The organism is Streptomyces sp. NPDC097981 (genome assembly GCF_040302565.1).
Lineage (GTDB): Bacteria > Actinomycetota > Actinomycetes > Streptomycetales > Streptomycetaceae > Streptomyces.
On sequence record NZ_JBEORW010000033.1, the window covers coordinates 1 to 56918 of the forward strand.

Annotated in this window: 52 protein-coding genes and 3 pseudogenes; 40 read left to right on the forward strand and 15 right to left on the reverse strand. The window is 73.2% G+C overall.

Going from position 1 to position 56918, the window contains the following annotated elements; genetic code table 11:
• Positions 1-83: 83 nt before the first annotated feature.
• A complete protein-coding gene (hemC, locus tag ABTY04_RS27665; RefSeq protein ID WP_352216111.1) occupies positions 84-1019 on the reverse strand; it encodes a hydroxymethylbilane synthase in 936 nt (311 codons plus the stop codon).
• A 464-nt stretch (positions 1020-1483) separates the two neighbouring features.
• Between hemC and dacB the strand changes: the two genes are divergently transcribed.
• Together dacB and ABTY04_RS27675 are read left to right on the forward strand one after the other, a co-directional pair.
• Entirely contained in the window at positions 1484-3109 is a 1626-nt protein-coding gene (dacB, locus tag ABTY04_RS27670; RefSeq protein WP_352216112.1) for a D-alanyl-D-alanine carboxypeptidase/D-alanyl-D-alanine endopeptidase, read from the forward strand.
• 224 nt (positions 3110-3333) lie between these two features.
• On the forward strand, positions 3334-3522 hold the full coding sequence (locus tag ABTY04_RS27675; protein WP_352216113.1) for a DUF6381 family protein: 189 nt from the start codon (positions 3334-3336) through the stop codon (positions 3520-3522).
• 41 nt (positions 3523-3563) lie between these two features.
• Here ABTY04_RS27675 and ABTY04_RS27680 read toward each other — a convergent pair whose 3' ends face one another.
• Entirely contained in the window at positions 3564-3770 is a 207-nt protein-coding gene (locus tag ABTY04_RS27680) for a hypothetical protein (protein ID WP_352216114.1), read from the reverse strand.
• A gap of 199 nt (positions 3771-3969) precedes the next feature.
• Between ABTY04_RS27680 and ABTY04_RS27685 the strand changes: the two genes are divergently transcribed.
• A complete protein-coding gene (locus ABTY04_RS27685) occupies positions 3970-4245 on the forward strand; it encodes an early set domain-containing protein (RefSeq protein ID WP_352216115.1) in 276 nt (91 codons plus the stop codon).
• 127 nt (positions 4246-4372) lie between these two features.
• On the opposite strand, the gene ABTY04_RS27690 is transcribed toward ABTY04_RS27685, so the two are convergent.
• Together ABTY04_RS27690 and ABTY04_RS27695 are read right to left on the reverse strand one after the other, a co-directional pair.
• Positions 4373-4741, reverse strand: a complete 369-nt coding sequence (locus ABTY04_RS27690; protein WP_352216116.1) for a hypothetical protein — start codon at positions 4739-4741, stop codon at positions 4373-4375.
• Positions 4742-4849: 108 nt separating this feature from the next.
• Positions 4850-5344, reverse strand: coding sequence for a flavin reductase family protein (locus ABTY04_RS27695; RefSeq protein ID WP_352216117.1), 495 nt, complete (start codon positions 5342-5344; stop codon positions 4850-4852).
• Positions 5345-5511: 167 nt separating this feature from the next.
• Between ABTY04_RS27695 and ABTY04_RS27700 the strand changes: the two genes are divergently transcribed.
• Positions 5512-6072 (forward strand): hypothetical protein, encoded by a 561-nt coding sequence (locus ABTY04_RS27700; RefSeq protein WP_352216118.1) that lies wholly within the window; start codon positions 5512-5514, stop codon positions 6070-6072.
• 260 nt (positions 6073-6332) lie between these two features.
• A complete protein-coding gene (locus ABTY04_RS27705; protein WP_352216119.1) occupies positions 6333-6803 on the forward strand; it encodes a hypothetical protein in 471 nt (156 codons plus the stop codon).
• Positions 6804-6841: 38 nt separating this feature from the next.
• Here the strand turns inward: ABTY04_RS27705 and ABTY04_RS27710 are convergent, their stop codons facing one another.
• Positions 6842-7321, reverse strand: a complete 480-nt coding sequence (locus ABTY04_RS27710; protein WP_352216120.1) for a DUF6328 family protein — start codon at positions 7319-7321, stop codon at positions 6842-6844.
• 604 nt (positions 7322-7925) lie between these two features.
• On the opposite strand from ABTY04_RS27710, the gene ABTY04_RS27715 reads away from it, so the two are divergent.
• Positions 7926-8408: a lamin tail domain-containing protein gene (locus tag ABTY04_RS27715; RefSeq protein WP_352216121.1), complete on the forward strand. Its 483-nt coding sequence runs from the start codon at positions 7926-7928 to the stop codon at positions 8406-8408.
• Positions 8409-8546: 138 nt separating this feature from the next.
• Here the strand turns inward: ABTY04_RS27715 and ABTY04_RS27720 are convergent, their stop codons facing one another.
• The 3 genes and pseudogenes from ABTY04_RS27720 to ABTY04_RS27730 all read right to left on the reverse strand — a co-directional run bounded on the left by ABTY04_RS27720 (position 8547) and on the right by ABTY04_RS27730 (position 11213).
• The gene (locus ABTY04_RS27720) at positions 8547-9101 is read right to left on the reverse strand and encodes an alpha/beta hydrolase (RefSeq protein ID WP_352216189.1); all 555 of its coding nucleotides are present in this window, start codon (positions 9099-9101) and stop codon (positions 8547-8549) included.
• Positions 9102-9624: 523 nt separating this feature from the next.
• Positions 9625-10314: pseudogene (locus ABTY04_RS27725) on the reverse strand (alpha/beta fold hydrolase); the annotation flags it as partial.
• A 278-nt stretch (positions 10315-10592) separates the two neighbouring features.
• On the reverse strand, positions 10593-11213 hold the full coding sequence (locus tag ABTY04_RS27730) for a hypothetical protein (protein WP_352216122.1): 621 nt from the start codon (positions 11211-11213) through the stop codon (positions 10593-10595).
• Positions 11214-11477: 264 nt separating this feature from the next.
• Here ABTY04_RS27730 and ABTY04_RS27735 point away from each other — a divergent pair, with 264 nt between their 5' ends.
• Genes ABTY04_RS27735 through ABTY04_RS27760 form a run of 6 tightly spaced genes read left to right on the forward strand, consistent with a single transcriptional unit; the run spans position 11478 to position 17995 of the window.
• Positions 11478-12830 (forward strand): efflux RND transporter periplasmic adaptor subunit, encoded by a 1353-nt coding sequence (locus ABTY04_RS27735; RefSeq protein ID WP_352216123.1) that lies wholly within the window; start codon positions 11478-11480, stop codon positions 12828-12830.
• Positions 12827-13687, forward strand: coding sequence for an ABC transporter ATP-binding protein (locus ABTY04_RS27740; RefSeq protein WP_352216124.1), 861 nt, complete (start codon positions 12827-12829; stop codon positions 13685-13687). Before ABTY04_RS27735 ends, ABTY04_RS27740 begins: the two co-directional genes overlap by 4 nt.
• Positions 13684-14895, forward strand: a complete 1212-nt coding sequence (locus ABTY04_RS27745) for an ABC transporter permease (RefSeq protein WP_352216125.1) — start codon at positions 13684-13686, stop codon at positions 14893-14895. Before ABTY04_RS27740 ends, ABTY04_RS27745 begins: the two co-directional genes overlap by 4 nt.
• A gap of 32 nt (positions 14896-14927) precedes the next feature.
• A complete protein-coding gene (locus tag ABTY04_RS27750; protein WP_352216126.1) occupies positions 14928-15713 on the forward strand; it encodes a DUF5666 domain-containing protein in 786 nt (261 codons plus the stop codon).
• Positions 15714-15738: 25 nt separating this feature from the next.
• On the forward strand, positions 15739-16464 hold the full coding sequence (locus ABTY04_RS27755; RefSeq protein WP_352216127.1) for a response regulator transcription factor: 726 nt from the start codon (positions 15739-15741) through the stop codon (positions 16462-16464).
• 1 nt (position 16465) lies between these two features.
• On the forward strand, positions 16466-17995 hold the full coding sequence (locus ABTY04_RS27760; RefSeq protein WP_352216128.1) for a sensor histidine kinase: 1530 nt from the start codon (positions 16466-16468) through the stop codon (positions 17993-17995).
• A 49-nt stretch (positions 17996-18044) separates the two neighbouring features.
• On the opposite strand, the gene ABTY04_RS27765 is transcribed toward ABTY04_RS27760, so the two are convergent.
• A complete protein-coding gene (locus ABTY04_RS27765) occupies positions 18045-19151 on the reverse strand; it encodes a sugar ABC transporter substrate-binding protein (RefSeq protein ID WP_352216129.1) in 1107 nt (368 codons plus the stop codon).
• Positions 19152-19532: 381 nt separating this feature from the next.
• On the opposite strand from ABTY04_RS27765, the gene ABTY04_RS27770 reads away from it, so the two are divergent.
• From ABTY04_RS27770 to ABTY04_RS27780, 3 genes are read left to right on the forward strand one after another with little or no spacing between them, the layout of a single operon-like run.
• Positions 19533-20339, forward strand: a complete 807-nt coding sequence (locus ABTY04_RS27770; protein WP_352216190.1) for a class II aldolase/adducin family protein — start codon at positions 19533-19535, stop codon at positions 20337-20339.
• Positions 20336-21142 (forward strand): TetR/AcrR family transcriptional regulator, encoded by an 807-nt coding sequence (locus tag ABTY04_RS27775; protein ID WP_352216130.1) that lies wholly within the window; start codon positions 20336-20338, stop codon positions 21140-21142. The genes ABTY04_RS27770 and ABTY04_RS27775 overlap by 4 nt, the downstream gene beginning before the upstream one ends.
• Positions 21139-22011 carry an alpha/beta fold hydrolase gene (locus ABTY04_RS27780; RefSeq protein WP_352216131.1) on the forward strand — a complete coding sequence of 291 codons (873 nt, stop codon included), beginning with the start codon at positions 21139-21141 and terminating at the stop codon, positions 22009-22011. The genes ABTY04_RS27775 and ABTY04_RS27780 overlap by 4 nt, the downstream gene beginning before the upstream one ends.
• A gap of 32 nt (positions 22012-22043) precedes the next feature.
• On the opposite strand, the gene ABTY04_RS27785 is transcribed toward ABTY04_RS27780, so the two are convergent.
• Complete coding sequence (locus ABTY04_RS27785) at positions 22044-23639, reverse strand: serine/threonine-protein kinase (RefSeq protein ID WP_352216132.1); 1596 nt, start codon at positions 23637-23639, stop codon at positions 22044-22046.
• Between the two features lie 132 nt (positions 23640-23771).
• Entirely contained in the window at positions 23772-26294 is a 2523-nt protein-coding gene (locus ABTY04_RS27790) for a galactose oxidase family protein (RefSeq protein WP_352216133.1), read from the reverse strand.
• A 299-nt stretch (positions 26295-26593) separates the two neighbouring features.
• On the opposite strand from ABTY04_RS27790, the gene ABTY04_RS27795 reads away from it, so the two are divergent.
• The 8 genes and pseudogenes from ABTY04_RS27795 (at position 26594) to ABTY04_RS27830 (ending at position 35095) form a co-directional block, all read left to right on the forward strand.
• Entirely contained in the window at positions 26594-27178 is a 585-nt protein-coding gene (locus ABTY04_RS27795) for a ribosome-inactivating family protein (protein ID WP_352216191.1), read from the forward strand.
• A gap of 176 nt (positions 27179-27354) precedes the next feature.
• Positions 27355-28203, forward strand: coding sequence for a hypothetical protein (locus ABTY04_RS27800; RefSeq protein WP_352216134.1), 849 nt, complete (start codon positions 27355-27357; stop codon positions 28201-28203).
• A 59-nt stretch (positions 28204-28262) separates the two neighbouring features.
• Positions 28263-28961 (forward strand): class F sortase, encoded by a 699-nt coding sequence (locus ABTY04_RS27805; RefSeq protein ID WP_502996735.1) that lies wholly within the window; start codon positions 28263-28265, stop codon positions 28959-28961.
• Positions 28962-29006: 45 nt separating this feature from the next.
• Positions 29007-29315, forward strand: a pseudogene (locus ABTY04_RS27810) (AfsR/SARP family transcriptional regulator); the annotation flags it as partial.
• Complete coding sequence (locus ABTY04_RS27815; RefSeq protein WP_502996736.1) at positions 29298-31547, forward strand: ATP-binding protein; 2250 nt, start codon at positions 29298-29300, stop codon at positions 31545-31547. The pseudogene ABTY04_RS27810 and the gene ABTY04_RS27815, both read left to right, overlap by 18 nt.
• A 99-nt stretch (positions 31548-31646) precedes the next feature.
• Positions 31647-32312, forward strand: a complete 666-nt coding sequence (locus tag ABTY04_RS27820) for a response regulator transcription factor (RefSeq protein WP_352216136.1) — start codon at positions 31647-31649, stop codon at positions 32310-32312.
• 94 nt (positions 32313-32406) lie between these two features.
• Positions 32407-33045 carry a Pvc16 family protein gene (locus ABTY04_RS27825; protein WP_352216137.1) on the forward strand — a complete coding sequence of 213 codons (639 nt, stop codon included), beginning with the start codon at positions 32407-32409 and terminating at the stop codon, positions 33043-33045.
• Entirely contained in the window at positions 33038-35095 is a 2058-nt protein-coding gene (locus tag ABTY04_RS27830; protein WP_352216138.1) for an ATP-binding protein, read from the forward strand. The genes ABTY04_RS27825 and ABTY04_RS27830 overlap by 8 nt, the downstream gene beginning before the upstream one ends.
• Before the next feature lie 65 nt (positions 35096-35160).
• Here the strand turns inward: ABTY04_RS27830 and ABTY04_RS27835 are convergent, their stop codons facing one another.
• Together ABTY04_RS27835 and ABTY04_RS27840 are read right to left on the reverse strand one after the other, a co-directional pair.
• Entirely contained in the window at positions 35161-36735 is a 1575-nt protein-coding gene (locus ABTY04_RS27835) for a peptidoglycan-binding protein (protein ID WP_352216139.1), read from the reverse strand.
• Between the two features lie 134 nt (positions 36736-36869).
• Complete coding sequence (locus ABTY04_RS27840; protein WP_352216140.1) at positions 36870-38690, reverse strand: AfsR/SARP family transcriptional regulator; 1821 nt, start codon at positions 38688-38690, stop codon at positions 36870-36872.
• A gap of 190 nt (positions 38691-38880) precedes the next feature.
• On the opposite strand from ABTY04_RS27840, the gene ABTY04_RS27845 reads away from it, so the two are divergent.
• From ABTY04_RS27845 to ABTY04_RS27860, 4 genes are all read left to right on the forward strand, one after another.
• Complete coding sequence (locus tag ABTY04_RS27845) at positions 38881-40509, forward strand: phage tail sheath subtilisin-like domain-containing protein (protein ID WP_352216193.1); 1629 nt, start codon at positions 38881-38883, stop codon at positions 40507-40509.
• 79 nt (positions 40510-40588) lie between these two features.
• Positions 40589-41032: a phage tail protein gene (locus ABTY04_RS27850; protein ID WP_352216141.1), complete on the forward strand. Its 444-nt coding sequence runs from the start codon at positions 40589-40591 to the stop codon at positions 41030-41032.
• Positions 41032-41499, forward strand: a complete 468-nt coding sequence (locus ABTY04_RS27855) for a hypothetical protein (protein ID WP_502996733.1) — start codon at positions 41032-41034, stop codon at positions 41497-41499. Before ABTY04_RS27850 ends, ABTY04_RS27855 begins: the two co-directional genes overlap by 1 nt.
• Positions 41496-41645: a hypothetical protein gene (locus ABTY04_RS27860; RefSeq protein WP_352216143.1), complete on the forward strand. Its 150-nt coding sequence runs from the start codon at positions 41496-41498 to the stop codon at positions 41643-41645. Before ABTY04_RS27855 ends, ABTY04_RS27860 begins: the two co-directional genes overlap by 4 nt.
• Before the next feature lie 1691 nt (positions 41646-43336).
• Here the strand turns inward: ABTY04_RS27860 and ABTY04_RS27865 are convergent.
• Positions 43337-43756 (reverse strand): hypothetical protein, encoded by a 420-nt coding sequence (locus ABTY04_RS27865; protein WP_352216144.1) that lies wholly within the window; start codon positions 43754-43756, stop codon positions 43337-43339.
• Between the two features lie 175 nt (positions 43757-43931).
• Here ABTY04_RS27865 and ABTY04_RS27870 point away from each other — a divergent pair, with 175 nt between their 5' ends.
• The 13 genes and pseudogenes from ABTY04_RS27870 to thpR all read left to right on the forward strand — a co-directional run bounded on the left by ABTY04_RS27870 (position 43932) and on the right by thpR (position 55533).
• Positions 43932-44159 (forward strand): hypothetical protein, encoded by a 228-nt coding sequence (locus ABTY04_RS27870; protein WP_352216145.1) that lies wholly within the window; start codon positions 43932-43934, stop codon positions 44157-44159.
• A gap of 55 nt (positions 44160-44214) precedes the next feature.
• On the forward strand, positions 44215-44652 hold the full coding sequence (locus ABTY04_RS27875) for a phage tail protein (RefSeq protein WP_352216146.1): 438 nt from the start codon (positions 44215-44217) through the stop codon (positions 44650-44652).
• Position 44653: 1 nt separating this feature from the next.
• Positions 44654-45379, forward strand: a complete 726-nt coding sequence (locus ABTY04_RS27880; protein ID WP_352216147.1) for a CIS tube protein — start codon at positions 44654-44656, stop codon at positions 45377-45379.
• Positions 45376-47211 carry a VgrG-related protein gene (locus ABTY04_RS27885; RefSeq protein WP_352216148.1) on the forward strand — a complete coding sequence of 612 codons (1836 nt, stop codon included), beginning with the start codon at positions 45376-45378 and terminating at the stop codon, positions 47209-47211. Before ABTY04_RS27880 ends, ABTY04_RS27885 begins: the two co-directional genes overlap by 4 nt.
• A 79-nt stretch (positions 47212-47290) precedes the next feature.
• Positions 47291-47740, forward strand: coding sequence for a GPW/gp25 family protein (locus ABTY04_RS27890; RefSeq protein WP_352216149.1), 450 nt, complete (start codon positions 47291-47293; stop codon positions 47738-47740).
• Positions 47740-49689, forward strand: a complete 1950-nt coding sequence (locus tag ABTY04_RS27895) for a putative baseplate assembly protein (RefSeq protein WP_352216150.1) — start codon at positions 47740-47742, stop codon at positions 49687-49689. Before ABTY04_RS27890 ends, ABTY04_RS27895 begins: the two co-directional genes overlap by 1 nt.
• A complete protein-coding gene (locus ABTY04_RS27900; RefSeq protein WP_352216151.1) occupies positions 49686-50285 on the forward strand; it encodes a phage tail protein in 600 nt (199 codons plus the stop codon). Before ABTY04_RS27895 ends, ABTY04_RS27900 begins: the two co-directional genes overlap by 4 nt.
• A 5-nt stretch (positions 50286-50290) precedes the next feature.
• Positions 50291-51451, forward strand: coding sequence for an NADase-type glycan-binding domain-containing protein (locus ABTY04_RS27905; protein ID WP_352216152.1), 1161 nt, complete (start codon positions 50291-50293; stop codon positions 51449-51451).
• A 145-nt stretch (positions 51452-51596) separates the two neighbouring features.
• The gene (locus ABTY04_RS27910) at positions 51597-52394 is read left to right on the forward strand and encodes a hypothetical protein (RefSeq protein WP_352216153.1); all 798 of its coding nucleotides are present in this window, start codon (positions 51597-51599) and stop codon (positions 52392-52394) included.
• Between the two features lie 325 nt (positions 52395-52719).
• Positions 52720-53028, forward strand: a pseudogene (locus ABTY04_RS27915) (amino acid permease); the annotation flags it as partial.
• 98 nt (positions 53029-53126) lie between these two features.
• A complete protein-coding gene (locus tag ABTY04_RS27920) occupies positions 53127-53378 on the forward strand; it encodes a hypothetical protein (protein ID WP_352216196.1) in 252 nt (83 codons plus the stop codon).
• A 233-nt stretch (positions 53379-53611) separates the two neighbouring features.
• A complete protein-coding gene (locus tag ABTY04_RS27925; protein ID WP_352216154.1) occupies positions 53612-54856 on the forward strand; it encodes a glycosyltransferase in 1245 nt (414 codons plus the stop codon).
• Positions 54857-54948: 92 nt separating this feature from the next.
• Positions 54949-55533 (forward strand): RNA 2',3'-cyclic phosphodiesterase, encoded by a 585-nt coding sequence (thpR, locus tag ABTY04_RS27930; protein WP_352216155.1) that lies wholly within the window; start codon positions 54949-54951, stop codon positions 55531-55533.
• 54 nt (positions 55534-55587) lie between these two features.
• Here thpR and ABTY04_RS27935 read toward each other — a convergent pair whose 3' ends face one another.
• Positions 55588-56799, reverse strand: a complete 1212-nt coding sequence (locus tag ABTY04_RS27935) for a pyridoxal phosphate-dependent aminotransferase (protein WP_352216156.1) — start codon at positions 56797-56799, stop codon at positions 55588-55590.
• Positions 56800-56918: the final 119 nt, after the last annotated feature.

The following is a 56918-nucleotide window of genomic DNA, read 5'->3' on the forward strand; positions in this document are numbered from 1 at the left end:
TGGCGACCACCAGGCCCGCGGGGGTGCGGATGGCGACGGCCAGGGCGTCCGGGATGGCGCCGGCCGCCGGGCCCGTGCAGGTGTCAGTGGGGGATGCCGTCGATGAGTTCGCGGGCGCCCTGCCGCAGGAGGGCGACGGCGACGGAGGTGCCCAGGGTGGCGGGGTCGAGGGGGCCGGCCCACTCGTGTGCGCGCAGGGTCCGCTTGCCGTCCGGAGTGAAGACCTTCGCGTACAGCGCGAGTTCGCCGTCGCCCTCGGTGGAGGCGTATCCGGCGATCGGGCTGTTGCAGTGGCCCTGCAGGACGTGGAGGAGCATCCGCTCCGCGGTGGCTTCACGATGGGTGGCGGGGTCGCCGAGCGCGCTCACGGCTTCGATCAGCGCGGTGTCGCCTTCCCGGCACTGGAGGGCGAGGATGCCCGCGCCGATCGGCGGGCACATCGTCTCGACGGACAGGATCTCGCTGATCACGTCGGACCGGCCGATCCGTTCGAGGCCTGACACGGCGAGCAGCAGGGCATCGGCGTCACCGGCGGCGAGCTTGTCGAGCCGGCTGTTGGCGTTGCCGCGGATCGGTACGCACTCCAGGTGCGGGTGCGAGGCAGCGAGCTGGGCGATGCGCCGGACCGAGGAGGTGCCGATCCGGGTCCCAGCCGGCAGCTCGTCCAGGGTGAGCCCGTCGGAGTGGACGAGCGCGTCGCGGATGTCGTCCCGTTCGAGGAAGGCGGCGAAGGTGGTACCGGCCGGGAGCGGCCGGTCCGCGGGGATGTCCTTCACGCAGTGCACGGCCAGGTCGGCGCTCCCGTCCAGCAGGGCCGCGTCCACTTCCTTGGTGAACGCCCCCTTCCCCTCGACGGCGGCCAGGTCGCCCATCCACTTGTCGCCGGTCGTCTTGACCGGGATCACCTCGGTGGCGGTGCCGGGGTGGAGCGCGGCCAGCTCACGGCGGACGCGCTCCACCTGGGCGAGGGCCATGGGCGAGTCACGCGAGACGATGCGGACGAGTTCAGGGGTGGGCATGCAGCCCACGATAGACCGTCGGAGAGCGGGAGTTCGCGCAGCGCGGGGCCGAGCTGAACGTGATCGTGGGCTTCGGCGCTGCGGCGGCCGGCCTGCGGCTCCGGTCGGCGTTTCCGGGCACGGGGAACGCCTGCCGCCCACCGTGTGGGACGCGGGCGGTCGGCGCCGGCGCGTCCCCCTGTCCATGTGGGCGGCGCGGCGCACGCGTGACTCGCCACTGCCGGGTCGTCTGCCCGGTCGGGCCCTGCGCTCGCGCCGGGCACCGGCCCGAACTGCGGCTTCGACACCGCTGACGACAGCCTTTGTTGCCGCCCCGGACACCGGTTCTTCCGCCCTTGAGCACCGGGCCGTTCACCCGGGGCGCCGGCCCGCCAGGGTGACGTGCGGGCCGTGTCACGGCGTGCCACCCTGGTCACAGGCATCAGGGCCTCGGGAGTAGACAGCCGCAACGAACGGAGCGCGCTGTGAGAGTTCCGATCCGCTTCGCGGTGCTGCGGCGCCGAATGGCCGCCGGCTGCGCCGCCCTGCTGCTGGTCGCGCTCGCCTCCGGTACGGGTGCCCGGGCGGCCCCCTCACCCTCCCCGTCTCCGTGGCCGTCCGGCGCGGGAGACCCGGGCCGGCTGGACCCGCGCATCACGGAGATCATGCGGAAGCCCGAGTACGCCCACGCCCAGTGGGGACTGCTGCAGACCGAAGGGGCCAACGGGCGGGTGCTGCACAGCCTGTTCCCCGGACAGTTCTTCATCCCCGGCTCCGCCGCGAAACTGTTCGCCGTCTCCGGCACGTGGCAGACCCTCGGCGCGGACCACCGCTTCGTGACCCCCGTCTACGCGGTCGGGGCGCGTAACGGGGCCACGCTGACCGGCGACCTGGATCTCGTCGCCCAAGGCGACCTCACGCTGGGCGGCCGCACCGCCGCCGACGGAACGGTCGCGTACACCGACCTCGACCACACCTACGCCAACGACTTCCCCGGGGCGACCCTCACCCCGGAGAACCCCCTCGCAGGGATCGACCAGCTCGCCCGGCAGGTCCGCGACTCCGGCATCACACGCGTCGACGGCGACGTGATCGTCGACAACCGGCTCTTCGCCCCCGACCCGGTCCTCGACCCCACCCCGACGCCCCTGATCATCAACGACAACCTCATCGACCTGCTCACCACGCCCGGGGTCCGGGCCGGCGACAACGCCCGGCTGGACTGGCGGCCGAAGGTCGCACCGTACGAGGTCACGTCCGCGGTGCAGACCGTAGCGGCCGGGCAGCCGACGAACATCACGGTGACGGCCACCGACGACGGCACCCGGATCCGGCTGTCCGGCACGATCGCGGCGGACGCCGCGCCGCTGCTGCGCACCTCGCCCATCACGGACCCGGCGGCGTTCGGCCGGACGGCGCTGATCGAGGCGCTCACCCGGGCCGGGGTGACGGTCAGCGCCGTCGCGACCGGTGCCAACCCGGTCGCCGGGCTGCCGCGCGATTACGACGGACATGCGCGGGTTGCCGAGTACACCTCACCGCCGTACGACCAGTACGCCAAGCTGATCCTCAAGGTCAGCCACAATCTGGGCACCAACCTGAGCATCTGCCTGATGGCCGTCACCACCGGCAGCCACCAGTGCGCCGACGGCTTCCCGGTGCTCGCCGGCTTCCTGGACCGGGCGGGCGTCGACCGCGGACAGATACAGCTCATGGACGGCCGGGGCGGCAACCCCGCCGACCGGGCCACGCCCCAGGCGCTGGTGCAGATGCTGGCGTACTGGCAGCACACCCCGGACGCACGGCGCTTCAGGGAGGCCCTGCCCGTTCTCGGCGTCAACGGCCTGCTGGCCGCGAACTGCCGGAACTGCCCGGCGCGCGGAAGGGTGTTCGCGAAGACCGGCGCGGCTGTCGGCGGCGATTCACTCAACGACCGGCTCGCCGTCGGCGCCATCACCATCGCCGGCTACCTCGACAAGGGCCGCGGCCGCTTCGACACCTTCTACGCCGGCGTCACCGGCGCGTCCACCCCGACCGCGGACCCCGCCGGCGTCCTCGCCATCGCCAACGACGTCGCCCTGATCGGCGCCTACCTCCAGGAGTCGCCCTGAGCCCGGACCGCTGCCCGACACGGCCCGATGCGACCGGCGGGTTCCGGCTGCTGCGCCGCGGCGACCCTGCGCATCGGAGCCGCTGAGGCGAACCGCTGCGACAGCACCGGTTTCGGGATCCCGGGCAGCCGGGCAGCCGCCCGCGCCGGTGGCGCATGCACGCGGGTGCTGTTTGGCTGGAAAACGGACACCGCACCACTCACTCCGCGACCCGAGGACTGATCATGAGCGAAGCCAACCAGCCGAGCGAGCGGGCCCGGCAGATGCGTGACAAGGCTCAGGAGCTGGAGCAGGCGGCACAGCACGCGACGGATCCCGCGGAGCGGCAGCGGCTGAAGGACAAGGCCCTGCACATCCGGGAGAAGACCGAGCAGGAGTTCGGGCGGGGCAGCGGAACCATGGACCCCATGTAGAGCGGGATACCGGCCGCATCACGGGGCTGCCGCACCGCGGCTCAGTGCGCGTCGTCGCGCGTCTCGTCCTCGCCGCGTTCGCGCTTCGACTCGTCCCGGCGGCGCCGCTTGAGCTCCTCGGGAGTCTTGCCCCGCGCCCCCTCCTCGCCCGTATCGGGGTGGACGGGGTCCTGGCTGGGGCGGCGCATGTGCTCCTGCTCTTCGCGGCCCTTGCCCGGCTCCTGGCGCTTGTCCCGCATACCGCCCATGACGCCGACTCCTCTGAATGCGTGGCTGAGGCTTCCTCCCCCTAAACTGACACGCCACGTCACACACCGCATCCCTTGGGTCACCGATCGTGGCGGCCGGGTCATGCCGGGGCGGGCCTCGACGTCGACATGCGGCAGGTGCGCGCGCCGCCGACGATGGGCCCGTACCCCGTCCGCTGCCACTGTCAGGAGCTCAACCATGCTGGAGCGCGAGCCGCGCGAGGAGCGCACCGAGGTCACCTTCGTCCTTCCCGCCGACACCCCGCCGGGGCCGGTCAGCGTGGTCGGCGACTTCAACGACCGGCAGCCCGGCATCCACACCCCGGCGCCCCGCGAGGACGGCGAGCGCGCCGTCACCGTCCGGCTCCCGAACGAGAGCACCCACTCGTGCCGGTACCTGGCAGCCGGGGACTACTGGTTCAGCGAGCCGAGCGCCGGCGACCAGGACGGCCCCGACAGCCGCCTCCACACCTGAACCCGCCGCCGAGCACGAGGCTCCGTACGGCCCCGGGACCGGTTCACCCGCCGGGGCCTTCCGAGTCACCCTCAGGGACTGCGTCGAGGGCGAACGCGCGGCCCGCCGGCTCGGCGAAGCGGCCGGGTCATGCGGAGCGGATGCGGAGTCCGATCTCCTTCTCCTGGTCGCCCGATACGGCCGCGACGTCGTCGACGGTGAAGTGTTCGGCCAGAACGGCGTGCACCCGGTCGACCGCGCGCGGGCTCCCCTGCAGGGTCACACCGGCCGAGCCCTCCAGCCGCGCGGGCGGCCGCCCTCGCTGCGCGTCCTGTGCGGCGTCCAGGGTGGTGCTCCACACGGTCACGGCGTGACCCCCTGACGCGGCACGGTCCGCCTCTGCCCCGGGGAAGGACTGTTCGAGCAGGCCGAGGACGGCAAGGGCGTCCTGTCGGGAGCAGTCGGCGGCCGTCACCACCACTTCGGCTGCCGGATGTCCGTGATCCTGACTGTCCATCGGAGGTCACCTCTCTCGTGCACGCTTCGGTTGGGGCGGCAGGGACGGATCCCCGCGGAACAGGCACCTCCACGCTCACACAGGCATGCACCCAGCGCATCACTTGTCTCACCGAGGGTGTCCGGGCTCGATGCCCTTGACGTCGCCGTACCTCAGCAGAGCGGGCGCGGTCCGGACCGGCGGGGAGGTCTCGGTGGGCGACAGGACGAACCCGGTGTGGTCGCCTCCTTCGAGCCGCGACTCGATCCGGCCGACGAACCAGGCACTCGCATCGGCCAGAAGGGGACTTCCGTCGGCGCTGGGACGCCAGTCGACCTGCGCGAACTTGTCCACCCTGTCCCCCGTCTCGCTGCCGAACAGCACGGCCAGCGGCCGCCGGCCGTGGTCCAGGACGTGTACCGCGAGGTGCGAGGCCCGGCGGGCGACGCGGAACGTGTGGTTGAGCTCGGACAGCCACACCACGAAGCGCGGCGGCCGGATGGAACACTGCGAGGCGAAGCCCACCAGGCACCCCGACCGCTCCCCCTCGGCCGCCGCCGTGACCACGTACACGGGGCCGTCCAGGACGTCGGTGAACAGGTTGAGGTCCGTTTTTTCCGCCACGCCCGCTCCTTCCGCCTGCTCCTGCCGCGCCGGGCCGACGCCCACCCGGGTCATCGGCACCGAGCCGCGGCGGCATGAGCTGCGCCGACCCGGGCAGGTGCAGGACGTACGCGTACCCGTGCGCACCGGCGGGCGGCCGCGGGAACCCGGTCCTGAGGAGGAACGCCATGGCCCGGATCTCGGTGGACGGCACGGACCTGGTGGTCCGCCTCTCCCTGCGGGAACGGGCTGCCGCGGGCAAGCGGGAGATCCGCGTACCGGTGGCGGCGGTGCGCCGCGTCGACGTCGAGCCCAGCTGGTGGCGGGCCCTGTGCGGTACTCCGGGGCGCGGGACCTGGCGCGCCGGACGGTGCATCGGTACGCGGCACACACCGGAGGGTGATCGTTTCGTCGCGCTTCGCGCGGGCGGCACGCCCGTCCTGTGCGTGGAACTCGGGGCGGCGGCCGCCTTCCGCGGCGTGGCCGTGACCTCGCAGAGGGCGCAGGAGACCGCCCGCACGCTGCGGGCGCTCCTACCGCCCGAGCCTCCCGAACCGCCCCGTACGGAGGGTCCGGACAACGGCGCCCCGGCACTGCGCCCCCGGCTTCAGCACGAGGGCGGCATCGCGGACGATCACGGCCGACCGCCGGGCGTGCCTTCCCGTACGGGGACGGGTGCCCAGGCACCGGCCGATCCGGAACGCGTCCGCAACGCCGGGCGGGTGCCCCGGAACGGGGCGCCTCGCTGATCGGTGGATGCCGACGTGGGGCGGGCCGGGGCCGGCAGGCGCGGGCCGGACACGTCCGCGAAGACAGTCGCGGAAGCTCGGGCACTGAGCCGGCTTCCGACCGCCGCGAGAGGGGTCCGGCCCGCGGCCTGCTGCGATCGGCTGCATCCTCGCCGCGAGCGGGGCGGCGTACGGCCGGCCGGGCTTCGGGGCGGGCACCATGTGGGCGCCGAGCACCCGTCGGCTGCCCGGCCGCCCGCACGAGCCCCGAGGAGGCCCACATGACCCGTGTACGGACAGGACCCCTGTTCACGGTCGCCGTACTGGCGGCCGTTGTCTCAGGAACGACGAGCTGCTCCGGCGACAGCACCCCCTCCGAGGTCGCGTCGAAGGCCGCTTCCGCGGTCAAGTCGGTGGGCGCGGAGCTGGATGCGGCGGCGGCCGAGGCCAAGAAGAAGCTCGACAGCGTGAAGGACGGCGCGGACGTGAAGGGCGACGTCCGGCTGGGCACCCCGTCCAAGGGGTCCGACGGGCACGTCAGCGTGCCGGTCACCGTCTCCAACACCGCCCAGGACAAGAAGTCGTTCGCCGTCCAGGTCAACTTCCGTGATCCTGCCGGGAACCTGCTCGACACGGTCGTCGTGACCATCTCCGATGTCGCCGCCGGCGCGACCGGCCAGGGCACGGCACGCAGTACGCGCGGGCTCTCCGGGGACGTTCAGGCGGACACCGGCAGGGCGCTGCGCTACTGAGCTGCGCCACGAGACGGGACGGACCTGCTCCTGAGCCCTCACGTCTTCGCCTTCCCGGACTTGCTGCGCAGCAGCAGCATCGGCAGGACCAGCCAGCAGATGGCGAACCAGCCCGTGACACAGGCGGTCAGCGGCCAGGCGATCCAGTGCGAGGTGGCCACCCGCAGCAGGAGGAGGACCGAGAAGGTCACGGTCAGCGCGAGGAGCACGATGCCGACGGAGACCAGATGGCCCGCGGCCCGGACCAGCTGCGGCTTGAGGTGGTGTCCGGCGAGCAGCTGGTGGTAGGCGACTGGGGCGATCAAGGTCCCGGTCGCCAGCGCACCCGTCGCGACGGTCACGACGTACAGGACCCGGTCGAAGGGGCCCAGTACCGCGAAGCGGGGCGTGAAGGCGACGCTGAGCAGGAAGCCGAAGAGGATCTGGGCTCCGGTCTGGGCGACACGGACTTCCTGGAGCGTCTCACTCCAGCGGCGGTCGGCCCGCTCGGCCGGGGTCTCGTCCCGATCGTCAGCCATGGAAGCGGACCTCCTGCGCATAGGGGTGTCGCTCGGTCGCGGGCACCCGCAACCAGCCGGGCCGTTCACCCGGCGTGCCACGGCCGGCCGGTCAGGGAGGTTCCGGGACGGCCGGCGGACGGTCCTGGCCCGGCCCGGACGGGATCATCGCACAGCCCGCCTGCGCCGGTTCGTTCCCCACTCCGCGGGGCCGGGAAGACGGGGACGGCCGGGCCGCCGGTGCCGAGCTTCCCGGCTTGCACGACGGCTCCTCCCCCCAAGCTGCGGAGGGGAACCCTCCGTTACCAGGCCCTCAACCCGTTCGGCGCAGCGATGCCGGGCGTCACGGGGGAAAGGCGGCCACGGGGAAGGGCCTCGGTTGCCAGGCGTGCCACGGCCCGCTGCGCGCGCTCCTGCACAGCGGCGTCAGCGCAGCCTTGACCGATGTCCGTTACAAGGGAGAGTCACGGTTATGTCCGTATTGGGAAACACGCACGGAGTCGGCGGCTTCTGATCGTGACGGGGGGCCAGAGTCTGAGTCCTCGGCAGGACGCCGAGAACTGTTCGGAGCCCGCCCGCTTCCACAGGCCGGGCAGGGCTGCTGTCTGTTGAAGGGGTCATCTCCATGTCTGCTTCTCTCGCCACCCGCCGGATCGTCGCCACGTTCCTTACCGCGGGCGCCCTGGTCGGCGCCGCCGCCCTTCCGGCGGCAGCCGCCGACGACCACCGGCGCGACCACCGGGCCTCCCAGTCCTCGATCGTCATCGGCAAGGTCCAGTACGACAGCCCCGGCCGCAGCGACCGCTCCAGCGCCCTGAACGGGGAATGGGTCGAGGTGAAGAACACCGGCCGGCGCAGCGTGAACCTGCGCGGCTTCACCCTCACCGACCGGCAGGGCAACCGCTACCGCTTCAACGACTTCCGGCTGGACGGCCGTTCCAGCGTCAAGGTCCACACCGGCCAGGGCCGCGACTCCCGCCACGACGTCTACCAGAGCCGCCGCGACCAGGTGTGGGACGACCGCGACGCCGCCACCCTCCGCGACAACCGCGGCAAGGTCATCGACACCCAGTCCTGGGACCGCCGCGCCCAGCACCGCCACGGCTGACCCGGACCGGCCGGCCTGACGGGACAGTGGACCACGGGCCGGCCGTCCCGCCGCGAGGCGGAGTGTCACGGCGTTCGGGCCGCGGCACGCCGCCCTCGCGTGTCCGCACCCCGGGTCACGCACGGGCCCGGCGGTCTCCTACCGGCCGGCCTTCGGCAGCCAGGCCGGCGGCCAGGTCCGGATCGCCCGGCCGTCCTCGACGAGGGACACCCCCGCCCCGGCGCCGCCGGGCCGCAGCGGAAAGAGGCCGGGCGGACGCAGCGACCGGAGCGCGGACGGCCCGGCCTCCTGCCGGCCCGTCCCGCCCGGACGGGTCGACGCGGTCGCCGACGACGACTCCCCCGGATCGGTGAACGGCGGGGTGTCCTGCCCGCACCGCGCTCCTTGCGGCGGCAGGGCCCCGGTCAGTACGTACCGCGTGACGTGCTGCTTCACACAGGCGCTCGGGTTGTCCAGCGCGGTGTGCCCGTAGCCGTCGAGCGTCAGCAGCCGGGCCCGGACAAGCTCCGCGGTCATCGCCTGCCCGGCGCGGTAGGGGGTGGCCGGGTCGTACACCGGGTTGACCACCAGGACCGGGTGCGCGGTGGTCCGGTTCCACGGCCCCGTGTACGGGTCGGCGGCCCGGGCCGGCCACGTGCTGCACGGCTCGTTCGCCCACACCCACCACCGGGCGAGCGCCCCGGCCTCCTTCACCGCCTGCCGCTCCAGTACGGGGTAGCGGCCGGACGAGGCGGGGGTTGGGGCTCTCGGCGCACAGCACCGCGTGCAACTGCTCGAACCCGGGATACGGTGCGGGTCCGTCCGGGGCGGGTGGCTCAGCGGGCTCCCGCCCCTGCCACAGCGACTCCAGGACCCGGGCGGTCTCGGTCCACCCCGGGTGCACGGTGTAGAGGCCGGCCCGGACCGTGCTCACGGCACGGGCGTACGTCCAGCTCCCTGACGGCCGGCCGGCGAGGCGCTCCAGCAGGGTGTCGTACCTGGCCCGGGTCGCCGCCGGGCTGCCGGCGGAGAAGGCGCAGCGGGACACCGGCGCGCGGCCGCAGTGGTCGAGGAACTGCCCGAGCGTGTCGGCGGATCCGAGGTGCGAGCCGAGGCGCAGGAAGGTGCTCCGCCCGGGCTCGCCGCCCGTACCGCGGTCCACCCACGCCTGCGGGTCGACGTTCCCGTCGGCCACGATCCTCCCGACCCGGTCGGGGAACAGGTTCGCGTACGTCGCGCCGAGCAGCGTGCCGTACGAGATGCCCCAGTAGCGCAGCCGGTCCTCGCCCACCGCCCGGCGGAGCAGGTCCAGGTCGCGCGCGGTGTCGGCGGTCGAGACGTGGCGCAGCAGCTCCGGGTCCCGGCGTTCGCACCGCTTCCCCAGATCGGCGTACGCGTCGGCGTACGCCCGCTGCTGCCGGGCGCCGACCGGGAACATCGGGACCTTCTCGTACCAGGCCGCGGCCTCCCCGGCGGTGTCGAAGCAGCGTACTGCCGTGCTCGCGCCGATCCCGCGCGGGTCCCAGCTGAGGATGTCGAAGCGGTTCTTCAGTTCTTCGGGGAACTTGCCGTAGAACGCGGGCAGTCCGATGGTCCCGGGGCCTCCGGGGCCGCCAGGGTTGAAGAACAGCGTCCCGGCTCGCGGACCCGGTCCGGCTGCCCGGTGGCGGATCACCGCGAGGTCGATCGTGCGGCCCGAGGGGTCGGCGTGGTCCAGGGGCGCCTTCGCCACCGCGCACTCGAATCCTGCCTGCGCCTTGTGCGCGCACGGTCGCCAGCGCAGCGCGCCGCCGGCACCGCCGCCACCGTCGCCGCCGCCCGGACCGCCGGCCGACGCAGGTCCGGCCGTCGACAGCAGCGCCAGAAGGGCTCCGGCCACCACACCGGCGGCGCCTCTCAGCGGTATCGATATACCGGTCGTTCGCATCGCCGGCCCCTTCCGTGCGCACGAGACGGGTCATGCCGTGTCGGCAGGCCTCGTCTGCCATGACATAGGCGGCCGGCGGGCCGGGCAATCGGCGCGCGTCCGAACGGGTCCGGAGGCTACAGACGCGCCCGACGTGCTCGCACGGCTCGGCGCCGCCGCCGACGAGGGACCGGGCATCGGCGAACCGGCCCGTGCCGCCGGGGTGAGCTCCCGCAACGTGACGGGCCTGGTCGACACCCGACACCCTGGAGCGCGACGGGCTCGCACAGCGGGTCCCGTCAGGCGGACGGGCCCGGGCTCATGTCCGGCTTCGGGGACTGCTGACCGCGCTGCGGCAGCAGGGCCTTGCAGGCCTCGAACGCCTGCGCCGACTGCGGGTCGGAGGTGGGCAGGCCCCGCACGGGCGAACCGTCCGGGGAGGCCGACGGCAACACCACACCGTGGTCCTTGAGGCAGCTGCCGAACGCCTTCATGGCACTGCCGTCGCCGCCGGGGCCGCCACCGCGCCCGTTGGACTGCGGGCGCAGATCCGCACAGGCCTGCGCCGCCTCCCTGCGCTGCGGGTCGGCCGACGCCCCGCGGCCGGGGCCGCCAAAGGCGCCGCCCCAGCCGTTGGCGCCGCCGCCGGGGCCTCGTGTGGCGCCGGGCGGGCGGCCGCTCCCGCTCGGGCGCGGCGCCATCGTGACGCCGTGCTGGGCCAGGCACTGGCGGTAGGCGTCCATCGTCTTGGCATCCGGTGACGCCGAGGCGGAAGCGGCGGCCGCCGTATGCGTCGCGCCGGCGCCGGAGGAACAGCCCGCGAGCAGCAGCCCGCACACCGCGAGGACGACGGCGGACAGGGCCGCCCGGTCCGCGACGTCAGTGCGCGCGGTGGACGGCCGGGTCGTGGTCCAGGGCATGTCCGCTCTCTCCTCGGTGCGTCGGGCACCGGCGGCGTCGGCGCGCCGGCGACCGAGACTGAACCGTACGGAGATGGGGGCGACCGGGGCGTCGGCTGGGAGTTCCCTGACAGTGCGCGGGCCCCGGCTGCCCGGGTACGCCAAACACCGCACAGTACATCCCGTATCAGGCGTTATATCCCGTTCAACCGGGAGCGGCGTTCCCAGGAAACTCCCAGGAAGCTCCCGGACTCTCCAAAGTACGGGCGGCCAGGATCCCGCTCCATGAAGGTGCTCCCACGGCGGCGCAGGGCCGTCCTGATCAACTCGGTGCTCGGAGTGGCGGTCCTCGCGGGCGCCGGCGGCGCGTATGCGGCGGTCACGAGTGACAGCGGCACTCCGGCGCGCTCCGGCGCGCGGACAGCGGCAGTCACCAAGGGCACCGTCCTCGCAACCGTGTCCGGATCGGGTTCACTGAGCTCGCCGAGCGATGCCGGGGTGAACTTCACCACCGGCGGCCGGCTCACCGAGGTCGACGTCAAGCCGGGAGACAAGGTCACCAAGGGACAGCAGCTCGGGAAGGTCGACGCGACCGCCGCGACGGAGACGCTCGGACAGGCCCGGGCCGCGCTGACCGCGGCCGAGGCCAACGTCACCAAGGCCGAGGCCGGACAGGTGAGTTCGGCCGCGGGCAGCGGTTCCTCGTCGTCGCGGGGTGGTACCACGGCCGCTCCCGCGCCGGCCGCCACACCGACCGCGGACCCGGCGCAGGTGGCCCAGGCCCGCGCTCAGCTCACCCAGGCGCAGAACGCCGTGGACGCCGCGCAGCGCGCCGTCGACGGAACCGTGCTGAAGGCACCGGCCGCCGGGACCGTCGCTTCCGTCTCGGCGAAGGTGGGTGACACGGTCTCCGGCACGAGCGGCAGCGGAGGCAGCGGCGGTGCGGCGGGCGGCAACGGCGGCTCGAACGGAAACTCCGGCTCCGCCAACGCCGGTTCCTCGTCCGCCCTCTCCGGGTTCGTGGTGCTCACCAACCCGTCCGGCATGCAGGTGACGGCCAACTTCTCGGAGGCCGACGCCCTCAAGCTGAAGCCGGGCCAGGCCGCCACGGTCACGCTCAACGCGATGTCCGGCAAGGCCCTCAACGCACAGGTCCTGTCGGTCAGTTCCCTGCCCGTCAGCAGCGGATCGTCCTCCGGCGGCGGCAACTCGGGCGGTGGGAGCGCCGTGCAGTACGCCGCCACGCTCACCCTCACGAGTCCCACCGACGACCTGCGCAGCGGACTCAGCGCCGCCATCCAGGTCGTCGTCGGCGAGGCGTCCGGCGCCCTCTCGGTTCCGACCGCCGCCGTGTCCGGAACCGGTGCGAACCGTACCGTCACCGTCGTCAAGGCGGACGGCACCACCGTACGCACGCCGGTCACCGTCGGTGTCGAAGGCGACAGCGCCGACCAGATCCTCAGCGGGCTGACCGAAGGCGAGCAGGTGCAGCTGGCCACGGTGTCCTCGACCGGCAACGGCGGCTTCCCGGGCGGCGCGTTCCCCGGCGGCGCCGGGGCCGGGGCCGGGGCGGGCGGCGCCCGCAATCGTGGAGGCAGCGGGTTCCGCACCGGCGGTGGCGCGGGTGGCCGCGGATGACGCCGCCGCTGTGGCCGCGCCGGGCGCTGCCCGGTGCGCCGAAGGCCGACGCGCCGCCGCGACAGCCCGCACCACCAGTGATCGAGGTCCGCGGGGTCCTCAAGACGTACGGGCACGGCGACGCCGCCGTACGCGCGCTCGGCGGGCCGGCCGATCCGGCCACGGGCCGCCGGGCCGGTGTCGACCTCGTCGTGGAACAAGGTGACTTCGTGGCGGTCATGGGGAGCTCGGGCTCGGGCAAGTCGACCCTGATGAACATCCTCGGCTGCCTGGACGTCCCCACGTCGGGCCGCTACCTGCTCGACGGGATCGATGTGGGCGGCCTGGACGAGCACCAGCTCTCGCTGGTGCGCAACCGCAAGATCGGCTTCGTCTTCCAGTCGTTCAACCTGGTGCCCCGCACCAGCGCCGTCGCCCAGGTGGAACTGCCGCTGGCGTACGCGGGTGTGAAGGCGGCCGAACGGCGCCGGCGTGCGGAGGCAGCGCTCACCCTGGTGGGCCTGGCCGACCGCCTGGACCACCGGCCCAACGAACTCTCCGGCGGGCAGCAGCAGCGCGTGGCCGTCGCCCGCGCGCTGGTGACCGCGCCCGCGATGCTGCTCGCCGACGAGCCGACCGGAAATCTGGACAGCCACAGCACCGAGGAGGTCCTGACCCTGGTCGACCGGCTCAACGCGTCCGGCCGCACCGTCGTCCTGATCACCCACGAGGACGAGGTGGCCCGGCACGCCAAGCGGGTCCTGCGCCTGGTGGACGGGCAGATCGTCGAGGACGTCCGGCAGGCTCCCGTCGACGGCCCCCCGCCCGCGATGTCCGGGCGGCACACGGCGGCAGCGGCGGCCGGAGGCCTGCGGTGAACCCGTTCCAGACGCTGCGCTTCGCCTTCGGCGGCCTCGCGGCGAACAAGGTGCGCTCCGCGCTGACCATGCTGGGCGTGCTGATCGGCGTCGCGGCGGTGATCCTGCTGCTCGCCGTCGGCAACGGCTCCTCGCAGGCGGTGAAGGACTCCATCGAGAAGCTCGGCACCAACGCCCTGACCGTCTCCTCCGGCAGCGGGTTCGGCGGCTCGCGCCCGTCCAACGGGACGAAGCCGCTGACCGTCGAGGACGCACGGGCGCTCGCCGACCCCTCGGCGGCCCCGCACATCGAGTCCGTGGCGCCCGAGGTCACCACCTCGCAGACCGCGCTCTACGAGGGGACCTCGCACACGGTCGGCCAGGTCGTCGGCACGTACCCGGCGTATTTCAAGGCCTCCAACAGCAAGGTGGCCAAGGGCGACTACTTCAGCGGCGACGACGTACTGGCGTCCCGGAAGGTCGCCGTCATCGGCTCGACGACCGCCGCCGACCTGTTCGGCACGGCCGACCCGGTCGGCCGGAAGATGGTGCTCGGCGGCACGCCGTTCACCGTGGTCGGGGTGCTCTCCACCAAGGGCGGCACCGGGTTCCAGGACCCGGACGACGTGGTGGTCGCGCCGCTGCCCACCGTGCAGAACGCCTTCACCGGCTTCGGCTCGGTCGGCCAGATCCTCGTCGAGGCCAAGTCCGCGGAGGCGACGGCCGGGGCGCAGAGCGAGATCACCACCGTCCTGATGGCCCGGCACGGCATCAAGGACCCGGCCGCCCTCGACTTCCGGGTGGCCAGCCAGGAGTCCCTGCTGACCGCCCAGGCCTCGACGAACAAGACGTTCACCGTGCTGCTCGGCGCGGTCGCCGCGATCTCCCTGCTGGTCGGAGGGATCGGGATCACCAACATCATGCTGGTCACGGTGACCGAGCGGACCCGTGAGATCGGCATCCGCAAGGCGATCGGGGCGCCCCGGGGCGTCATCCTCGGACAGTTCCTCGCCGAGTCGACCCTGCTCTCGCTGATCGGCGGCGGGCTCGGCGTCGCGGCCGGACTGATCGGCTCGCACTTCACCATCGTCGGCATCAAGCCGGTCGTCATACCGGAGTCGGTCGTCGGCGCCTTCGCCATTGCCGTGGTGATCGGGCTGTTCTTCGGCGGCTACCCGGCCAACCGGGCCGCGAGCCTGCGGCCCATCGAAGCGCTGCGGCACGAGTGAGCCGGCACACGCAGGGACAGGGAGAAGCTGACATGGCACGACGCCGCACCGAACTGGAGAAGCAGCCCGAGGCGGGCGGCGACCGGTTCACCCCGTTCGCCGAGGTGTTCACCGCATCGGCCACGGTGGAGGATCCGGTCGCGGATCGTCCGGTGTCCGCACCGGCCGACGCGGAGCGTTCTTCCGCGCAAGCACCCGCGGCGGATCCCGAAGGGATCCTTTCCGAGCCTCCGGACACGCGCGACATCGCGGCGGAACTCGCCGCTCCGCCGCGGCCGCGGCTCCCGTGGCTGACCCTGCTGCTCTCGGGCGGGGTGGTGGCCGGGCTCGCGTTCACCGCGGGCGCACTGGTCGAGAAGGGCCACCTCCAGGGTTCGCCGGGGGCCGGCTCCGGAGGCCGGAACTCCGCCGCCGGGGCGGGCGGCCAGGGCCGCACCGGCTCCGGCCGGAGCCAGAGCCAGGGCCAGGGCCAGGGCCAGGGAGCGACCGGGCCGGGGCGCGCCGGGACCGGGCAGAACGGCCCGAGGCAGGGCTTCGGAGGTACGACGGGCAGCCCGGGCACCGGGGGCGGGATGACCACCGGTACCGTGAAGCTCGTCGACGGCACCACGCTCTACGTCACCGATGCCCAGGGCAATGTCGTCAAGGTCACCACCGACGACAACACCCAGATCACCGAGGCCAAGAACGGCAAGGTGTCCGACCTCCAGCCGGGTCAGACCGTGACCGTGCGCGGCAGTCAGAACCCCTCCGGCGATGTCGCCGCGACGACCGTCGCCCAGGGCGGCGCGGGAGGGTTCGCGGGCGGCCGGGGCTGAGAGCAAGAGGGAGGAGCAGGACCCCATGGACACGGCCACGCCCGAGGCGAGCCTGCTCGTCGTCGACGACGAGCCGAACATCAGGGAGCTGCTGTCCGCCTCGCTGCGGTTCGTCGGCTTCCGGGTGACCTCGGCGGCGAGCGGTGCCGACGCGCTGGCGGCGGTCGCCAAGGAGCGGCCCGACCTGGTGGTGCTCGACGTGATGCTGCCCGACATCAGCGGGTTCGCCGTGGTACGCCGCCTGCGCGAGGCGGCCGGGAGCGGATCCGGCGCCGACCATCTCCCGGTGCTCTTCCTCACCGCGAAGGACGGCGTCGACGACAAGATCGGCGGGCTCACGGCCGGCGGTGACGACTACGTCACCAAGCCGTTCAGCCTGGAGGAGCTGATCGCCCGGATCCGGGCGATCCTGCGCCGCACCGGCGCCCCGACGGGCGAGGGCCGCCTGGTCGCGGGCGACCTGGAACTGGATCCGGTGGGCCACCAGGTGCTGCGCGGCGGCCGGCCCGTCTCCCTGTCGCCCACCGAGTTCAAACTGCTCGCGTACCTGATGGCCCAGGCCGATCGCGTCGTCTCCAAGATGCAGATCCTGGAGCACGTGTGGGCGTACGACTTCGGCGGCGATCTCAGCATCGTCGAGTCGTACATCTCGTACGTGCGCCGCAAGGTGGACTCGGGTACGGACGGCGCCCCCAAGCTCATCCACACCGTGCGCGGCATCGGGTACGTCCTGCGCCGCCCGCAGACCTGACGTGGCGGGGCGTCTTCCCGGGCTGCCGGGACGGACGAAGCGCCTGGCCCACCGGTTCGCGGGGCTGTCCCTGCGCTCGCGGCTCGTGCTGCTCTCCATGGCCTTGGTCGCGCTCGGTCTGAGCGTCAGCGACACCGTCGTGCTGGGCTCGGTGCGTGCCCAGCTGGTGGGGCGGATGGACCAGCAGCTGGAGCGTTTCGGGGACTCGTTGGCGTACCGGGTCCGGGCCGAGGGCACCCCGCAGCCCCACCTCGGCCGGGCGGGCGGCGGGCGGGCCTGGCTGCCGAGCCAGTACGTGGCGGCGTTCGCCGACGCCGACGGCACGGTGACCGACCAGTTCCGCCAGCCCGTCGCGGCCGGGGACCCGGGCCCGCTGTGGCCGGCGATGGACGGGGCACAGCTGCGGGCCAGGATCGGGCGGCCGTTCGAGGTGCCGAGCGACCACGGCGGCGGCACCTGGTGGGTGCTGATCGTGCCGGTGGGCAGCGATGACCCGGCGCTGCCCACCGGGGTCGTGGTTGCGGCCCCGCTGGGCGACGTGTCCTCCACCCTCGACCATCTGGCCACCGCGTTCGAACTCATCGGCGTCGTGGTGTCGCTGCTGCTCGGCGTGGCGGGCTGGTTCGCCGTACGGGCCGGGCTGCGGCCGCTGCGGCGGATCGAGGAGACCGCGGCGGAGATCTCCGCCGGGCGTCCGCTCTCGCACCGCATGCCGGACGCCTCGCCGCGTACCGAGACCGGCCGGCTGACCAGCGCTCTCAACGGAATGCTCGCGCAGATCGAATCGGCGTTCGCGGTCCGTGCCGCGTCGGAGGCCCGGATGCGGCGCTTCGTGGCCGATGCCAGTCACGAACTGCGCACACCGCTGGCCGGCATCCGGGGTTTCGCCGAGCTGTACCGGATGGGCGCCCTCGCCGACGAGGCGGACGTGAAGCGGACCATGGCCCGGATCGAGAGCGAGGCGGTGCGGCTGAGCGGTCTGGTGGAGGACCTGCTGACCCTGGTCCGCATGGACGAGCAGCGTCCGCTGGAGCTCGCTCCGATGGACCTGCGCACCCTCGCGGTCGACGCCCTGCACGACACCCGCGCGCTGGACCCGACGCGCGAGGTGGCGCTGACCGGTCCGGGCGGGGTCGGCCTGCCGGGCCCCGCACCGGTGAACGGCGACGAGGCGCGGCTGCGCCAGGTCGTCGCCAACCTCGTCGGCAACGCCGTTGCCCATACGCCGGCGGGTTCCCCCGTACGCATCGGGGTCGGCAGCGCGGACGGCCACGCGGTGATCGAGGTGGCCGACCGCGGGCCGGGTCTCACGCCGGAACAGGCGGCCCGGGTCTTCGAGAGGTTCTACCGGGTGGACTCCTCCCGCAGCCGGCAGGCGGGTGGCGGGGCGGGCCTCGGCCTGGCGATCGCCTCCGCGCTCGTCCAGGCCCACGGGGGCGGGCTGGAGCTGGAGACCTCACCGGGCGAAGGCTCCGTGTTCCGCGTCCGCCTGGAGCCGGCCGGCCACGCAGCGGACGGCGCGACCGCGTGAACGCGGCAGCGGGTTCCGGGGCGGGCGCGCCGGCCGGCTCCGGGTGCCGCTACTTCAGGCCGATCTCTTCGCACGCGGCCTTGAACTTGTCGGTGCAGATCTCGGCGACCGTGTAGACGCCGTCGTCGACCACGGTCTTGACGTTGGCCTTGGTCAGCGCGACGCCCGGGACGAGCACCGAGGGGACGCCCTTGGTGGTCGGGCTGTCGACGACCTGGTTGATGATCCCGTCGATCTTCTCGCCCGTGGCGAGGGCGACGGCCATCTCCGCGGCTGCCGCGGCTTCGGGGGCGTACGCCTTGTAGACGGTCATGTACTGGTCGCCCGCCACGATCCGCTGTACACCGGCGAGCTCGGCGTCCTGGCCCGTGACCGGGGGCAGGGGGGTCACGCCGGCCGACTTGAGGGCGCTGATGATGCCGCCCGCCACGCCGTCGTTCGCGGAGTAGACGCCGACGATCTTCCCCTTGCCGAGCGTGTAGATCGCACCCGCCATGTTGGTCTGGGCGTTCTCCGGCTTCCACTCCTTGGTGTCGTACTCCTTGCCGACGTTCACCTTGCCGTCGAGCACGAAGTGGGCACCGGACTTGAACTGCTTGGCGTTGGGGTCGGTGGGCGAGCCGTTCATCATCACGATGGGGCCGTCCTTGACCTTGTCGCCCAGCGCCTCCAGCAGGGCCTTGCCCTGGACCTTGCCGACGTCTTCGTTGTCGAAGGAGGTGTAGGCGTCGATCGGGCCCTCCGCCAGACGGTCGTAGGCGATGACCGGAATGCCGGCGTCCTTGGCCTTCTTGACCGCGCCGGCAATGGCCTTGGCGTCCACCGGGTCGATGAGAAGGACATTCACCTTACTGGCGATCATCGCGTCGACCTGCGCGTTCTGGGCGGCCGCATCCTGCTTGGCATTGGCATATACCACTTGACCCTTGCCGCGCGTGAATTTGGCGACTTCCTTCTCGATCAGCGGCTTGTCGAACTTCTCGTAGCGTGCGGTCTGGTTCTCCGGGAGCAGGAGACCGACCTTGATCGCGCCGCTCTTGACGGAGCCGCCCGGTCTTCCGTCGGCGTCCTCCGTACTGCCGCAGGCCGTGAGCGAGACGGCGGTGACGGCGGTAGCGGCGACTGCCACGGCGGCCCGGCTCAGATGTGCGTTCACGATGTAAACCTCCCTGACGAGGCCGTGTCCGTGCGGCCGAGGTGATCGCAGTCAACTCGGCGCCGAGACCGTCGTCAAGAAGTGAATTATTAACGAGATGGCAACGTTGCCATCACGCTCCGCTTCCACGCAATTACGACATTAGCGGCTTCTTTCGGCACAATTGACGCCGCCACGACACTTCAACTGTTGAAGCGAAAAGGAAAGCAATCCCCGGGGAAAACGGCATCGAATCCGAGTCGGCGCGGGTCTTGCGGTTATGCGTCCAGCGGACGCAATATGTGCGTCCACTGGACGCACAACCGGAGGGGACGAGACGTGGGAACGGACGCGAGGACACCGGCGGCGGAAACCGGTCCGGGCAGCGGCGGCGGGGACGGTCTGCCCGGCAGTGCATTCCTCCCGCGGCAGGAGAACCTCGAACTGCCCCTGCCGCCCGTGTTCACCGACCTCGCGCAGGAGCGCGAGCACCGCAAGCAGCGGCTCGCCGGCGCCTGCCGCATCTTCGGCCGCCTCGGTTTCTCCGAGGGGGTCGCGGGACACATCACCGTGCGGGACCCCGAGCACCCGGACATGTTCTGGGTCAACCCGTTCGGCATGTCCTTCCGGCACGTCCGGGTCCGCGACCTGATCCTCGTCGACCACGAGGGACAGGTCCGCCACGGCCGGCGTCCGGTCAACCGGGCCGGATTCGTGATCCATTCCGCGATCCACGCCGCCCGCCCCGACGTGGTCGCCGCCTGTCACGCCCACGCCGTCCACGGGAAGGCCTTCTCCAGCCTGGGACGCCTGCTGGACCCGATCACCCAGGACGCCTGCGCCGTGTACGAGCAGCACACCGTCCACCGGGACGGCGCCGGTGCCGTGGTGGTCGAGGAGGAGGCCGGCCGGCAGCTCGCCGCGGGGCTGGGGCCGCACAAGGCCGTCATCCACCAGAACCACGGCATCTTCACCGTCGGCGGATCGGTCGACGAGGCCGCCTGGTGGTTCATCTCCATGGAGCGCAGCGCCCAGGCACAGCTGCTGGCGGAGGCCGCGGGAACCCCGCACCTGATCGATCCCGAGTCCGCCCGGCACACCCGGGACCAGACCGGTTTCCCGCTCGCGGGCTGGTTCTCCTTCCAGCCCCTGTGGGACGAGATCGTCCGCACCGAACCCGACCTCTTCGAACAGGCGCCCCGACCGTGACACTCCGGCCCGATGCCGAACCCGAACCCGAAGCCGAGGCCGGAGCCGCCTCCGCCCGTCGCCCGGAGCCGGGCGGCCTCCGTCCCGCGGCCCGCTCCGAGGAGCCCGGATCCCCCGCCTGGTGGCAGGCCCGGTACGCGGAACGCGAGCGGCGCAGGCCCCGCCAGGGCGGGCTGACGCTCGACCGGATCACCGCGGGCGCGCTCGAACTGGCCGACCGTGAAGGCCTGGAGGCACTCACGATGCGCCGGCTCGGCGAGCACCTCCGGGTCCGCCACACCTCCCTCTACCGGCACGTGGCAAGCCGGGAGGAACTGTTGATCGAGACCGTCGACCACATGCTGGGCGAGATCCGGCTGCCCTCGCTCGACGGGGACTGGCGGGCCGGACTGGAGCAGGGGGCCCGGGAGTTCCGCCGGGTCCTCACGGCGCACCCGGCGGTCGTCCCGCTGCTGACCGCCGGTCAGCTGCTGGGCCCCAACGCCCTGCGGGCCCGTGAGCACGCCCTCGCGCAGCTGCTCGCCCACGGGTGGGCCCCGCGATCGGCCGTCCACGTCTACCTCACGGTCACCCACTTCGTGATCGGCGGCGCCGTGCTCGACTCCGGTGGCGCCGCCCGTACGGCCGGACAGCGTGCCGCGATGGCCGGACTGTTCGCCTCCCTCTCCCCCCTCACCCACCCGACGGTCCACCGCCACGCCGGACTGCTCAACTCCCCCGATCCCGAGGCCGAGTTCGAGTTCGGCCTGCGGACGCTGCTGTACGGGCTGGACCACCGGCACGCCGAGGAGGTCCCGGTATGACCCGAGGGCGCGTCCTGCCGCCGCTGCACCGCTGGACCGAGGGCGGCCGTACCGTGCGGATCGGCGGCCACGGCGTGTTCGTACGCCAGGACGGCCCTGCGCACGGCGCACCCGTCACCCTCGTCCACGGCTTCCCGACCTCCTCCCACGACTGGGCCGCCGTCGTACCGGTGCTCGCCGCGGCCGGACTCAGGGTGACCACGCTGGACCTGCTCGGCTTCGGGGAGAGCGACAAACCCCGGCGCCACCGCTACTCGGTGCTCGACCAGGCCTCGCTGGTCGAGGAGGTTTGGCGCCGGTACGGAATCGGGGAGACCGCCCTGGTCGCGCACGACTACGGGGTGAGCGTCGGCCAGGAGCTGCTGGCCCGCAACCCGGCGCGGATCAGCCGCATGGCCTGGCTCAACGGCGGCCTCTATCCCGATCTGCACCGCCCGGTGCCGATCCAGCGCCTGCTGCACGGCCCGCTGGGCCCGCTGCTGGCGCCCCTCACCACGGAGCGTCGGTTCGGCGCGACCCTGCGCTCCGTGCTGGGACGGCCCGTCCACGAGGAGGACCTGCGCGACCTGTGGGCGGCCGCCTCCCGCGCCGACGGACACCTCCTCGCCCCGCGCCTGCTGCGCTACATCGACGAGCGCCGTCTGCATGCCGGGCGCTGGGTCCCGGCCCTGGAGGGCTACCCCGGGCCCGTGCTGTTCGTGTGGGGGCCCGCCGACCCGATCAGCGGGGCCCACGTACTCGCGCGGATCCGCACCCGTATGCCCGAGGCACGGATCGTGGAACTCGGGCCGCCGCACGTCGGGCACTACCCGCAGCTGGAGGATCCCGAAGCGGTGGCGGCCGCGCTCACCGGGTTCCTGGCGGCCTGAGGCGGATCGACCGCTCCGGCCGGCCCGGGGGTTCAGTGGTCGCGGGTCAGGGCCGCCGGAGCCCCGGCCGACTGTGCGCCTTCCGATTCGAGCGTCAGCCGGTCCGGTTGCGTCAGCGTCAGCATGTAGAGGTTGCCTCGGGGGCAGTCGAAGGAGACGTCGCGGTCGGTCGGATGGCTGGTCACCGCTGCGAAGACCGCGGTGTTCCCCGTGACCTGCCGCAGTTCGAGGGCTTCCGTGCACCCCAGATTGCGCCCGGTGGCCACCTCTTTGACGTCGCTGACCTGCCGGCCCACGATCTCGCCCGGGGCCCCGGCGTGGAGGGTGACCGTCACGGCGAACTCCCCGGTCCTCGCCCGGGTGTTGCCGTCCGCGTCCGGTGTCCCGGGCCCGACGCCGGACCACGAGCCGGCCCACGCGGCCGGCAACGACGCCGCGGCCGAGGGCGGTGCGGAGGAGGACGGTGCGGAAGCCCGGGAGGAGGAGGCGGGGGACGCGGCGCTGCCGCCGCCGTCGCCGCCTCCGGACAGCCGGACGGCCAGTGTGACGAGCACCGCGAGAACGGCGGCACCGGCGGCCGCGCCGATCACCAACGGCCGCCGGGAGGACCACCCGCCCCGGCGCCCCGCAGCAGCGGGAGAGGGTGAGGGTGAGGGTGAGGGCAGGCCCGGCGGCCGTGGCGGGGCCGTGCCGCTCCCCGCCGGGGCGCCGGCATGCGGCGGCGATGCGGTCAGAAGCTCCCGGAGCCGGGCCTCCCGACGGGCAACCTCCGTGACCAGCGCCGGCGGCACCGCTCCGCTCCAGTCCTCCTCGCCCCCGGCACCGAGCCGCGCCCGCACCTCCTCGGCGGTCGGGCGCCGGCCGGGATCCTTGGCCAGGCACTCCCGCACCAGCGGCAGGAGTATCTCCGGCACGCCGTCGAGAAGCGGATCGTCGTGGACGATCCGGTACAGGAGGGCCGGCAGTGACAGTTCCTCACCGCGTGCCAGGAAGGGACTGCGGCCGGTGGCCGCGTACACGAGGACCGCGGCCAGGGAGAACACGTCCGCCGGCGCCGCGGCCACGGCGCCGGTCGCCTGCTCCGGGGCGAGGAAGCCGGGCGTGCCCATGACCGCGCCCGTCTGCGTGTGGCGCGGGTCGCGCACGGCACGGGCGATGCCGAAGTCGATGAGGAACGGCCGCTGCGGACCGAGCAGCACATTCGCCGGTTTGATGTCGCGGTGTACGACCCCGGCCCCTCGTACGGCGACCAGCGCGGCCGACAGCTCCCGGGCCAGGCTCGACAGGGCCGGTTCCGGCAGCGGCCCGTACCTGCCGACCCAGTCGCCCAGCGACGGCGCGGCGATGTACTCGGTCGCCAGCCACTGGGGCAGCACCCCGGGCGGGCTGAAATCCACCACCGAGACCGTCCAGGCGCTGCGCACACGGTCGTTGGTGCGTATCTCCCGGGCAAAGCGTTCGGCGAAGTCCGGCTCCAGGCTCAGCTCCCGGTGCACGGTCTTCAGGGCCAGCGGCCGGCCGGACGGCGTCCGGGCCAGGAACACCTCGCCCATGCCCCCTGCGCCGAGCCGGGCCAGCAGGCGGTACCCCCCGATCTCCGGCAGGTCACCGGGCCGCAAAGACTCCACGGACTCCCCCGTCCTCATGCCCCACGCCGACCCGCAGTGCACGGGCCGTTCGGTGGGTCACCCTAGAGGACGGGCTCGCGTCGGCGTCGCGGCGGTGCCCGGCCGGCATCCCGGCCGGGCACCGCTCACGGGTCAGGAGATCGTGACGAACTTCGCGATGCTCGGCACCCCCTGGGCGTCGAGGGCGAAGAGCATGTAGTTCCCCGGCAGGACCACACCGGTGTCGGCCGGGATGGACACCGTGTACGAGCCGGTTCCCGCGGCCGTGGAGGCGAGGGGGACCCGCCGCTGGTCGTTGTCGGTGGAGTGGGTCGCGGCCGCGGCCCGCATCAGGACGAAGGACGCCACCGGGGCCTGGGTGCTCACCGTGAGCGAGGTGCCGGGGGCCGTCCTGGAGGGAACGCCTCCGGTGATGACGGGACGCGGCTTCGGCGATCCGTCCGCGTTGAGCAGGTAGGGCGGCGTGAAGACGGCCCCGTCGGCGTGGTTGGTCGCGCAGTCACCGCACAGGCCCCCGCCGCCGGAGAAGATCCGCCCGTCCGGCAGCAGGTTGGCCACGCTGTGGTAGTTGCGCGGGATGGCCATGGTGGCCAGCGGGGTGAAGCTGCCGGTCGACGGGTCCCACAGCTCCGGGGCCAGGACCGAGGTCGCGTCGCTGAAGGGCACCGGGTAGGCCTGTCCGCCGAAGACGGCCACCTTGCCGTCGGGCAGGACGACGCTGTTGCTGAAGGCGCGGGCGTGCTCCATGTCGCCGGTACGGGCGGCCTGGACCTGGCTGCCCGTGATGCTCACGGTGTACGCGCGCCGCGTGGCGGGGGTCTTCTCGTACGCGGGCGCACCGCCCAGGGTGAGCAGTTTGCCGATGTCGTAGGAGACGGCGTTGCCGGTCATGGCGTCCTGGCTGTCGGCCCGGGTGCCGGCGGCGGTGATGCTGCCCTGGCCGCTGGTCGAGATCCAGTTCATCTGCTTGCTCGGACCAAGTTGCAGTACCTTGCCGCCCGAAGTGGCGTGCAGCCACATGTGGTTGTCGGCCCGGTAGGGTCCGGCCGGGTCGGCCGTCAGCGCAGGGACGGCCGAGACCCCGGGGAGCCTCCGCCACGTACGGGTGTCCGGCGACCAGGCCTCACCGGCCTTGTCAGTGCCCGCGGTTCCGCTCCAGGATCCGCCCAGGACGAAGGCCTCACCGGTGGAGAGCAGCGTCATGGCCTGGTAGCCGCGGGCGATGTTCATGCTGGCGGTCGCGGACCAGGCGTCGGTGGCCGGGTCGTAGATGCTCGCCTTCTCCGCGTTGCTTCCCCCGGTGACGAGGACACGGCCGTCGGCCAGCATGGCGATGCCGGGACAGAACATGTCGTGGCCGGTGTTGTCGATGCGGCGCTGGGTGACCTTGCCGGTCTTCAGGTCGAGTATCGCGGTCTGGGTGTAGCCGTTGCTGCCGCCGAAGCGGTCGACCGCGTACGCGGACCAGGCGAGCAGCTTGTCACCGGGCAGGACGGCGGTGGCCACGGGCACCAGGGGGAAGCCGGTGATCCGGTCCCAGGACCCGTGGACGGCGGGGCTGGCCGGTCCGCTCAGGCGTATCTCGCCCGCCGAGGTCCAGGGGCCGCGGCCGCCGGCCTCGGTGGTCACGGTCAGGCGTACGTAGCGCGCGGTCTCGGTACGGGTGAAGGTGGCGGTCTTCACGGTGTCGTCGTCCCGCCAGGTGCCCGCGGCGACCGGTGCGGCGAAGGACGTGCCGTCGGTGCTGGTGGTGATGGTGTACGCGCCCGCCCGGCCGTTGCCGTAGTCCAGGCGGGGGTGGTAGACGAGGGCGGAGACGGCCGTCGTGCGGTGCATGTCGATGGTGATGCTGTGCGGCAACGGGGTGGCGGTACCGGACCACTTGCTGTGCCAGATGGTGTTGGCGTTGCCGTCGAGCACGTTGGCCGCGCGGCCGTCCTCGCCGCTGGTCTCCTCGTCACTGGCCGTGGCCGTCCAGCCGGTGCGGGGCAGGTCGACGGTGGCCGCGGGGGTGCCGGGATCGCCCAGCAGGTTGATCTCGGCGGCGGAGGTCCAGGGTCCGCGGCCGCCGGCCTCGGTGAGTGCCGTCAGCCGGACGAACCGGGCGCCTTGCGGGGCGAACCCGAGCGTCTTGGCACTGCCGTCGTCCGCGAGCGTTCCCGTGGCGACCGGGGTTGCCCAGTTCTGTCCGTCCGTACTGAGACTGATGCTGTACTCGCCGACGCGCCCGTTGGCCCCGTCGGCGCGGGGAAGGTAGACGAGTGCCGAGACGACTGCCGTGCGGTGCATGTCGATGGTGACGGCGTGCGGCAAGGGGGCGGGGGTGCCGGACCACTTGCTGTGCCAGATGGTGTTGGCGTTGCCGTCGAGCACGTTGGCCGCGCGGCCGTTCTCGCCGCTGGTCTCCTCGTCTCCGGCCGTGGCCGTCCAGCCCGTCCGGTCGAGGACGGGAGCCGTGGGTTCCATGGCGTTCGCCGGCGCGACACCGTGGTGCGGCGACTGCCGGGCGGTCTGCTGGTCGAAGGGAACGGGTGCCGGTGTCGGCGCCGGGGCGCGGCCCGCGGCCGCCGGGCCCGCGACCCCGAGCCACGGCATCAAGCCGATCAGCAGTGCGCCGAGGCCGAAGCCGATGAGCAGGTGGGAACGGCGTAACACGCGGGGAAAGGCGAGGAAGCGTCGCCTGTACTGCAATCTGACCTCCTGGGGCGAACCGGTGTATACCCCATAGAACATAGGTCAGCGCAGGTTCAACTCAGTGCCGTACGCGAGAGTTGGCGGGAAGCCGTACCGCCTCCGGCTGTGCCGGCGGGGCTCACGGCCGGCCACCGGGTGCAGGATCGCGTGATCGCGCAGTGAGTTCTTGGCATCAGAGGGCAAATATCCGCTCCGCCGCCACATGACCGACTAGAAAGTCAACGGCCAGGGTTACGTCGAAGGTGGTGGCCGTCGTGCTGATGCCCGTTTCATTTTCTGTGGTGTACGCGTCCGTGGACGATTACCGGCGCCTCGCCGCGACCATCCGGTCCCGGGCGGCGGAGGCGCGGAGCCTGCCCGGAAGGGCGGGGTCCAGGGAGAGAAGAGTGCACCATCTCCCCGTCCGCATTCAGCACAGAGGTCTGTTCATCGAGCTCTACATCGAGCTCCGCACACGGAATCCGGATCTCAGGATCGCCGGTTTCCGCAACACCTTCGAGAACTGGCAGGCGCCGCCGGAAGCGCATTTCCGTCACGTGCGGGACTCGGTTGCGCCGCCGGGAATCCGCCGGGCGGAAGCCCTCTCGTTCGGCGGAGGGCTCCCCGCCCTCGAAAAGGCGGCCGAAGTGCGGCGAACAGGGCTTTCCCTGGGCCGCCGCCCCATGATCAATGCGGTGATCTGGCTGCATCGCAACAGCGATCCGAAGCACACGGCGCGCGGGATTCTCGTGCTCACGGAGATGCTGTGCGAGGCCGCCCGCTACCCCGTTCTGGCAGAAGAGATGTCCCGCATCTGGATGACCGGCGGACCCGTGCCGGCCGCCGCGGCGAGGTCGGTCGCGTAACAGCGCCGCCGCCGGCCGGGGTGCCCCCCGGCGACCTTCCGAAAAATTTTCCAACCATCCACCAATCCAACGGTGTTGATGCTCCGAAGAAGCAGCGAGACCCGCTCCCGGAGCTCACCTCACCCTCGTACGATCTGCGATTCCCCACTGCGGGAATACGCCGAACAGGAGCGAATGTGATAGTCAAGCGCACTGGTCGCCTCATGGTGTTCGCCGCCGTACCCGCCGCCACGTTCCTGACCCTGGCCGTTTCCGGCCCAGCGCTCGCGGAGAGCGGGAAGGCGTACCAGATCGACCTCGCGCAGCTCAACGATTCCGGGTCCCGGGGTACTGCCATGCTCAGCCTCAAGGGCACCCAGCTGACCGTGCAGATCGAGTCCGAGGGCATGGTTCCCGGACAACCCTCGGCCCAGCACCTGCACGGATCGACCGACGGGCACGACTTCCACTGCCCCGACTCCAGTGACGACACCAACCATGACGGGGTCCTCAGCAACACCGAGGCCACGAAGGACTACGGCAACATCAACATCTCGCTCACCACGTCCGGGGACACCAAGGCGACCAGCGGTCTGGCCGTGGAGCGCATGCCCGTGGCCGACAAGCAGGGGAAGATCTCGTACAAGCGGACGATCACCGTCGGCCAGGACGTGGTCGACCACATCAAGGACCTGCACATCGTGCAGCACGGAATCGACCGCAACAAGAACAAGAAGTACGACTTCGAGGGGGCCGGCAAGAGCGAGCTCGACCCGAAGCTGCCCCAGGAGGCCACGGCTCCGACCAACTGCGGAATGGTCATGGGCGCGTCCGTGGGGGCCATTCCGGTCGGCGGCATCGAGACCGGCGGCGGCTCTGCGCAGAGCGCAGCGGTGCCCGCGGCGACGACGACCGCGACGACGTACGCCGTCTCCGCGGCCGCGGCGGGGGCGATGGCCGGCGCAGTGGTCGGAGCCATGGCACTCGCCCGGAGGCGGGCCGCCCTGGCGCCCGTCCGTACGGAGACCGAGCGGAGCGCCGCGTGAAGCCCGCACGGACCACCGCCGCGGCCGTACGCCCCGCGCCCGCGGCATCCACCGCACGGCTGCGCCGCAGAGCGGTCCCCCTGGCCGCCGCCGCCCTCGCCACGCTGCTCCTCGTGGGGTGCGGCGGCAAGGACTCGGCAGCGCCCGCCGCCGCCCAGGGGGCCCCGCAGAGCGGGGCGCCGGCGAACGGCGGCGGCGCTCCCGGCGGGCCGGCGTCCCCGGGTGGCAGCCAAGCGTCGCCGCCGGCCGGATCGCCGGGCGGTGCGGGCGCCGGCAAGGGGACGGGGGCGGTCCAGCCCGCCCTGGCCCGCTCCGAGCCGCAGAAGATCAGCATTCCGTCCCTCGGCCTCACCAGCTCCCTGGAAACGCTGCGGCAGAACGCGGACGGGACCATGCAGACCCCTAAGGACCCCGGTCTCGCAGGCTGGTACGAGCCCGGGCCCACCCCCGGCTCCCAGGGCCCGGCCGTGATCGCCGGCCATGTCACGTGGAACGGTGCGGCGGCCGTGTTCGAGAAGCTGAAGACGATGAAGGCCGGTGACACCATCCAGGTGACCCGGCAGGACAACAAGACGGCCACGTTCACGGTGGACCGGGTCGCCGAGTACCCGAAGGCCCAGTTCCCCACGCTGGAGGTCTACAAGAATCTCGACTACGCCGGTCTTCGCCTGGTCACCTGCGGCGGCGACTTCGACCCGAAGAAGCACTACTACGACAGCAACGTGGTCGTGTTCGCCCGCCTGACGGGCGCCGCGTAGCGAGGGCCACGGGGCACTGGGTCCGGGGGAAGGCGACAGGGGAACCGGGGAAGCAGACCCGGAATGACCCCGCGCGCCGCGGCCGCCGTCGAGGCGGCCGCGGCGATGCGCGCGGACCGGGCATCCGCCGCCGGCCGTGGCCGGATCGCGCCGCGGAGCCCTCCGTTCGCCCGGATCCAGCGCGAGCGGCTTTCCGAGCTCCGGCTGGCGGTGCTGCTCGAACGCATCGAAGTGGACCTCGCCCGGGGCCGCCACGCACGGCTGGTCCCCGAACTCACGGCGCTGTGCGCCGAGTACCCGCTGCACGAGCGGCTCGCCTCTCTGCTGGCCACGGCGCTGCGGCAGGGCGGGCGGCAGGGCGAGGCCCGCGCGGTGGCACTCGGCGGCGGCCCGGACGCGTCGGCGAAACGCGCCGACGCACCGCCGCCTTACCTGCCCCCGCCTCCACCCGCTCCGCTGACACCTGCACTGACCGGGCTGCCCGTGCCCGCGCAACTGCCCTACGTGACGGGTGACTTCACCGGCCGCGAGCGGGACGCCCGCGAGCTCCTCGACGCCTTGGCGCCGAGCGGCGCCGAGACCGTACTGATCTCGGCCCTCGGCGGGATCGGCGGCGTCGGCAAGACCGCGCTCGCCCTGCACGCGGCCCACCGGCTGCGCGGGCACTTCACCGACGGCCAGCTGTACGCCAACCTGCGCGGCGTACGGGAGGATCCGGCGCAGCCCGATGCCGTACTCGCCGGGTTCCTGCGCGCGCTCGGCGTCGCGGACTCCGCGATTCCGGAGCGGCTGGAGGAGCGCGCGAGCCTGTACCGGTCCCGGCTGGCCGGACTGCGCGTCCTGCTCGTGCTCGACGACGCCCGGGACACCGCCCAGATCGAGCCGCTGCTGCCCGGCTCGTCGGCCTGCGCCGTCCTGGTGACCAGCCGGAGCACCCTGCCCGAGCTGACCGCGACCCTGCGGATCCGGCTCGACGTACTCCCGCCGGCGGACGCCGTGAGCCTGCTCGGCCGGATCGTCGGCGAGGACAGGATCTCGGCGGAACCGGCCGAGGCGGCGGCACTGGCCGAACTCTGCGGCAGGCTGCCGCTCGCCCTGCGCATCGCCGGATCCCGGCTGGCCACCCGGCCGGGCTGGTCCCTCGCGGCGTTCCTCGAACTGCTGGAGGGGCGGCGTTCGCCCTTCTCCGCCGCGACCGGCGGGGAGGACGGGGTCGAGGCGTGCTTCCGGCTGAGCTACGAGCTGCTCGACGAGGCCGAGGCCCGGCTGTTCCGGCTGCTGGCCCTGCCCGACCAGGAGGACACGGACGTGGCCGGCGCGGCGGCACTCGCCGCACTGGAACCGGCGTGCGCCGAGGAGTTCCTGGAGCGGATGACGGGCCTCGGGCTGCTGGAGTCACCTGCCCCCGGGCGCTACCGCTACCACGACCTGCTGCGCGCCTTCGCCCGCGCCCGATCGGCGCAGGAGGACGGTCCGGCGGGCCGGGCGGCCGCACTGACGCGGCTGTCGGACCACCACCTGGCCTCGGCACGCAACGCCTACACGGTCGAACGCCCGGGGCATCCGGTGGCCGGCCTGCTCACCGCGACGGCGTCGCCCGGGACTCCGGTGTCGGCGCCGGGCCAGGGCCACCGCATGTTCACGGCGCAGCACCAGTCCGTTCTGGCGGTCGCCGTACAGACGGTGCAGGCCGATCCCTCGGCCGTCGGCCTGGTGGCGGACCTCGTGCTGGCCCTCGATCCGGTCCTCGACGGCTCCTTCCTGTGGGCCGCGATGATCGAACCGGCCCGTCTCATGCTGCGGACGGCCCGCGAACGCGGCGATCACCGGGCGGCGGGGCGGCTGGGGTACATGCTGGGCGGGGCGCTGTACCAGGTCACCCAACTGGACGAAGCCGAGCAGGTCCTGCGCCGGGCGGAGCTCGACGCGAGGGCCGCGGGGGACGAGGCGGTGCTGACGGAGATCCGGACCTGCCAGGGACTGGTGTGGTTCGGCCGGACGGAATTCGACAGGGCACTGGTGATGCAGCAGCAGGCGATCGCCGCCGGAGAGCGGTGCGGGAACCTGTGGGGCGCCGAGAACGCCCGTACCTGTTCCGCCGTCTCACTCGCCGCTCTCGGCCGGCTGGACGAGGCCCAGGAGGCGGGGCGCAGGAGCCTCGCCTCCGCGCGGGCCTGCGGTGACGCCTTGCGGCAGGTGTACGCCCTGTACGCCATGGGCGCGATCACCCGGCTGATGGGCCGTCCCGACGAGGGGATCCCGGGATTGCGGGAGGGCGCCGAACTGGCCTCGCAGTGCGGCTACTCCGCCTTCGAGGTGTTCCATCAGGTGGAGGAGACCTTCTGCCACCTGGCCGCCGAGCGGCCGGCGGAAGCCCTGGCGACAGGGGAGCGGGTCCTGGAGCTGAGCCGCGCCCAGGGCTGGCGCTTCGCGGAGGCCCGTGCGCTGCGGCTCGTCGGTACGGCCCATGCGGCTCTCGGGGAGAGCGGGCCGGCCCGGGAGCGGCTGACACAGGCCATCGCCCTGCTGGAACCGATCCGCCCGCCCGAGGCGGAGGAGGCACGCGCACTGCTGGCCACCCTGTGAGGGGCGCCTCGCGGGGCACACCCATTGATCGTCGACAGGCTGTTGATCCGCTTCCGTCACGGTGTGCTCCGCAAGACCCTTCAGGGAGAGGAGCACAGGATGCCGGTGCCGACCGATCGCATCACCGTGTCGATCCATGCCGCCGATCCGCTCGGCCGGGCCGGAGTCGTCAGCCATTTACAACGTCAGCCGTCCATGGAGATCGTGCCCGGGTCCCGGGAGCGCGAGGGGCTCGCGCCCGCCGCCACCGTGGCCGTGATGCTGATCGACCGGATCGACGACCGCTCGTCCGCCGAATTGCGCAAGGTGCTGCGCGGAGGCGAACAGCGCGTCGTCCTGGTCGCCCGTGAGCTGCGCGAGCCGGAACTGCTCACGGTGGTCGAATACGGCGTACGGGCCATCGTCTGGCGCCACCAGGCGACCGAGGACAGCCTGGTCAAGGCCGTACGGCAGGCCGCGCACGGAGAAGGGGTGCTGCCGCCGGACCTGATCAGCCGGGTGCTCGGCCAGGTGGGCCGGCTGCGCCGCTCGGAAACTGCCGCGGCCTGCTCGGGCACGGCGAACGCGCCGTTGTTCGGTATGGCCCCGCGCGAGACGGATGTGCTGCGGCTCATCGCGGAGGGTCTGGACACCCGCCAGATCTCCGACAAGCTCGCCTATTCCGAACGCACCGTCAAGAACATCCTGCACGCCCTGATGACGCGGCTGCAGCTCGCCAACCGCGCCCACGCCGTGGCGTACGCGCTGCGCGAGGGCTACATCTGAGCGGCCCGGGCCGCCGTATCCGTCCGACCGCCGTCGGGCCCGTCGCACCGGCGTGCATCGCAGCGGCGTGCATCACACCGAGGAAACCCATCACATGATCCACGAGATAGACGAGGCGCTGCGGCGCCTCCTGCGCCGCGGCGCCCTGCCGGAGGGGTCGGGCGAGATCGCCCTCGAAGCCCCCTCCCGGGAGTGGGCGGCACGGCTCAACACCCCGACCGTCAGCGCGTACCTGTACGACATCCGCGAGGAGGTGGCGCGCCGCGAGCGCGGCGCCTACGCGGAACGGGACGCGCACGGGATCGTGCTGCACAAACGGCAGCCGGCCCGCTGGTTCCGCCTGTCGTACCTGCTCACCGCGTGGACCGCGCGGCCCGAGGACGAGCACCGGATGCTCTCCGGGGTGCTGGCGGCGCTGCTGCCGTACGAAGCGCTGCCCGAGGAGGACGTTCCGCCGTCGGTGCGGGCGCACCGGTCGTCGGTCGCCCTCTCCGTGGGGGTGCCCCCTGCCGAGTCCCGTTCCCTGGCCGAGATCTGGTCCGCGCTCGGCGGCGAGCTGAAGCCGTCGCTGGACGTCGTGATCACGGTCCCGTTCCCGGTCACGCCGGTGTACCCGGTGGGGCCGCCGGTCACGGAGGGCGCGGTGGTCACCGTACGGGGCAGGGACGGCGTACCGGACGATTCCCGGCCCCGTACGCTGCGCACGACGCTGCGCGGGAGGTCCCGTGCGTGAGGCGGCGCAGGTCCTGCTGGAGCGGCTGGCGGCGCTGCGGGCGGAGGTGACGGCCCTGGTCGCCGCGCGGTCGGCGGGCGACCCGACGGCGCACGATCCGCTGCGGGGGCTGTACGTGTCCGGGGAGACGGCGATCCGCGCGGGCAACCGGGACCCGGGTGCGGGTGCAGGTGCGGATGCGGGTGCGGATGCAGGTGCGGATGGCGCCCCGGGCAAGGGCACCGGTCCTGATCCCGTGCCCGTCGAAGCAGCCGACCGGCTCGGCAGGCTCGGCGAGGACTTCGGGCTCTCGGCCCTGGACCTGCGGATCCTCCTCGCGGCCTTGGCCCCCGACGTGGACCGCGGCTTCGAGCCGCTCTACGGCTACCTCAACGACGACGTCGGGCGGCGGCGGGCCTCGGTGGCCCTGGCCCTCGAATTGGCGGGGACCGGACCGCACCTGCCGGGCGCGCGAAGGCGCTTCCACGCGGCGGCGCCGCTCGTCGCCGGCGGGCTCATCACCTTGGAGGACGAGGAACGTCCCTTGCCCGGCAGGGCGTTGAGGGTTCCGGAGCGGGTCGTGGCCCACCTGCTCGGCGACGACGGCCTTGACGGCGAGCTGCACCGGGCGGGAGTCACCCTGCTGGAGCCCGCCGGCGCGCCCACGGCCGCGGAACCGGACGGCGTGCCCGTGGCCGACCCGGCCGTCCTGGTGGCGCGGGCGCCGGGGCCCGTCACCGTCCATCTCCACGAGCGGCGCGGCGAGGACGGCGCCGCCTCGGTCATCGCGGCGCTGCGGGCGGCGGGCCGGGCGGTCCTCGTCCACCGCCCCCGGGCCGGGGACCATCCGATCGGCCCGCTCCTGCGGCGTGAGGCGCGGCTCCGCGGCTCCGGTACGGCCGTGGTGGTCACGGCGCTGCCCGAGGACCCCGGTCCGCTGATCGCATCCGTCGCCGCCCCCGACACCACTTCGGTCTTCGCGGGCCGGGATCCTTTCGATCCGGACTGGGCCCCGGGGCTCCCGCTGATCGCGCTGGAGGCCGGAGCACCCGGGGGCGCGGGCACACCGCGCCGATCGGGACGTTCCGCTCTCGGGGCCGGGCTGGGCGAGGCCGTCGCCGCGTACCGCCTGAGCGACGAGCAGCTCGGCGAAGTGGCCCGCGCGGCGCGGGAACTCGCCGCCTTCGAAGGGGTCGACGTCGCGGCACGCCACGTACGGCTCACGGCCCGTCGCCTGTCGGCGCCCGTACTCGGGCGCCTGGCCCGGCAGGTGCGTCCGGCGGTGGGCTTCGCCGATCTCGTCCTGCCGGCGCAGCAGCGAGCCCAGCTCGCGGAGCTGGTCGGGCGCGCCGGCCATCGGGACGAGGTGCTGGGCGGCTGGCGGCTGCGGACGGGCGGGGGGCGCGGCCGGGGGGTCGTGGCCCTGTTCGCCGGGGCGTCCGGGACGGGCAAGACACTCGCCGCCGAGGTCGTGGCGGGTGAACTCGGCCTGGATCTCTACGTGGTGGACCTGTCATCCGTGGTCGACAAGTACGTCGGGGAGACCGGGAAGAACCTCGAACGGATCTTCGTGGAGGCGGACCGCACCGATGCCGTGCTGCTTTTCGACGAGGCGGACGCGGTGTTCGGCAAGCGTTCCGAGGTCCGGGGAGCGCACGACCGGTACGCGAATCTGGAGAGCGCCTACCTGCTCCAGCGGCTGGAGTCCTTCGACGGGATCGCGGTCCTCACCACCAACCTGCGGGCGAACGTCGACGAGGCGTTCACGCGGCGGCTGGACTTGGTGGTGGACTTCCCCTTCCCGGACGCCCCGCTGCGCGCGAGCCTGTGGCGCGGTGCGCTGGCGGGGGCCCCGACCGCGCCCGGTGTCGAGGAAGAACTCGTCCGGTGTGCCGCCGAGTTCGAGCTCGCGGGAGGGGCGATCAGGTCGGCCGCCGTCACCGCGGCCTACGCGGCGCGCGTACGAGGTGACGGACCCGTGACGGCCGAGGACGTACGGGAGGGGGCTCGCCGGGAGTACGTCAAGGCGGGGCGGCTGGTTCCGGGAGGGTCCGGGCCCTGGTCCCCGTGAGACCGGGGCCCGGCCGGAAGGGGGATCCGCTCCCCGGAGTTCTCCCCGACGGCGCCGCGGGGCCGTCAGCGGCCGGGGCGGCCCGGTCCGTTGACGGAGCCGCCCACCAGGGCGTTGACGGTCCGTGTGTCGACGATGCCCGTCACCGGCAGCTGGACCGCCTGCTGGTAGCCCCGGACCCGGTCGCGCAGGGCGGTGTCGTAGGTACTCGGGGTGGCATTGCGTCCGTCCGACTTGAAGTAGTTCACTCCGAGTTGGGCGAAGGACCGGTCCGCCTGGAGGTCGTTGTCCGAGATGCTGGCCTGGGTGGCCCAGCGCAGGGCCGCATCGAGCTGGGTGACCTCGAAGTTCTTCGATCCCGCCGTCACCCGGTCGGGGGCGACCCCCTGCATCCACAGGGAGGTGAGGGTGGCCCGGCCCAGCGTACCCAGCTGGTCGGTGGCCGTGAGCGCGCGCGTCGTCTTCGTATCGGCCATCACGGCCCGCTGGTAGCAGCTCAGCGCGGCCTCGGTGGGCCCGTCGATCACGCCTTCCTTCCACTGCCCCTTCAGCGTGCACGGATTGTTGCCCAGGGCGGCCAGCCTCCGCTGGGCGTAGTGGACCACCACGTCGGCCTGGTAGCCGGACCGCCAGGGCGGCCCCTGCTTCGCCGCACCGCCGCCCGGGTTCCCCTGCTGCGGCGGTGGCGCTGCTCCCCCGCCACCGCCACCGCCACCCGGCGCGCTTCCGCCACCGGCGCCACCACCACCCGTGCCGGGATCGCCGCCGGGCGCACCGCCGACGGGCGGCATCCCCGCGTCGGGCGGCGGGGCAGGGGCGACGGGCAGCGGGCTCTGGCTGCCGAGCGGCCCCGGCAGGACCGCGCCCGCCTCGGTCTTGGCCTCACCGGCAGCCGAGTTCACCTTGGGCGAGAACCCGAACCAGAACACCGCGAGGGCGGCCCCCGCCGTGGCCAGCAGTCCTCCCGCGACCATCAGCCAGCCCGGGAGGACCGCCCGCTGCTCGAAGTCCCCCGTCAGTTCCAGCGCTGCGGCCTCGCCCGACCGGTGTACGAGGACCGTCGTCCGGTGGACCTCGGGCCGACCGCTCCAGCGGACGCGCTGGGGGCGGATCTCCAGATCGGCGAACGCCGCCCGGCCCGGGGCGACTTGCACGGATCCCGGGCGCATGTCGAAGGTGAGCCGGCCGGACTCGTCGCGGGCGGTGAGGGAGGCGGTGAGAGGAGTGTTGCCGAGGTTGTCCACGGCGACGGCGGCCCTGCCCCGGAACCGGGAGACCAGGCTGGGAGGCACCAGTTCGGCGCGCAGTTCCGTGAACGGGGCTACGGTGACCCGGCCTTCCAGTACGTCGCGCAGTTCCGGGTGCTCACGGGGTTCGACGCGGACCCCGTACGCGGTGGGGCCCGCGAGGGCGTCGGGGGTACGGGGCGGCGCGAACGAGATCTCCGCGGACCCCTCGCTGTCGGGGTAGAGCCGCAGGGTCCCGGGTTCCACCCGGCACCATCCGGCGGGGTCGCCCACGATCGAGAGCCGGTATTCCTCCACCGTGTCACCGGTGTTGCGTACCCGCAGGCGGGCCGTGGCCCGCCCGCCGGGGTCGACGGCCACGGCGGCCGGATCGAGAGTGGTCCACATCGTCATGCGGGAAGGCTAGGCCGCGTGGATGCCCCAGCCGGTGCCCGAAAGTACCCGGCCGGGGGCACTCCTGGCTGCCCGTCCGGGCCACCCCCTCGCGCGGACCGGCGGACGCGCGGACCGGCGGACGCAACCAGCGCTCAGACGGGGCCGGACCCCAGCCGGTGGCGGACGAACGCGCGGACCAGGGGGTGGTAGCGGTAGCGGCCGGAGGTCCCGGGCCGCAGCAGCCCGGAGTCGACGAGCTCCTCGATGGTGTCGGCCGCCTCGGACTCGCAGATGCCGAGCAGCGCGGCGGCCTCCGCCGGGCCGAATCCGCCCGGCGCCGTCGCCGTTGCGCGCAGCGCCCGTACCGCACCCGCCGGGAGGCTCTCGCAGCGACGGCGGAATCCGTCCTCGACGGCTCTGCCGTCCCCCCGCAGCCGCGTCAGCACCCCGGTTCCGCTTCGGGATGCCAGCGCCGCCGCCGTCAGGTCCGGCTCATCGCGCAGCCGCCGTCCCGCCAGATACAGGGCGAGGGGCAAACCGGCGCACTGCCCGGTCAGTTCGCGCAGTCCTGCGGGGTCTTCCCGGACCCGTCGTGGACCCGCGACGGCGCCGAGCAGCTCCAGGGCCGCCGCGTCTTCCAGTTCCGGTACGTCGAGGAGCCGGGCTCCCGGTACGACGAGCCCGCGGCCGGCCGCGGTGACCAACGCCGCGCACCCCGGCGTACCGGGCAGCAGCGGCAGCAGTCCGGCGGTGTCACGGACGTCGTCGAGCAGGACGAGGACACGCCGGCCGGCGAGCAGGGAGCGGTAGAGCGCCGCCCTGGCCTCGATCCCGTCGGGCACCTGGTCCTCGGGTACGCCCAGAGCCTGTACGAGGGCGGCGAGGGGAGCTGCGCTGCCGGCGCCCAGGGCGGCCCTCAGCACACCGTCCGGGAAGTCCGGGCGGGCTTCCCCGGCCGCCCAGGTGGCGAGGGCCGTCTTGCCGATGCCGGGCATCCCGGTGAGCACGGCGACGGGCACACCGCCGGAAGCACCGCGGAGCAGTTCGACGAGCCGGGCGCGCTCGTCCGCCCTGCCCACGAACGGCGCCGCAGGGGCACAGGGTGCGGCTGCCGGGGCGCCGGCGCCGGGTCGGGGCGGTGCGGGCTCGCGGTGGTGACCGGCGTCCGGGGGGCGTCCGGCCCGGGACCGCAGCCTGCGGTGCAGTGCGACGAGTTCGGGCCCGGGGGTGGTGCCCAGTTCGCGGCCCAGGGTCTCGCGGGTGGCCTCGTACACGGCCAGGGCGTCGCCGGAGCGGCCCGCCCGGTGCAGGGCCAGCATGAGCAGCGCCTGGGCCCGTTCCCGCAGGGGATGCTCGGCGGTGAAGGCGCGCAGGGCGGCGACGGCTGCGGTGTCGCGGTCGAGCCCGAGCTCCAGTGCGCCGTGGAAGTGGTCCTCGCGAGCGGTCAGCCATGCTTCCGTGAGCCGGTCGCGCTGAATCTCGGCGTACGGCCCGCAGAGCCCGGCCAGCGGGGTGCCCGCCCAGAGCCCGAGGGTGTCGTCGAGGGTCCGGTACGCCTCCCGGGTCGCCCCGGCGGCGCGCAGCCGGGCGGCTTCGGCGAGTCCGCGCTCGAACTGCTCGATGTCCACCACCGGGGCGGGGAGCCGCAGCGCGTAGCCGTCGGAGGCGGATACCAGCAGCCGGGCGGGCGCCCGCGCGGCGCGCTCCGGTTCGAAGAGGGTGCGCAGCCGGGACACGTAGGTCCGCAGGGTGCCCACGGCGCGCGGTGGCACGCGCTCCCCCCAGAGCGCGCCGAGCAGTTCCGCCATGGTCGCGGCCCGGCCGCGGCGCAGCAGCAGTACGGCGAGCAGGGCCCGTTGCTGGTTCGGCCCCAGGGCGAGCGGGGTTCCGTCGGGAGTCTGCGCGGTCATCGGCCCGAGCATCCGGAAGCGGAGCCCGGCCGCGATGCGGCCCGTGTGCTCGCCCTCCCCCATGCATCATCCTCGCTTTTCGTCGTGAACCCGCCCGAGGTGAACGTTACTTCGGACCCGTCGCCGGTGTACGGGCGGGCAGACCGGGCTGCCCCCGACGCCGTCCGGCCGGACCTGCCCGGAGTGCGCCCGGGTGGGCGAAGGTCGATTCGACCAGTGGAAACCGCTCACGCCTCCCGAGGAGCAGCACCCCGTGCCGAACTACCTGTCCCCCGGCGTCTACGTCGAGGAAGTCGCCGGCGGGTCCCGGCCCATCGAAGGAGTGGGGACCTCGGTCGCCGCCTTCGTGGGTCTGGCGCCCTTCGGGCCGTTGAACGAGCCCACGCTGGTGACCAACTGGTCCCAGTACGGCGCGGAGTTCGGCGACTTCACGGATGGCTGCTACCTCGCGCACTCCGTGTACGGGTTCTTCAACAACGGCGGAACGGCTGCGTACGTCGTACGGGTCGGCGGTGCCCCCGCGCGGTCCGCGGGCTCGGCGAAGGCTCCGGAGGCGGTGGCCGCGGCGCCCTCGGCTCCCGCGTCCCCGGCACTCACGGTCGGCGAGGCCGCCGAACTGGGATCGTTCAAGGTGGCGGCGCTGACGACCGGCCAGGCTGCCGGCGGGTCCCTGACCGTCGAGGTGCAGGACGTCGAGGGCGAGGGCAACGGCGACCGCTTCAAGCTGATCGTCAAGGACGGCGCCGCCGTCGTCGAGGAGTTCGACGTCAGCGCCAGGAAGTCGGCCCGCAACTACGTGGTGACCCAGGTCCGTCAGCGCTCCAAGACCATCGTGGTCGAGGAGGCCTCGGCGGGTGTCCCCTCGGCCCGGCCGGACGCGCAGTCCCTGACGCTCGCCCCGCCCGCACCGCCCTCGGCGGCTTCCGGAGGCACTGCGGGAGGCAGCGGCGCCGCCGGGGCCGCCACCGGCACGCTGGACACCGCGCAGTTCATCGGCGACTCGGCCGACCGCACCGGCTTCGGCGGCCTGGAGGCCCTGGACGAGGTCAACATGGTGGCGGCGCCCGACCTGATGGCCGTGTACCAGCAGGGGCTGATCGACCTGGAGCAGGTCAAGGCCGTCCAACTCGGCATGGTGGCCCACTGCGAGCTGATGGGCGACCGGATGGCCGTCCTCGACCCGCCGCCCGGCCTGAACGCCCGCGACATCCGCAAGTGGCGCATGGACGTGGCCGGCTACGACTCCCGCTACGCCGCCCTCTACTACCCGTGGGTCAAGGTCTTCGACCCGTCGAGCGGCCAGACCAAGGTGGTACCGCCGTCCGGTCACATGGCCGGGGTGTGGGCGCGCAACGACGCCGAGCGCGGCGTGCACAAGGCCCCGGCCAACGAGATCGTGCGGGGTGCCGTCGACCTGGAACTCCAGATCACCCGCGGCGAGCAGGACCTGCTCAACCCGGTGGGCGTCAACTGCATCCGGGCCTTCCCGGGGCGCGGCATCCGCGTTTGGGGCGCACGCACCCTGGCGTCTGATCCGGCATGGCGCTACCTGAACGTACGCCGCTACTTCAACTACCTGGAGGAGTCGATCCTGATCGGCACCCAGTGGGTGGTGTTCGAGCCGAACGACCAGGCCCTGTGGGCGCGGATCCGCCGCAACATCTCCGCGTTCCTCGTCAACGAGTGGCGCTCCGGGGCGCTGTTCGGGCAGCGGCCGGAGGACGCGTTCTACGTGAAGTGCGACGCGGAGACCAACCCGGCCGAGTCGGTGGACCTCGGCCGCGTGGTGTGCGAGATCGGCATCGCGCCGGTGAAGCCGGCGGAGTTCGTGGTGTTCCGGCTGGCCCAGTTCTCCGGAGGCGGCGGGGAGTTGGAGGAGTAGCCCCCGGGCGGAACCGCCGTGGTGACCGCAGTCGACGTCTCCAAGCCCAGCCCCACTCACGTACAAGGAGCAGCCTCGTATGTCCCTTCAGCCCGGTGACGCTCTCACCTCGCACAATTTCGGCCTTCAGATCGACGGCGTCATGGTCGAGTTCCTCCAGGAAGTCAGCAGCCTCTCCATGGAGCAGGACGTCATCGAATACCAGCAGGTCTCGGCAGACGGCAGGCCCGTCATCAAGAAGCTTCCCGGTGTGAAGAAGGCCGGCCAGTGCTCGGTGACCCGCGGGGCGACCCAGTCCAGCGCGTTCACCGAGTGGATCCGGGCCTCCATCAACGGGGACATGGGGTCGGCCCGCAAGAACGCCACGATCATGATGATGGACTACCAGGACAATCCGGTGCGCCGGTACAACCTGCGCAATGCCTGGTGTTCGAAGGTGGAGATCAGCTCGGTGAAGGCGGGCGCCGCGTCGGCGCTCACCGAGCAGGTCACCATCACCTTCGAAGAGATGGTCATCGAGTAATGCGGCGCCAGGGACCGGGAAGAGGCGCGATGGCGGTGCCGTCGCCGGCAGCGGACGCGTCGCTGCCGGCGCCCGGCGCGGGCGGCGTACGGCAGGCGCTGCGAACGGAGTTCGAGTTCGAGCTGCCGCGCGGGTTCGTGGACGAGGCAGGGACGGTGCACCGGAGCGGGGCGATGCGGCTGGCCACGGCACGCGATGAGCTGGTACCGCTGCGGGACGTCCGGGTCCGGGAGAACCCGGCGTACCTGTCCGTGGTCCTGCTGGGCCGGGTGATCACCCGGCTGGGCACGCTGGCCGTGGTGCACGACGGGACGGTGGAGAACATGTTCGCCTCCGATCTCGCGTTCCTCCAGGACTTCTACCGGCGGATCAACGCGGAGGGCCACACCCGCGCGGCGGTCACCTGCCCGCACTGCGAGGGGGCCTTCGAGGTCGAGCTGGCCGGGAGCCGCCTGGGGGAATCGTGACGTACGCGGCCGACCTGATCGAGGAGGAGACCGCGTACCTGGCCTACCACTTCCACTGGGGGATGGACGCGATCCTCGATCTGGAACATGCGGACCGGCAGGCGTACGTGCGGCGGCTCGGGGAGCTGGTCCAGCCGTCGGAGTAACGCTGTGCCGGGCTCCGGCCAAGAACAGAAGAGAAAGACAAGCGACGGAAGGGGGAGGTCATGGGACTGTTCAAGTGGCGCCGCCGCGAGCTGCCGCCGGCTGTGGGCGCGGCGGCCGCGCCGGTGCCCGCGCCGGTGCCCGCGCCGGCGGACGGCGGCTGGGCGGTGACGGCGCCGGTCCAGCGCGTACTGACGGCGCCTCGCCTGACCTCCGAACGGGATTTCGCGGCTTCCCTGGCGACGCACCAGAGGCTGTCGTTCACCGGCGAGCCGGAGCACTCGGTGGCCGCCTCGGCTCCTTCGGGTCTCTTGCCCGACGCCCTCGTCCCGGTGCAGCCGGGCCCGGTCCCGCTTCCCCTTCCGGCCCGCCGTCTGACTCCGACCGCCCCGGTGGCGGGGCACCCTGCGCCGGGCACGCCGAAGGCGGCTGCCCCCTCCGAGGCAGCCCCCCACGTCCAGCGCGCCGCCCGACCCGCCCCGGATCCCGCGGGGCAACGCACCCCCACCACGGCAGCGGCTCAGCCATCCGCAACCCCGCAGGCCGAACCGGCCCAACCGCCGCTGCGCCCGCAGGCCGAACCGGCTCAGCTGCCCGCGGCAGCCCAGCAGGCCGAGCCGGTCCAGCGGTCCGCAGCCCCGATCACCGGACCCACGCCGCCGACCGGCAACGCCGTCCAGCGGTCCGCCGCCACAACGACCGGGCCGGTCCCGGCCTCGCCCGCCATGGCAGGTGGACTGCACGCGCCCCTGCCAACCGAACCGCCCCTGGCCCCGCAGGCCGATTCGGTGCAAGCCTCCTTGGCGCCACCCGCCACGGCGCCGCATGCCAAGCCGGTCCAGCAGCCCTCGGTCGCCACCACCGAGCCGGTCCCGCCGGTCACGGTCCCGGCCGACAACGCCGTTCAGCGGTCCGCAGCTTCGGAGGCCGCGCAGGCCAAGCCGAATCCGCCGTCCCCGGCCCCGAACGCCGAGCCCGTTCAGCGCATCGTGCTTCCGCCCGTCACGGCAGCTCACCGGCCCTTCGCCCTGCAGACCGGGACGGTCCCGCCGGTCCCCGACCCGACCGCCAAGGCCGTACAGCGGGCCGCGGCGGAGCCGGGGTCCGTTGTGACACGTGCCGTGGCTCCGGCGGCGGACGGGACCGGGCAGGTCGCGGCATCCGGATCTGCCGGGACGGGCTCCCGGGCCACGCCCACGGCCACGCCGCCTGCTGTGCAGCGGTCCGCCGAGTCGGTTCCGACCGCGGGTCGGGGGAACGCGGCGGCCACCGGAGCCGTACCTCCCGGCCGGCGCCCTGCACCGACCGCACCGCGCTCGGCCGTTCCGTACCCCCACTCAGCCACCGCGCAGCAGGACGGTACGGCTCCGGCCGGTCCGGCCGGTGCTCTCCCCCGGGTCTCGCAGACAGCCGCATCGGAGACCGCCGTGCCCGTGGTGCGGGCCGGGACGCCCGTTCCCGCCGGCAGCGCCAACGGCCGCCCCGTGCCCGTGATCCCCGTCGCGCGGCGGGCCGCTCGCGTGCCGCCGCCCCTGCTGTCCGCGCCCCGTCCTGCGGCGCCTTCGCGGCAGCTGTGGCCTGTCGGCGCCGTCCCTCCCGTTCCGGGAGCCCCGGACGTCCCCGTACCCGGCGCAACCCCCGCGTCGGATACGGGGATCCAGACCCGGCCCTCACCAGCGGATCCCGCCTCCGCTCAGGGGGTCCCGAACGTCCCCGTGCCCGTGGTTCCCCCAACCACGGGTACGGGGATGCAGCGCCCGCTCGTACGCCGGGTCCAGCGTGCCGCGTCCGCCCGGCCGCAGACCCCGGTGCGGCGGCCGCTGATCGGCGCACCGCTCGCCCCGGCGGGGCCGGTCCCGGCGGCGGTCCCCGGGCTGCCCGCCCCCGCCGCACCGGTCCCGCCCATCCCCTCACGGGTACGGACACCGACGCCGACGACGCCGACGTACGTGCCGGCCGAGCCGCTGCCTTCCGTGCGGATACCCGGGCCCCGGATCCAGCGCGCCGTCGCGCCCGCTCCGGCCGTACCCGTCCCACTGGCCTCCGGACGGCCGCTCACCCCGGCCGGCCCGGCTTCCGGTACCGCGCCTGCCGCACCCCTGGTGACGGCCATCGCGCTGCGGCGGACTGCACCGGCGCCGCCCGGAGCCCCACCGCTGCCGGTGGCGTCCCTCGGCCGGCATACCCCGCCAGGGCCCGCGGCCTCACCTGCGACAGCGCCCGTCACCCTGCCCTCCGCACCGGCGGCCGTCCCACTTCAACGCGCTGCACCCCCCGCACCCGCAGCGGTGCCGCCACCCGTACCCATACCGATCCAGCCCGCGCCGGCACCCGCACCCGCGCCCGCTCCGCCGTCCTCCCCGGAGCAGACGGCCGCTCCCACGGGTGCTCCGGCTCCGGCCGCCCAGGCCGAACTGGACGCCCTGGCCCGGCGGCTGGTGGCCCCGCTGTCCCGGCTGCTGCGCGCTGAACTGCGCGGCGACCGCGAACGGCTGGGCCGGCTCCGCGACCGCTGACCCGCACCCCGCCCCAGAATCCGGAACCCGACGCATCACGAACAGAGAGTCCCGCATGCCCACGCCCCCTGACCCCGGCTCCACCGTCTTCTTCAAGCTCAGCATCGACGGCCAGAACCTCGGGCTGTTCAACGGCTGCGACGGGCTCTCGTCCCAGGTCGAGATCGAGCAGCACCAGGAAGGCGGCAACAACGGGTTCGTCTGGCAGCTGCCCACCCGCGTCACGTTCTCCACCATCCGGCTCACCCGTCCCCTTACCCCCGACACCGCTCGCGTCGCCGCCTGGATCTCCTCCCTCACCACCGGAATCACCCGCCCCACCGCGCAGATCGCCGCCCTGCGCGCCGACGGGTCCGTCGTCGCCCAGTGGGGCCTGGTCGAGGTGCTCCCCGTGCGCTGGACCGGTCCCACGCTGAACCCGGCCAGTCCGTCCGTCGCCACCGAGACGCTGGAGATCGCCCACCACGGGTTCACCGACGCGGGGGGTGCCTGAGATGGCGGCTCCCACGGGCGGCCGCGCCGCCGCCGGGCTGTCCCGGGCCTCTCTGGCCGTCCACCATCCGCCCGCCCGGCTCGGCGGCGCCATGGGCGGGCTGATCGGCGAGGTCCGGTTCCAGTTCAACCCGCGCCAGCTGCAGCTGTCCCGCTCCGCGCACTGGCGCAACGATCCGGCCGTGGCCTACACCCGCGGCGCGCCGTCGAAGTTCACGGGCGTCGCCCCGGCTCAGTTGCGCGTCGACGTATTCCTCGACGCCTCGGGGACCCCCGGCGCGAACACCGTCCAGCGCCAGGTGGAACTCCTGCTCCTCTGCTGCGAGGTGACGGAGCAGAGCGTCACCTCGCAGGCCCCGTCGCCGCCTTGGGTGAAGTTCTCGTGGGGGGCGTTCAGCACCGTCCAGTTCACCGCCTGCGTGACCAACGCGAGCGCCACCTACACCTTGTTCAGCCCCAACGGGACTCCGCTGCGCGCCACCTGCTCCCTGTCCCTCACGGAGATCCCGACGGAGGTCAAGCGCCAGAACCCGACGTCGGGCGCCCTGTCCGCGCGTCGCGTGCACCGCACCGTCGCCGGTGACACCCTCGCCTCGCTGGCATGGCGGGAGTACGGGGACCCGACCCGGTGGAGGGTGATCGCGGAGGCGAACGGCATCGACGACCCGATGCGGCTGCGTCCGGGGACCGAACTGCTGCTGCCCGCCGCCTCGGAGAGTGCCGCATGAGCGAGAACACCTTCACGACCCTCCTGCACGTCACGTTGGGCGGCGCCGTGCTTCCCGACCCGCTCGCCGTCTGCCTCACCGAGGGCTGGGTGGACGCGAGCGTGAACGTCCCTTCCGCGTTCCAGCTGGTCTTCAGCGACGGCGACGGCGCCCTGACCCGGCTCTACCCGCAGCTCGCCGTCGGCTCGAAGGCGGTGCTGAGCCCGTTCACCGACGGGGTCCGCGGTACTCCGCTGATCACCGGCGAGGTCACAGCCGTCGAGGTGGACTCCGAGCCCGGGGACGTCCGGCGGCTGGTGCTGCGGGGCTACGACCCCGGTCACCGGCTGCTGCGCAACCGCCGGGTCGCGGGGTACCCGCAGATGACGGCGTCGGACATCGTGCGCAGGCTGGCCGGGCAGTGCGGGCTCGCCCTGGGCCGCGTCGACCCGACCCCCACGGTGTACGAGCTCGCCACGCAGCCCGGCATCACGGACTGGGACTACCTGTCCCGGCTGGCGGCGGAGAATGACGTCCGGCTGTCCTTCGACGCCGACGGCAAGCTCGATTTCGCCGCGCTCGCGCCCGCCTCGGGTGCGCCCGCCGAGACCACGCCCGCACTGCAGAGCCCGTACGTCCTGGAGTTCGGCCACAACACCCTGCAGAGCAGGATCTCGCTGACCTCGGCCGGGCAGGTCCGCCAGGTGACCGTGCGCGGTTGGGACATGCTGACGAAGCGGCCGCTGGCCGCCCCGGCTCCGGCCGGCAGCAGCCCGGACGTCCTGGCCGACGTTTCGGCCGCGCGGCTGGCAGCGCCGTTCGGGCCCTCGGACCTGGACGCGACCCGGGTTCCGTACACGACGCCGTCCGAGGTCACCCATGCCGCCCGGGCGCTCGCCGACGACGTCGCGGGCTCCTTCGCCGAGCTGGAGGTGGCGGTCACCGGCAACCCGGGCCTGGTGCCGGGCCGGCCGGTCACCGTGAAGGGCGCCGGGTTCCCGTTCGAGGGCAAGTACACGGCGACGGGGGTCCGCCACGTCTTCTCCTCCGGGCGGCCCTACGTCACCTGGCTGACCGTTTCAGGCCGGCAGTTCCGCTCGCTCTACGGCCTGGCTTCGGGCGGCGGCGGGGGCGGGGAGCCGGCGGCGCCGCTGCCCGGTGTGGCGGTGGCCCTGGTGACCAACGTCAAGGACCCGCTGGGGCTGGGCCGGGTGCGGCTGCGCTTCCCCTGGCTGTCGGACACGTACGAGAGCGGCTGGTGCCGGGTCGCCCAGTTCGGCGGCGTCGGGGGCGGCGGACTGCTGCTGCCGGACGTCAACGACGAGGTGCTGTGCGCCTTCGACCGCGGCTCCCTGGAGCACCCGTACGTCCTCGCCGGTCTCTACAACGGCGTGGACAGGGCGACCCGCGAGCCGGACGGGATCGCGCCGGTCGACCCCACCGGCGGGAAGGTCAACTGGCGTTCGCTGACGGCGCGCAGCGGCCACACGGTGGAGTTCCTGGAGCGTTCCGGGGCGGCGCGCCCGGCCAGCGGGATCCGGCTGCGCACCGGCGACGGCGCACTGACGGTGCAGCTCGACGAAGCGCGCACGACGCTGACCATCAGCAGCGACGGAAAGGTCACCATCCACGGCGCCCGCGGGGTCACGGTGGACTCCGGGGGCGACCTGACACTGTCGGCGAAGGGGGCGCTGTCCCTCGACGCAGGTACCGGACTCCATCTGAAGGCCGGCGTCGGCGTGGATCTGGAGACGACCGGCCGGGTCGGCATCAAGGCCCTCGGCAACGTCGGGGTCACGGCCGCGACGGTGTCGCTGATGGGCATCACGACCCGCAACGGACTGCCGTTCTGAACGGGTTGCCGGATCGAAGCGGCGGCGGCCCCGGGAGACCGGGCCGCCGCACCGAAAGACCGCGAGGGACGGAAAACAGGTGAGCGAGCACTTCGTCGGGGCCGGCTGGGCCTTCCCGATGCGGATCGACCCGGGCGGCTCCATCGCGCTGGCCCGCCGCGACCGTGAGGTCGAGGAGGCCATGCGCCTCGTCCTGGCCACGGCTCCCGGCGAGCGGCCGATGCGGCCCGAGTTCGGCTGCGCGGTGCACGACCTGGTCTTCGCCCCGGCCAACGACGCGACGGCCGGGCGGATCCGGTACGAGGTGCGCACCGCCCTCGACCGCTGGGAGCCCCGCATCGAGGTGCACGAGGTGACCGTGACCCCCGCCCCGGACGACCCGGCTGTGCTGCACATCGACGTCCGCTACGCCGTGCGCGGCACGAACAACCCCCGCAGCCTCGTCTTCCCCTTCTACGTGATCCCCGCCGAGGGCGCCGAGGCGGAGCACTCCGGCGGCGCCGCTTCCAGCGAAAGCGAACGACACTGATGGCCCTGCCCGCACCCCGGCTCGACGACCGGCACTTCCAGCAGTTCGTCGACGACGCCAAGCGCTACATCCAGCAGCGCTGCCCCGAGTGGAGCGACCACAACGTCTCCGACCCGGGGGTCACCCTGATCGAGGCCGTGGCCCACATGGCCGACCAGCTCGTCTACCGCCTCAACCGGGTCCCGGAGAAGAACCAGCTGGCTTTCCTGGACCTCCTGGGCATCACGCTCTTCCCGCCGTCGGCGGCCCGCGCCCCCGTCACCTTCTGGCTGGCTGCACCCCAGCCGGAGCCCTTGGTCCTGCCGGCCGGCACCGAGGTGGCCACCGGCCGTACGGAGACCGACGAAGCGGTGGTCTTCGCCACCGAGCGGGACCTGGAGCTCGTCCCCTGCGAGCTCGCGCACCTGCTGCGCCAGGGCGCCGGGGCCCCGCCCGTGGACTGCTCGCGGGAGGTGCGGGCGGGTGCGGACGTGCCGGTGTTCACCGCGCTGCCGCAACCCGGCGACCTGCTGCTGTTCGGGCTGTCGGCGGCCGTGCCCCACTGCGCGGCCGTACTGCGGCTGGACAGCCGGGTGGACGGCGTGGGGGTGGACCCACGGCAGCCGCCGCTGGTGTGGGAGGCGTGGACCGCGGACGGCTGGACGGAGTGCGAGGTGGACTCCGACTCCACGGGCGGCCTCAACCGGCCCGGCGAGGTGGTGCTCCACCTGCCGGGCGGGCACACGGTGTCCCGGCTGGGCGGGCTGGAGGCGGGCTGGGTGCGCTGCCAGGTGACGGCGGCCCGGCCCGGGCAGCCGTTCTACGCCTCCTCGCCGACCGTCCGCGACGCCGCCGCGTTCACCATCGGCGGTACGGTCACCGCCGCGCACGCCGAGTTCGTCCGGGAGGAGCCGCTCGGCGATGCCCCCGGTGTGCCGGGGCACCGGGTGCGGCTGGCGCACGTACCGGTGGTGGGCGACGTACGGCTGGACGTGTCGGACGGCGAGGGCTGGCAGCGGTGGCGGAGCGTGCCCGACTTCTCGGCGTCCGGTCCCGGGGACCGGCACTTCACCCTGGACGCGACGCTCGGTGAGATCGCGTTCGGTCCCGCGGTACGGGAACCCGACGGCTCACTGCGCCGTTTCGGGGCCGTTCCGGCGAAGGGCGCGGCCGTACGGGCCACCCGGTACGGGGTGGGCGGCGGCCGCGGCGGGAACGTGGCCCGGGGCACGATCCAGGTGCTGCGCAGTTCCATCCCGTACATCGCGCGGGTGGAGAACCGGGAGGCCGCACGGGGAGGAGTGGACGGGGAGACGGTCGACCAGGCCCGGGTCCGGGCGCCGATCGCGCTGCGCGCACAGGAGCGGGCCGTGACGGCCCGGGACTACGAGGAACTGACCCGGCGGGCCGCACCGGAGGCGGCCCGGATCCAGTGCCTCGCCGCCGGCACGGACGCGGTGGACGGCGAGAACGCGGTACGGGTGCTCGTGGTCCCGCAGGCCGTGACGGACCGGGGAGGCCGACTGCGCTTCGAGCAGCTGGTCCCGGGTGACGAACTCCTGGCCCGGATCACCGGGTTCCTCGACGAGCGGCGGCCGCTGGGCACCCGGCTGGCCGTCGGGCCGCCGTTCTACCAGGGGGTGACGGTGGTGGCCACCGTTCACTGCTACCGCGCGGCGACGGCGGACCGGGTGCGCGGGGAGGCGCTGGACGCCCTGTACGCGTATCTGGATCCGCTGTCGGGCGGGGCCCACGGCCGGGGCTGGCCGTTCGGCCGGTCGCTGCGTGCGGGCGAGGTGTTCGCCGCGCTGCAGCGGGTTCCGGGGGTGGAGCTGGTCGACGAGGTCCTGCTGCATCCGGCCGACCCGCTGACGGGGCGGCGCGGGGACGCGACCGACCGGGTCGATCTCGGGCCCGCGGCCCTGCTGTTCCCCTTCGACCACCGTGTGCGCGTCATCGAGGCCCGGTGAGCGGGGCAGGCCCGGGCGCGCGCGGTGCGCTGGACGGGCTCCGGTCTCCGTATCCGCTGGGCGAAGCGCTGCCCGCCGTGTACGCCGACGACGAGCTCGCCCAGCGGTTCGTCACCGGGCTCGACGCGATGCTTGCTCCGGTGTTCAACGTACTCGACTGCCTGGAGGCGTACTTCGACCCGGCGCTCGCACCGGCCGACTTCGTCGACTGGCTCGCCGACTGGGTCGGTGCGGAGCTGTCCGGGACCGAGCCGCTGGCGGTGCGCCGCCACGCGGTCGCGACCGCCGCGGCCCTGCACCGGCTGCGCGGCACCCGCCGGGGGCTGGCCGAGGCGGTGCGCCTCTCGTTCGGGGTGCAGCCGGAGATCGCCGAGAGCGGCGGGGCCTGCTGGGCGGCGAAGCCGCTGGGCCCGTTCCCCGGGTCGCCGCGCGCCGCACTGCACGTCCGCGTACGGCTGCGGCATCCGGCCCCCGGCGCCGCGCACCTGCTGCACGCCGTGGTCGCGGCGGCCCGCCCCGCACACCTGCCGTTCACGGCCGAAGTACTGACCGGTGTCTCCACCGACTCCTCCTCCCCTGTTCCGGAAGGGAACTGAACACGATGCCCGAGACCGGGACCGCCCCCTGCCCCGAGTGCGCGGCGCCGTCGCGTACGACCGGCCAGTCCTTCTGCGACTCGTGCGGCGCCTTCCTGCGCTGGGACACCGGCGGCGGCGCGCGCGGCACCCGCGGCGCGCAAGACGCTCCCGCGGGAGCCGCCGCCGGGACCGCCGCGGACCGGGCCGAGGCCGCGACCGCCCCTCTGCCCGCGGTGCCGGAGGCGGCGGAGCGAGCCGGACGAACCGATCGGGAACAGCCGGCCGAACGGCCGGAGCCCGGAACAGGAAGTACCGAGTCCGCCCCGGACCTGTCCTCCGCCGGTGCCGCCCGCGCGCTGCTGGTGCCGGTGCCCGAGGCCTCGGGCGACGAACCGGAGCCGGGCGGTCGCCCCGGTACCGTACTGCCCGGCCGGCCGGAAGCGGCCCGTCCGCGGGTGCGCACGCCGCAGCCCGCCCGAGCGGCGCAAGAAGGCCCTCCCTGCCCTGCCTGCGGTACCCCCAATGCCCCGCAGCGGTCGTTCTGCCGCGACTGCGCCACCGCACTGGGCGAGCGCCGGGCCGATCCGGAGAGCAGCCCGTACGCCGGACAGCGACCGGCCCTGCACCGGGAACGGCGGCGCTGGATCGTCCGGGCCGTGGTGGTGTCGGCCGTCGCCTTGGTCGTGGTGGGCGGGCTGATCGGCGGTCCGCCCGCCGCACGCGCGGTCCAGGACCACTTCGCCAAGCGGGTCGCGGTCCGGCCGACGGGCTGGACGGCCTCGCACTCCGCCGAGGGGCACGGCCCGGAGCAGGCCTTCGACAGCTACTCCAACACCTGGTGGGGTACGGGGTATGCGGGCGATTCCAACGGTCAGCACCTCCAGGCCGATTTCGCCCAGCCGATGGACCTGCTGGCGGTCCTCGTCACGCCGGGCACCTCCAAGCGCCCCGGGAAAGCAGCCGACCAGGCGCGGCCGCAGGAGCTGGACCTCATCGTCACCGACTCGGCCGGGCGTACCCGGACCACGCACAAGACCCTCGACGACGGCGGCGTGCAACGGATCGACATACGCCGCCGGAACACAGTGTCGGTACGGATCGTCCTGCGCTCGGCGTACGGGAGCGGACCGGACCGGCAGGTCGCGGTGGCGGAGATCGAGTTCTTCGGCCGCTCGCGCGGGTGACGCCGCTCGCATCGGCTTTCACCGTACGACTCCCGGTTTCGTCCAGACTGGGGTGGTCCTGCCGAACGACCGTGGGAAGGTGGGATCCTGCGCCTGCCACTCGCCCCGAATGGCCCGATGCGCCTCGCGCGCGCACGCTGGAGAGGTGAAGACCGAGGCGCCTGCCACGGCCCGGGACGCTGCCGCCGGATTGCTGGAGAATCCCGTCGTCGGCATGGCGCCGTGGATCATCTTCTCGCTGCTGGTCGGACCGGGCAGGTTCGAGATCGCGGTCGTACTCGCCCTGGCGAGCACGATCGTGCTCGTGGCGGCGGGGCGGATCATCAACAGGGGCAGCTCGTGGAAGCTGCTGGAACTCGCCGACCTGGTCTTCTTCACCGTCATGGCCGTCATCGGCGCCCTCGCGAGCGAAGGCACCCGCCGGTGGCTCGAAACGTACGCCGGCGAGGTCTCCAACATCGCCCTCGTCCTGATCGCCTTCGGGTCCATGGCGCTCCGCATGCCCTTCACCCTCCAGTACGCGCGTGAGCGGGTCGATCCGGCGTACTGGAACACGCCCGCGTTCCTGCGGACCAACTACCTCATCACCGGGGTGTGGGGGCTGGCGTTCCTGGTCGCCGCCGTCGCGGGCGGGTACGGCGACCTGGTGCTGCACAATCCGAACAACATCTGGACCGGATGGATCATCCAGATCCTGGCCATCACCGCGGCCGTGCGCTTCACCGCCTGGTACCCGGACGTCGCACGCGCCCGGGCCCTGCGCGAGGCGGGCCAACCGGGACCGGAGCCGCCGCACCTGGCCGGGATGTTCCTGCCCCTGGCCGGGCTGCTGGTGCCGATCGGGATCGCCGTGCTGATCTTCGACGACAACGTGTGGTGGCTGGGCGTGGCCCTGATCATCGGCGGCAGCATGCTCACGAAGGCCCTGACGACACTCAACTGACCTCCCCAGCCCCAGGGCTCGGATCAGGCGTCCGTTCGGGGGGTCGGTCGCGTGCGCCGGCCGCCATGGCCGTGACGGGGAAGCCGGGAAGAGGACACTGGGCGGGGCCCTGCCGCCGCGTACGGAACCGGAGCGGCCGAGGAGAGGCGAGGTGGCCGAGGTGGCGGACGCTCCGGCGGACCCCCGGAACAGCGAGAACGGATCGGACGGCGCGGATTCCGTCGAGCTCGGGGGCTACCGCCAGGAGCTGAAGCGGACGCTCGGCTCCTTCCAGGCCGTCCCGCGCGCGATCGTGGGATCGGTCGTGGCGGCTTCGGTCCTGGGCGTGCTGTTCCTGATCGCGCTCACCGTCGCGATCAAGGACATCACGCGGATCTCCGCCAGCGGCTCACCGGTCGCGGCCATCATGCGCGACCAGCTCGGTCCGGTCATGGAGCGGGTGCTGCTGGTCGCGATCACGTTCGCGTTCTTCGGTGCCGGGGTCGTGGCGATGGCGGCGTGCGCGCGCCTCGTCTTCGCGATGGCGCGCGACGGGCGCTTCCCGGCCCGCCGGCTGATGCGGCAGGTCAGCCCGCGGACCCGGACGCCGGTCCCGGCGACCGTCCTGATCTTCGCCCTGGGGGTCGTCCTGATGGTCGCGCTGCCGGGCGACGTGCTGCTGGAGCTGATCACGGCATCGACGATCCTCCCGGCGCTCATCTACGGCGCTCGACGATCTGCCTCTACTTGGCGGTGCGCAGGCGACTGGGCCGCAAGAAGGGGGCGTTCGACCTCGGACGCTTCGAGCTGCCGGTCGCGATCTGCGCGCTGGTGTGGACGCTCGTCGCGCTGTTCGTGCTGGTGTCACCGCGGGAGGCCTTCGACTCCGTCGTGATCGTGGCCGATCTGCTCCTCGTGGGCGGGCTGTTCTTCCTCGGCATGCTGAAACTCGACCGCGAGGCACTGGAGACGGAGCCGGGAGACATGAGCGCCTTCCGTACCTGACGCGGAGGCCGCCGACGCGTTCGTCCGGGCCATGGCAGGGCTGCCTGCGATCAGCGCGGTCCCGACAAAAGCAGCGGACGCCCGTCGAGGTTCCAAGGAGCCGACGCACACGCATGACTGACGCCCCCTCACGTCCGGAGGAAGGGGGCGATGGCACCCGCTGCGGTCGGAGGCAGCCCGGATCCATAGAATCGCCGGTCAAGGCCGGCTTCAAGGATACGGGGAGTTGTGATATGCGCGTGTTGCTGGTGGCGTACGGGTCGCGTGGGGACATCGAGCCGATGGTGGGACTCGCGTTGCAGTTACGGGCACTCGGTGCGGGGGTGCAGATGTGCGCGCCGCCGGACTTCGCAGAGCTGCTGGACGGTTTCGGCCTCCCGCTGGTGCCGCTCGGCCAGTCGGTGCGCGCGATGGCGACCGCGGCCGTGACCGGGAAGACGGCCGGGACGAAGCCTCAGCCGACGAGCATGTCCGAGCGCGCGGCCCGGCTGATCGCCGTGACGTACGAAGCGGTGGCCGCGGTGGCCGAGGGATGCGACGCGGTGGTGGCGACCGGCTTGATCCCGGCCGCGGCCGCGGCGCAGTCGGTGGCCGAGGAACTCGGCGTCCCCTACGCGTTCGTGTCCTACTTCCCGGCCTACCTGCCGTCGCCGCACCACCCTCCGCTCGTGTGGCCGGGGCGGCCGGTCCCGCCGGACGTGACCGACAACCGGGCACTGTGGGACTTGAACAGGGAGAACCTGAACTCGCTGTTCGGCGAGGCGGTCAACACCCACCGGGTGTCGCTCGGCCTCCCCGCGGTGGACAGCGTCCGCGACCACGTCCTCACCGACCGCCCGTGGCTGGCGTCGGATCCGACCCTGAGCCCGTGGCTGCGGCCGGCGGACCTCGACGTGGTGCAGACCGGCGCCTGGATACGGCCGGACGAACGACCGTTCCCCTCCGACCTGGAGGCGTTCCTGGAAGCCGGGGAACCGCCGGTGTACGTGGGCTTCGGCAGCATGCCCGTCCGCGACGCGCAGGACGTCACCCGGGCGGCCGTCGAGGCGGTCCGCGCACAGGGCCGCCGCGCGCTCCTCTCCCGCGGCTGGGCGGACCTGGCCCTGACCGGTGACCAGGGCGACTGCTTCGCCGTCGGCGAGGTCAACCAGCAGGCGCTGTTCCGCCGGGTGGCGGCCATCGTACACCATGGCGGCGCGGGTACGACGACGACCGCCGCCCGGGCCGGCGCGCCCCAGGTGGTGGTGCCCCAGATGGCGGACCAGCCGTACTGGGCCGGCCGGGTGGCCGAGCTGGGCATCGGCGCGGCACACGACGGCCCGAACCCGACCACCGAGTCCCTGTCTGCCGCACTGGAGACGGCCCTGGCTCCGGAGACCCGCGAACGGGCGGCCGCCGTGGCCGCCGCGATCCCCGCCGACGGCGCGGCGGTGGCCGCCAGACAGCTGCTCGACGCGGTCGGCCATCGGCCGCGGTGACGCAGATGTGCACGCGGTCGTGGAGCCTGCCCCGGCAGGCTCCACGTCGTCGAAGATGACTGGATCGTCCCGCGTAAGGTACGAAGTCCCTCGTGAACGAACAGATCCAGCCCGCGACCGTCCGTGTCTTCATCGCCCTCGCCCCGCCCGACGACGCGAAGGACGAACTGGCGCGGGAGCTGCGGCCCGCCTACCGCGCCTACCCGGGCATGCGGTGGAACCGCATCGAGGACTGGCACATCACCCTGGCCTTCCTCGGCGAACTCCCGGTCGCCGCGGTCCCGCTCCTGCAGCCGCCGCTCGCCGCCCTCGCCTCGGCCCACCGGCCCTTGGAGCTGACACTGCGCGGTAGCGGACATTTCGACCAGCGGGTGCTCTGGAGCGGGATCGACGGGGAAATCCAGGGACTGCACCGGCTCACCGCCCAGGTGCGGACCGTCGTCAAGGAATGCGGCATCGCCTTCGAGGACCGCCCGCTGCGTCCGCACCTCACTCTGGCGCGCTCCCGCCGCAGCGACCCCTCCAGCACGCTGGAGGTGGCCGCCACGCTCACCGCGTTCAGCGGCCGCCCCTGGCAGGCCGAGCACCTCCACCTGGTCGGCAGCAACATAGGCCGCGGCCCCGGCCCGATCCATTACCGCGACATCCAGGCCTGGAAGTTCACCGGCAGGGACTGATACCCCCTGGGCCCGCAGCGCAGCCGCCCGCACCAGCTGCCTTCGGCACGCACCTCACTGCCGGTAGCCGCTCAGGAACCGGCCGATCCGGCTGATCGCGGCTTCCAGGTCGTCCGCGTACGGGAGGGTCAGGATCCGGAAGTGGTCGGGCCGGGGCCAGTTGAAGCCGGTGCCCTGGACGACCTGGATCTTCTCCTGGAGCAGCAGGTCGAGCACGAACTTCTCGTCGTCGTGGATCGGGTGCACCTTCGGGTCGATGCGCGGGAACGCGTACAGCGCACCCTTCGGCTTCACGCACGAGACCCCGGGGATCTCGTTCAGCTTCTCCCAGGCCCGGTCACGCTGTTCGAGCAGGCGGCCGCCCGGGGAGGTCAGCTCCCGGATGGACTGGCGGCCGCCGAGGGCGGCCTGGATCGCGTACTGGGCCGGGGCGTTGGCGCACAGCCTCATCGAGGCGAGCATGGCCAGCCCTTCCAGATAGCTCCGCGCATGCTGCTTGGGCCCGGTCACCACCAGCCAGCCGGAGCGGAATCCCGCCACCCGGTACGTCTTCGACAGCCCGCAGAACGTCAGGACGACCAGGTCGGGGGCGAGGGCCGCGGCGGAGTGGTGCACGGCGTCGTCGTACAGGATCTGGTCGTAGATCTCGTCCGCGAACACCATCAGCCGGTGCCGGCGGGCGAGTTCGAGGATTCCCTCGACGATCTCCTTGGGGTAGACCGCGCCCGTCGGGTTGTTGGGGTTGATGATGACCACGGCCTTCGTGCGGTCCGTGATTTTGGACGCCATGTCGTCGAGGTCCGGGTACCAGTCGGCCGACTCGTCGCAGACGTAGTGCACGGCCCTGCCGCCCGCGAGGGTGGTGACGGCCGTCCAGAGCGGGAAGTCGGGGGCGGGGATCAGGACTTCGTCCCCGTCCTCCAGAAGGGCCTGTACGGCCATGGAGACCAGTTCGGAGACCCCGTTGCCGAGGAAGACGTCGTCCACCGTGACATCGGTCAGGCCGATCTCCTGGTACCGCTGGACGACGGCGCGCCGGGCGGAGAGCACACCGCGCGAGTCGGTGTAGCCGTGCGCCCGGGGAAGCATCCGGATCATGTCCTGGACGATCTCCTCGGGCGCCTCGAAGCCGAAGAGGGCCGGGTTCCCCGTGTTGAGGCGCAGCACACTGTGGCCCGCCTCCTCCAGGGCGTCGGCGTGTTCGATCACCGGGCCCCGGATCTCGTAGCAGACCTCGCTGAGCTTGCTCGACTGCCGGAACTCCATGGTGCGCCCTCCCTCGTTCCCGGGGCCCGGATGCCGGACCCGGATCCCGTCGGCCGCGTCTGCAGCACGACCCTCATGCTTGGTTTTACCAAGTACGAGCTTGGAAAGTCCAACATCAT

Bases quoted from the DNA above. Each gene is read 5' to 3' on its own strand.
- hemC (WP_352216111.1), bottom strand. From the start codon at position 1,019: ATGCCCACCCCTGAACTCGTCCGCATCGTCTCGCGTGACTCGCCCATG.
- ABTY04_RS27675 (WP_352216113.1), top strand. From the start codon at position 3,334: ATGAGCGAAGCCAACCAGCCGAGCGAGCGGGCCCGGCAGATGCGTGAC.
- ABTY04_RS27680 (WP_352216114.1), bottom strand. From the start codon at position 3,770: ATGGGCGGTATGCGGGACAAGCGCCAGGAGCCGGGCAAGGGCCGCGAA.
- ABTY04_RS27685 (WP_352216115.1), top strand. From the start codon at position 3,970: ATGCTGGAGCGCGAGCCGCGCGAGGAGCGCACCGAGGTCACCTTCGTC.
- ABTY04_RS27690 (WP_352216116.1), bottom strand. From the start codon at position 4,741: ATGGACAGTCAGGATCACGGACATCCGGCAGCCGAAGTGGTGGTGACG.
- ABTY04_RS27700 (WP_352216118.1), top strand. From the start codon at position 5,512: ATGGCCCGGATCTCGGTGGACGGCACGGACCTGGTGGTCCGCCTCTCC.
- ABTY04_RS27705 (WP_352216119.1), top strand. From the start codon at position 6,333: ATGACCCGTGTACGGACAGGACCCCTGTTCACGGTCGCCGTACTGGCG.
- ABTY04_RS27710 (WP_352216120.1), bottom strand. From the start codon at position 7,321: ATGGCTGACGATCGGGACGAGACCCCGGCCGAGCGGGCCGACCGCCGC.
- ABTY04_RS27715 (WP_352216121.1), top strand. From the start codon at position 7,926: ATGTCTGCTTCTCTCGCCACCCGCCGGATCGTCGCCACGTTCCTTACC.
- ABTY04_RS27730 (WP_352216122.1), bottom strand. From the start codon at position 11,213: ATGCCCTGGACCACGACCCGGCCGTCCACCGCGCGCACTGACGTCGCG.
- ABTY04_RS27735 (WP_352216123.1), top strand. From the start codon at position 11,478: ATGAAGGTGCTCCCACGGCGGCGCAGGGCCGTCCTGATCAACTCGGTG.
- ABTY04_RS27740 (WP_352216124.1), top strand. From the start codon at position 12,827: ATGACGCCGCCGCTGTGGCCGCGCCGGGCGCTGCCCGGTGCGCCGAAG.
- ABTY04_RS27750 (WP_352216126.1), top strand. From the start codon at position 14,928: ATGGCACGACGCCGCACCGAACTGGAGAAGCAGCCCGAGGCGGGCGGC.
- ABTY04_RS27755 (WP_352216127.1), top strand. From the start codon at position 15,739: ATGGACACGGCCACGCCCGAGGCGAGCCTGCTCGTCGTCGACGACGAG.
- ABTY04_RS27780 (WP_352216131.1), top strand. From the start codon at position 21,139: ATGACCCGAGGGCGCGTCCTGCCGCCGCTGCACCGCTGGACCGAGGGC.
- ABTY04_RS27795 (WP_352216191.1), top strand. From the start codon at position 26,594: ATGCCCGTTTCATTTTCTGTGGTGTACGCGTCCGTGGACGATTACCGG.
- ABTY04_RS27820 (WP_352216136.1), top strand. From the start codon at position 31,647: ATGCCGGTGCCGACCGATCGCATCACCGTGTCGATCCATGCCGCCGAT.
- ABTY04_RS27825 (WP_352216137.1), top strand. From the start codon at position 32,407: ATGATCCACGAGATAGACGAGGCGCTGCGGCGCCTCCTGCGCCGCGGC.
- ABTY04_RS27835 (WP_352216139.1), bottom strand. From the start codon at position 36,735: ATGACGATGTGGACCACTCTCGATCCGGCCGCCGTGGCCGTCGACCCC.
- ABTY04_RS27840 (WP_352216140.1), bottom strand. From the start codon at position 38,690: ATGGGGGAGGGCGAGCACACGGGCCGCATCGCGGCCGGGCTCCGCTTC.
- ABTY04_RS27850 (WP_352216141.1), top strand. From the start codon at position 40,589: ATGTCCCTTCAGCCCGGTGACGCTCTCACCTCGCACAATTTCGGCCTT.
- ABTY04_RS27855 (WP_502996733.1), top strand. From the start codon at position 41,032: ATGCGGCGCCAGGGACCGGGAAGAGGCGCGATGGCGGTGCCGTCGCCG.
- ABTY04_RS27865 (WP_352216144.1), bottom strand. From the start codon at position 43,756: ATGGCCGTCACCAGGGGTGCGGCAGGCGCGGTACCGGAAGCCGGGCCG.
- ABTY04_RS27875 (WP_352216146.1), top strand. From the start codon at position 44,215: ATGCCCACGCCCCCTGACCCCGGCTCCACCGTCTTCTTCAAGCTCAGC.
- ABTY04_RS27880 (WP_352216147.1), top strand. From the start codon at position 44,654: ATGGCGGCTCCCACGGGCGGCCGCGCCGCCGCCGGGCTGTCCCGGGCC.
- ABTY04_RS27885 (WP_352216148.1), top strand. From the start codon at position 45,376: ATGAGCGAGAACACCTTCACGACCCTCCTGCACGTCACGTTGGGCGGC.
- ABTY04_RS27895 (WP_352216150.1), top strand. From the start codon at position 47,740: ATGGCCCTGCCCGCACCCCGGCTCGACGACCGGCACTTCCAGCAGTTC.
- ABTY04_RS27905 (WP_352216152.1), top strand. From the start codon at position 50,291: ATGCCCGAGACCGGGACCGCCCCCTGCCCCGAGTGCGCGGCGCCGTCG.
- ABTY04_RS27925 (WP_352216154.1), top strand. From the start codon at position 53,612: ATGCGCGTGTTGCTGGTGGCGTACGGGTCGCGTGGGGACATCGAGCCG.
- ABTY04_RS27935 (WP_352216156.1), bottom strand. From the start codon at position 56,799: ATGGAGTTCCGGCAGTCGAGCAAGCTCAGCGAGGTCTGCTACGAGATC.